The 54,547-nt window shown below is 72.7% G+C and carries 56 protein-coding genes and 1 pseudogene (2 of these 57 cut by a window edge); 28 read left to right on the forward strand and 29 right to left on the reverse strand.

Features of this window, described 5'->3' with window-relative positions:
• Both BX286_RS22870 and BX286_RS22875 read left to right on the forward strand, forming a co-directional pair.
• A protein-coding gene (locus BX286_RS22870) for a Uma2 family endonuclease (RefSeq protein WP_100863024.1) crosses the window boundary here: on the forward strand, positions 1-266 show its 3' end. The gene continues 325 nt to the left of window position 1, outside the view; 266 of the gene's 591 nt are visible here — the last part of the coding sequence; its start codon lies beyond the left edge, outside the window; the stop codon is at positions 264-266.
• 69 nt (positions 267-335) lie between these two features.
• The gene (locus BX286_RS22875) at positions 336-662 is read left to right on the forward strand and encodes an STAS domain-containing protein (RefSeq protein WP_079431912.1); all 327 of its coding nucleotides are present in this window, start codon (positions 336-338) and stop codon (positions 660-662) included.
• Here the strand turns inward: BX286_RS22875 and BX286_RS22880 are convergent.
• From BX286_RS22880 to BX286_RS22890, 3 genes are all read right to left on the reverse strand, one after another.
• The gene (locus tag BX286_RS22880) at positions 558-1,562 is read right to left on the reverse strand and encodes a sigma-70 family RNA polymerase sigma factor (protein ID WP_079429428.1); all 1,005 of its coding nucleotides are present in this window, start codon (positions 1,560-1,562) and stop codon (positions 558-560) included. The genes BX286_RS22875 and BX286_RS22880 overlap by 105 nt on opposite strands.
• A gap of 85 nt (positions 1,563-1,647) precedes the next feature.
• On the reverse strand, positions 1,648-2,373 hold the full coding sequence (locus tag BX286_RS22885) for a L,D-transpeptidase family protein (RefSeq protein ID WP_079429429.1): 726 nt from the start codon (positions 2,371-2,373) through the stop codon (positions 1,648-1,650).
• Between the two features lie 93 nt (positions 2,374-2,466).
• Entirely contained in the window at positions 2,467-3,744 is a 1,278-nt protein-coding gene (locus tag BX286_RS22890) for an MFS transporter (RefSeq protein ID WP_100863022.1), read from the reverse strand.
• Between the two features lie 99 nt (positions 3,745-3,843).
• Here BX286_RS22890 and BX286_RS22895 point away from each other — a divergent pair, with 99 nt between their 5' ends.
• The gene (locus BX286_RS22895; RefSeq protein WP_079429431.1) at positions 3,844-4,782 is read left to right on the forward strand and encodes a LysR family transcriptional regulator; all 939 of its coding nucleotides are present in this window, start codon (positions 3,844-3,846) and stop codon (positions 4,780-4,782) included.
• On the opposite strand, the gene BX286_RS22900 is transcribed toward BX286_RS22895, so the two are convergent.
• The 3 genes from BX286_RS22900 to BX286_RS22910 all read right to left on the reverse strand — a co-directional run bounded on the left by BX286_RS22900 (position 4,779) and on the right by BX286_RS22910 (position 7,237).
• Positions 4,779-5,846 carry a helix-turn-helix transcriptional regulator gene (locus BX286_RS22900; protein WP_237293061.1) on the reverse strand — a complete coding sequence of 356 codons (1,068 nt, stop codon included), beginning with the start codon at positions 5,844-5,846 and terminating at the stop codon, positions 4,779-4,781. The genes BX286_RS22895 and BX286_RS22900 overlap by 4 nt on opposite strands.
• Positions 5,847-6,082: 236 nt before the next feature.
• Positions 6,083-6,448, reverse strand: coding sequence for a cupin domain-containing protein (locus tag BX286_RS22905; protein WP_079429432.1), 366 nt, complete (start codon positions 6,446-6,448; stop codon positions 6,083-6,085).
• A gap of 69 nt (positions 6,449-6,517) precedes the next feature.
• On the reverse strand, positions 6,518-7,237 hold the full coding sequence (locus tag BX286_RS22910) for an alpha/beta hydrolase (protein WP_079429433.1): 720 nt from the start codon (positions 7,235-7,237) through the stop codon (positions 6,518-6,520).
• A gap of 113 nt (positions 7,238-7,350) precedes the next feature.
• Between BX286_RS22910 and BX286_RS22915 the strand changes: the two genes are divergently transcribed.
• The 3 genes from BX286_RS22915 (at position 7,351) to BX286_RS22925 (ending at position 9,824) form a co-directional block, all read left to right on the forward strand.
• The gene (locus tag BX286_RS22915; protein WP_079429434.1) at positions 7,351-8,499 is read left to right on the forward strand and encodes an adenosine deaminase; all 1,149 of its coding nucleotides are present in this window, start codon (positions 7,351-7,353) and stop codon (positions 8,497-8,499) included.
• 139 nt (positions 8,500-8,638) lie between these two features.
• Entirely contained in the window at positions 8,639-8,902 is a 264-nt protein-coding gene (locus BX286_RS22920) for a hypothetical protein (RefSeq protein ID WP_079429435.1), read from the forward strand.
• A gap of 154 nt (positions 8,903-9,056) precedes the next feature.
• The gene (locus tag BX286_RS22925; RefSeq protein ID WP_121016190.1) at positions 9,057-9,824 is read left to right on the forward strand and encodes a hypothetical protein; all 768 of its coding nucleotides are present in this window, start codon (positions 9,057-9,059) and stop codon (positions 9,822-9,824) included.
• A gap of 69 nt (positions 9,825-9,893) precedes the next feature.
• Here the strand turns inward: BX286_RS22925 and BX286_RS22930 are convergent, their stop codons facing one another.
• The 3 genes from BX286_RS22930 to BX286_RS22940 all read right to left on the reverse strand — a co-directional run bounded on the left by BX286_RS22930 (position 9,894) and on the right by BX286_RS22940 (position 11,209).
• Positions 9,894-10,106 (reverse strand): PspC domain-containing protein, encoded by a 213-nt coding sequence (locus BX286_RS22930; protein ID WP_079429437.1) that lies wholly within the window; start codon positions 10,104-10,106, stop codon positions 9,894-9,896.
• A gap of 57 nt (positions 10,107-10,163) precedes the next feature.
• Positions 10,164-10,754: a VanZ family protein gene (locus tag BX286_RS22935; protein WP_121016192.1), complete on the reverse strand. Its 591-nt coding sequence runs from the start codon at positions 10,752-10,754 to the stop codon at positions 10,164-10,166.
• Between the two features lie 101 nt (positions 10,755-10,855).
• Positions 10,856-11,209, reverse strand: coding sequence for a helix-turn-helix domain-containing protein (locus tag BX286_RS22940; RefSeq protein WP_121016194.1), 354 nt, complete (start codon positions 11,207-11,209; stop codon positions 10,856-10,858).
• A 188-nt stretch (positions 11,210-11,397) separates the two neighbouring features.
• Here BX286_RS22940 and BX286_RS22945 point away from each other — a divergent pair, with 188 nt between their 5' ends.
• On the forward strand, positions 11,398-11,769 hold the full coding sequence (locus BX286_RS22945; protein WP_315974755.1) for a PPOX class F420-dependent oxidoreductase: 372 nt from the start codon (positions 11,398-11,400) through the stop codon (positions 11,767-11,769).
• An 89-nt stretch (positions 11,770-11,858) separates the two neighbouring features.
• On the opposite strand, the gene BX286_RS22950 is transcribed toward BX286_RS22945, so the two are convergent.
• Complete coding sequence (locus tag BX286_RS22950; protein WP_079429441.1) at positions 11,859-12,476, reverse strand: PH domain-containing protein; 618 nt, start codon at positions 12,474-12,476, stop codon at positions 11,859-11,861.
• Positions 12,477-12,613: 137 nt separating this feature from the next.
• Between BX286_RS22950 and deoC the strand changes: the two genes are divergently transcribed.
• The 3 genes from deoC to BX286_RS22965 are packed head-to-tail and all read left to right on the forward strand — an operon-like array spanning position 12,614 to position 15,907.
• A complete protein-coding gene (gene deoC, locus BX286_RS22955) occupies positions 12,614-13,576 on the forward strand; it encodes a deoxyribose-phosphate aldolase (RefSeq protein ID WP_100864125.1) in 963 nt (320 codons plus the stop codon).
• 5 nt (positions 13,577-13,581) lie between these two features.
• On the forward strand, positions 13,582-15,018 hold the full coding sequence (locus BX286_RS22960) for an aldehyde dehydrogenase family protein (RefSeq protein WP_079429443.1): 1,437 nt from the start codon (positions 13,582-13,584) through the stop codon (positions 15,016-15,018).
• Positions 15,011-15,907 (forward strand): aldehyde dehydrogenase family protein, encoded by an 897-nt coding sequence (locus BX286_RS22965; protein ID WP_079429444.1) that lies wholly within the window; start codon positions 15,011-15,013, stop codon positions 15,905-15,907. The genes BX286_RS22960 and BX286_RS22965 overlap by 8 nt, the downstream gene beginning before the upstream one ends.
• A 77-nt stretch (positions 15,908-15,984) precedes the next feature.
• Here the strand turns inward: BX286_RS22965 and BX286_RS22970 are convergent, their stop codons facing one another.
• Entirely contained in the window at positions 15,985-16,338 is a 354-nt protein-coding gene (locus BX286_RS22970; RefSeq protein WP_079429445.1) for a hypothetical protein, read from the reverse strand.
• 143 nt (positions 16,339-16,481) lie between these two features.
• Between BX286_RS22970 and BX286_RS22975 the strand changes: the two genes are divergently transcribed.
• A complete protein-coding gene (locus BX286_RS22975; protein WP_260338021.1) occupies positions 16,482-17,120 on the forward strand; it encodes a uridine kinase in 639 nt (212 codons plus the stop codon).
• 212 nt (positions 17,121-17,332) lie between these two features.
• Here the strand turns inward: BX286_RS22975 and BX286_RS22980 are convergent, their stop codons facing one another.
• The gene (locus tag BX286_RS22980) at positions 17,333-18,034 is read right to left on the reverse strand and encodes a SigE family RNA polymerase sigma factor (protein ID WP_079429447.1); all 702 of its coding nucleotides are present in this window, start codon (positions 18,032-18,034) and stop codon (positions 17,333-17,335) included.
• 218 nt (positions 18,035-18,252) lie between these two features.
• Between BX286_RS22980 and afsQ1 the strand changes: the two genes are divergently transcribed.
• From afsQ1 to BX286_RS22995, 3 genes are read left to right on the forward strand one after another with little or no spacing between them, the layout of a single operon-like run.
• Complete coding sequence (gene afsQ1, locus BX286_RS22985) at positions 18,253-18,930, forward strand: two-component system response regulator AfsQ1 (protein ID WP_185117195.1); 678 nt, start codon at positions 18,253-18,255, stop codon at positions 18,928-18,930.
• A complete protein-coding gene (locus tag BX286_RS22990) occupies positions 18,927-20,417 on the forward strand; it encodes a cell wall metabolism sensor histidine kinase WalK (protein ID WP_079429448.1) in 1,491 nt (496 codons plus the stop codon). Before afsQ1 ends, BX286_RS22990 begins: the two co-directional genes overlap by 4 nt.
• Entirely contained in the window at positions 20,398-21,051 is a 654-nt protein-coding gene (locus BX286_RS22995) for a hypothetical protein (protein WP_079429449.1), read from the forward strand. Before BX286_RS22990 ends, BX286_RS22995 begins: the two co-directional genes overlap by 20 nt.
• Before the next feature lie 309 nt (positions 21,052-21,360).
• Here BX286_RS22995 and BX286_RS23000 read toward each other — a convergent pair whose 3' ends face one another.
• From BX286_RS23000 to BX286_RS23010, 3 genes are all read right to left on the reverse strand, one after another.
• Positions 21,361-23,010 carry a phospho-sugar mutase gene (locus BX286_RS23000; protein WP_121016199.1) on the reverse strand — a complete coding sequence of 550 codons (1,650 nt, stop codon included), beginning with the start codon at positions 23,008-23,010 and terminating at the stop codon, positions 21,361-21,363.
• A 39-nt stretch (positions 23,011-23,049) separates the two neighbouring features.
• Positions 23,050-23,856, reverse strand: coding sequence for a purine-nucleoside phosphorylase (locus BX286_RS23005; protein ID WP_079429451.1), 807 nt, complete (start codon positions 23,854-23,856; stop codon positions 23,050-23,052).
• A gap of 141 nt (positions 23,857-23,997) precedes the next feature.
• Positions 23,998-24,435 (reverse strand): gamma-glutamylcyclotransferase, encoded by a 438-nt coding sequence (locus BX286_RS23010; protein WP_079429452.1) that lies wholly within the window; start codon positions 24,433-24,435, stop codon positions 23,998-24,000.
• A gap of 206 nt (positions 24,436-24,641) precedes the next feature.
• Here BX286_RS23010 and BX286_RS23015 point away from each other — a divergent pair, with 206 nt between their 5' ends.
• Both BX286_RS23015 and BX286_RS23020 read left to right on the forward strand, forming a co-directional pair.
• Entirely contained in the window at positions 24,642-26,081 is a 1,440-nt protein-coding gene (locus BX286_RS23015; RefSeq protein WP_079429453.1) for an NAD(P)H-quinone dehydrogenase, read from the forward strand.
• Between the two features lie 199 nt (positions 26,082-26,280).
• On the forward strand, positions 26,281-27,249 hold the full coding sequence (locus BX286_RS23020; protein ID WP_079429454.1) for a DeoR/GlpR family DNA-binding transcription regulator: 969 nt from the start codon (positions 26,281-26,283) through the stop codon (positions 27,247-27,249).
• Between the two features lie 372 nt (positions 27,250-27,621).
• On the opposite strand, the gene BX286_RS23025 is transcribed toward BX286_RS23020, so the two are convergent.
• The gene (locus BX286_RS23025; RefSeq protein ID WP_079429455.1) at positions 27,622-29,385 is read right to left on the reverse strand and encodes a biotin carboxylase N-terminal domain-containing protein; all 1,764 of its coding nucleotides are present in this window, start codon (positions 29,383-29,385) and stop codon (positions 27,622-27,624) included.
• 378 nt (positions 29,386-29,763) lie between these two features.
• Here BX286_RS23025 and BX286_RS23030 point away from each other — a divergent pair, with 378 nt between their 5' ends.
• Entirely contained in the window at positions 29,764-30,207 is a 444-nt protein-coding gene (locus BX286_RS23030; protein WP_079429456.1) for a hypothetical protein, read from the forward strand.
• Here the strand turns inward: BX286_RS23030 and BX286_RS23035 are convergent.
• From BX286_RS23035 to BX286_RS23045, 4 genes are all read right to left on the reverse strand, one after another.
• Complete coding sequence (locus BX286_RS23035) at positions 30,188-30,796, reverse strand: nucleoside triphosphate pyrophosphatase (protein WP_079429457.1); 609 nt, start codon at positions 30,794-30,796, stop codon at positions 30,188-30,190. The two genes, BX286_RS23030 and BX286_RS23035, sit on opposite strands and share 20 nt — an antisense overlap.
• A 12-nt stretch (positions 30,797-30,808) precedes the next feature.
• Positions 30,809-30,943 carry a morphogenic membrane protein MmpB gene (gene mmpB / locus BX286_RS37525; protein WP_094191805.1) on the reverse strand — a complete coding sequence of 45 codons (135 nt, stop codon included), beginning with the start codon at positions 30,941-30,943 and terminating at the stop codon, positions 30,809-30,811.
• A 106-nt stretch (positions 30,944-31,049) separates the two neighbouring features.
• Positions 31,050-31,262: an acyl-CoA carboxylase epsilon subunit gene (locus BX286_RS23040; protein WP_079429458.1), complete on the reverse strand. Its 213-nt coding sequence runs from the start codon at positions 31,260-31,262 to the stop codon at positions 31,050-31,052.
• Positions 31,263-31,283: 21 nt separating this feature from the next.
• Complete coding sequence (locus tag BX286_RS23045) at positions 31,284-32,876, reverse strand: acyl-CoA carboxylase subunit beta (protein ID WP_121016201.1); 1,593 nt, start codon at positions 32,874-32,876, stop codon at positions 31,284-31,286.
• 131 nt (positions 32,877-33,007) lie between these two features.
• On the opposite strand from BX286_RS23045, the gene BX286_RS23050 reads away from it, so the two are divergent.
• The 5 genes from BX286_RS23050 to hutH all read left to right on the forward strand — a co-directional run bounded on the left by BX286_RS23050 (position 33,008) and on the right by hutH (position 39,063).
• Complete coding sequence (locus BX286_RS23050) at positions 33,008-33,874, forward strand: biotin--[acetyl-CoA-carboxylase] ligase (protein WP_079429460.1); 867 nt, start codon at positions 33,008-33,010, stop codon at positions 33,872-33,874.
• Between the two features lie 311 nt (positions 33,875-34,185).
• Complete coding sequence (locus tag BX286_RS23055; protein ID WP_121016203.1) at positions 34,186-35,343, forward strand: adenylate/guanylate cyclase domain-containing protein; 1,158 nt, start codon at positions 34,186-34,188, stop codon at positions 35,341-35,343.
• Positions 35,344-35,374: 31 nt separating this feature from the next.
• Positions 35,375-36,184: an enoyl-CoA hydratase/isomerase family protein gene (locus tag BX286_RS23060; protein WP_079429462.1), complete on the forward strand. Its 810-nt coding sequence runs from the start codon at positions 35,375-35,377 to the stop codon at positions 36,182-36,184.
• A 101-nt stretch (positions 36,185-36,285) separates the two neighbouring features.
• Entirely contained in the window at positions 36,286-37,401 is a 1,116-nt protein-coding gene (locus tag BX286_RS23065) for a GGDEF domain-containing protein (protein WP_079429463.1), read from the forward strand.
• Between the two features lie 120 nt (positions 37,402-37,521).
• Positions 37,522-39,063: a histidine ammonia-lyase gene (gene hutH / locus BX286_RS23070; RefSeq protein WP_079429464.1), complete on the forward strand. Its 1,542-nt coding sequence runs from the start codon at positions 37,522-37,524 to the stop codon at positions 39,061-39,063.
• A gap of 1,522 nt (positions 39,064-40,585) precedes the next feature.
• Here hutH and BX286_RS23080 read toward each other — a convergent pair.
• Positions 40,586-40,912: an LPXTG cell wall anchor domain-containing protein gene (locus tag BX286_RS23080; RefSeq protein ID WP_237293066.1), complete on the reverse strand. Its 327-nt coding sequence runs from the start codon at positions 40,910-40,912 to the stop codon at positions 40,586-40,588.
• Between the two features lie 164 nt (positions 40,913-41,076).
• Here BX286_RS23080 and BX286_RS37530 point away from each other — a divergent pair, with 164 nt between their 5' ends.
• A complete protein-coding gene (locus tag BX286_RS37530) occupies positions 41,077-41,361 on the forward strand; it encodes a hypothetical protein (RefSeq protein WP_237293067.1) in 285 nt (94 codons plus the stop codon).
• A gap of 145 nt (positions 41,362-41,506) precedes the next feature.
• Positions 41,507-42,763 (forward strand): Ig-like domain-containing protein, encoded by a 1,257-nt coding sequence (locus tag BX286_RS23090; RefSeq protein WP_100863011.1) that lies wholly within the window; start codon positions 41,507-41,509, stop codon positions 42,761-42,763.
• 130 nt (positions 42,764-42,893) lie between these two features.
• Here BX286_RS23090 and BX286_RS23095 read toward each other — a convergent pair whose 3' ends face one another.
• Positions 42,894-43,808 carry a helix-turn-helix transcriptional regulator gene (locus tag BX286_RS23095; RefSeq protein ID WP_260338020.1) on the reverse strand — a complete coding sequence of 305 codons (915 nt, stop codon included), beginning with the start codon at positions 43,806-43,808 and terminating at the stop codon, positions 42,894-42,896.
• A gap of 253 nt (positions 43,809-44,061) precedes the next feature.
• Here BX286_RS23095 and BX286_RS23100 point away from each other — a divergent pair, with 253 nt between their 5' ends.
• Entirely contained in the window at positions 44,062-45,108 is a 1,047-nt protein-coding gene (locus tag BX286_RS23100) for an NAD(P)-dependent alcohol dehydrogenase (RefSeq protein ID WP_100863010.1), read from the forward strand.
• A 189-nt stretch (positions 45,109-45,297) separates the two neighbouring features.
• Here BX286_RS23100 and msrA read toward each other — a convergent pair whose 3' ends face one another.
• The 4 genes from msrA to BX286_RS23120 all read right to left on the reverse strand — a co-directional run bounded on the left by msrA (position 45,298) and on the right by BX286_RS23120 (position 50,075).
• A complete protein-coding gene (gene msrA / locus BX286_RS23105) occupies positions 45,298-45,966 on the reverse strand; it encodes a peptide-methionine (S)-S-oxide reductase MsrA (protein ID WP_079429469.1) in 669 nt (222 codons plus the stop codon).
• 70 nt (positions 45,967-46,036) lie between these two features.
• On the reverse strand, positions 46,037-47,179 hold the full coding sequence (locus BX286_RS23110) for a hypothetical protein (RefSeq protein ID WP_121016206.1): 1,143 nt from the start codon (positions 47,177-47,179) through the stop codon (positions 46,037-46,039).
• Positions 47,176-48,774, reverse strand: a complete 1,599-nt coding sequence (locus tag BX286_RS23115; protein ID WP_121016207.1) for a M48 family metallopeptidase — start codon at positions 48,772-48,774, stop codon at positions 47,176-47,178. The genes BX286_RS23110 and BX286_RS23115 overlap by 4 nt, the downstream gene beginning before the upstream one ends.
• 188 nt (positions 48,775-48,962) lie before the next feature.
• Entirely contained in the window at positions 48,963-50,075 is a 1,113-nt protein-coding gene (locus BX286_RS23120; protein ID WP_079429472.1) for a hypothetical protein, read from the reverse strand.
• 144 nt (positions 50,076-50,219) lie between these two features.
• Between BX286_RS23120 and BX286_RS23125 the strand changes: the two genes are divergently transcribed.
• Complete coding sequence (locus BX286_RS23125) at positions 50,220-51,377, forward strand: cystathionine gamma-synthase (RefSeq protein ID WP_121016209.1); 1,158 nt, start codon at positions 50,220-50,222, stop codon at positions 51,375-51,377.
• 24 nt (positions 51,378-51,401) lie between these two features.
• Here BX286_RS23125 and BX286_RS23130 read toward each other — a convergent pair whose 3' ends face one another.
• The 3 genes from BX286_RS23130 to BX286_RS23140 all read right to left on the reverse strand — a co-directional run bounded on the left by BX286_RS23130 (position 51,402) and on the right by BX286_RS23140 (position 52,681).
• A complete protein-coding gene (locus BX286_RS23130; protein ID WP_121016210.1) occupies positions 51,402-51,653 on the reverse strand; it encodes a hypothetical protein in 252 nt (83 codons plus the stop codon).
• Positions 51,650-52,090: a sigma factor-like helix-turn-helix DNA-binding protein gene (locus BX286_RS23135; protein ID WP_121016211.1), complete on the reverse strand. Its 441-nt coding sequence runs from the start codon at positions 52,088-52,090 to the stop codon at positions 51,650-51,652. Before BX286_RS23135 ends, BX286_RS23130 begins: the two co-directional genes overlap by 4 nt.
• A gap of 69 nt (positions 52,091-52,159) precedes the next feature.
• A complete protein-coding gene (locus BX286_RS23140) occupies positions 52,160-52,681 on the reverse strand; it encodes a MarR family winged helix-turn-helix transcriptional regulator (protein WP_079429474.1) in 522 nt (173 codons plus the stop codon).
• Positions 52,682-52,918: 237 nt separating this feature from the next.
• On the opposite strand from BX286_RS23140, the gene ilvA reads away from it, so the two are divergent.
• Together ilvA and BX286_RS23150 are read left to right on the forward strand one after the other, a co-directional pair.
• Complete coding sequence (ilvA, locus tag BX286_RS23145) at positions 52,919-54,148, forward strand: threonine ammonia-lyase (RefSeq protein WP_100863006.1); 1,230 nt, start codon at positions 52,919-52,921, stop codon at positions 54,146-54,148.
• Positions 54,149-54,164: 16 nt separating this feature from the next.
• Positions 54,165-54,547 (forward strand): annotated as a pseudogene (locus tag BX286_RS23150) (ABC transporter permease) (its annotated part continues 76 nt past the right edge of the window); the annotation flags it as partial.

Here is a 54,547-nt window from a genome sequence, read left to right on the forward strand (position 1 = left end):
CCGCGGCCGAGCTCGCGGTGGAGATCACCTCCAGGTCCAATGCCGTCAACGACCGCGTCGCCAAACTGAAGGGCTATGCCGCCGCCGGCGTGCCGCTTTACCTCCTCATCGACCCGCACGCGACCGGCAGCCCCACGATCCACCTCTACGGTGAACCCAGCGACGGCAAGTACCGCGTCCTCCACGCGGGCAAGTTCGGTGAGGCCGTCCATCTCCCCGATCCGTTCGACCTCACCCTCGACACCTTCAGCTTCCCCCGCCCGTAGCCGGTCACGGCCTACCGATGAGTTCCGGCGCGGGCAGTGGTCAACCCTTGCGTGACGATCACCGAGGAGATGCCCCTGCCCGGGCCCACGCTGCGAGCCGAAGACGTTCCGGCCTTGTGCCAGGCACTCGTGGCCCGCTACCGCCGGGGCGTGCGAGAGGTCCGATGTGACCTCAGCCTGCTCACCCTCCCGGACCTGCCCACCCTCGAAGCGCTCGCGCGCATGGCGCTGACTGCGCGCCGCCAGGGCGGCAGCCTTCGGCTCACCGGCGCGACCCCCGCCCTCCGGGCCCTACTGGACCTCGTAGGCCTCGTCGAGCTCCTCGGGCAGCCCGAACAGCGGGAACCACCGGGCGGTGTCCAGGAAGGCGTTCAGCCCGACGATGCGGCCCTCTGACACCTCCAGCACCTGCAGGGCCCACGGCACGTGCCCCGGCCGGCCGTCCTCGCGCGGGCGGTACTGGCCGAACGCCGGCAGCCCGTTCGCCGTGGTCGGTATCAGGCGCGAGCCCTTGCACCCGATGCCCTGGTTCAGATGCCATGCCGCGATGTCCTGCGGCCCCTGGAGCCACAGGTCGAACGGCGGCATCGACAGCACCGCGTCCTCGTGCAGCAGGGCGGTCAGCCGCGTGATGTCGTAGGCCTCGAAGGCGGACAGGTACTGCTCCAGCAGCTTCGCCTGGTCCGCGTCCAGCGGGTCCGCCGGATCGCTCGGCCGCAGCGCCTGCCCCGCCAGGGTCGCCCGGGCCCGCTGGAGCGCGCTGTTGACCGAGGCCACCGTCGTCTCCAGCAGCTGCGCGACCTCGTCCGCCTTCCAGGCCAGCACCTCCCGCAGGATCAGCACCGCCCGCTGCTTCGCCGGCAGGTGCTGGAGCGCCGCCACGAACGCCAGCCGCACCGACTCCTTCGCCAGCGCCATCTCGGCCGGGTCGGCGGTCTGCGGCAGCACCCGCCCGTCCGGCACCGGCTCCAGCCAGGTCACCTCGGGCCGCTCGTTCAGCACGGCGGACGCCTGGTGCTGCGGGGCGGTGAGGTCCATCGGCCGCGCCCGCTTGTTCCCCGCGTTCAGCAGGTCCAGGCAGACGTTCGTGGCGATCCGGTACAGCCACGACCGCAGCGAGGAGCGGCCCTCGAACTTCCCGTACGCCCGCCAGGCGCGGACGTACGTGTCCTGCACCGCGTCCTCGGCGTCGAAGGCCGAGCCGAGCATCCGGTAGCAGTACCCGGTCAGCTCGACGCGGTAGCGCTCCATCGCCGCGTCGAGCTCCGGGGAGGTGGTGGTCGCGAGGTCGCTCATGGCTGCCGTCCCCCAGGGTGTCGTCCGTCACTCCGGAAACTACCCGAGGGGTCTGACAACGGCAGCCGCAGCGCCGCGCCGTACGTCAGGTGCCGGGCTTGCGCCCGTACACGAACACGTCCTCGCCGTTGGTCAGCATGTTCCAGTACGCCTTGGCGTCGGCCGTCGTCATGTTCACGCAGCCGCCCGAACCCGGCGGGTTCCACATGCTCTTCTCCACCGAGTGGAAGGCGATGCCCCCGTCGAAGAACTGCGCGTACGGCATCGCCACGTTGTAGATCGTCGACCAGTGGTTGATGCTGCGGTAGTAGATCTTCTTCAGCCCGGTCCGCGTCGGGGTCTCCGCCTTGCCCGTGCGCACCGGAACCGGCCCGTACTTCAGCGTCGCCCCGTCCTGGATCCAGCTCAGCTGCCGCGTCAGGTCGACGCAGGCGATCCGCCCCAGGTTGGTGGGGCACTTCCCCTCGGCGTTCGGGTTCTTCCCGGCCGCCCGCTGCGCCAGCATGGTGCTCATCGTCTGCCAGGTCAGCGGCCCCGCGTACCCCATCGTCGGGGTGATCCCGTGGGTGGCCTGGAAGGACTGGATGGCGGCGCAGTCGGCCGCCGACTGCACCCCGTCCACCGGCCGCCCGAGGAACTGCTCCACCTGCCGCTGGTACGGCCCCGTGGTCACGTTGCACGAGGCGGCCGCTTCCGCGGCCTGCGCCGCACCGCCCCCCGCGACCACCAGCGGCGCCGCCAGCGCCAGCGCCCCGCCGAACACCACCGCGGCCCGCCGGCCCGCGCGCACGCCTACGCGTATCCCCGCCATCGATCCCTCCCCTGCCGCGCCCGCACCCTGGGGACGCCGGTGCCCACCACGCTAGAGCGCGGCGGGCACGGCGGATAGGACTCCGACGGAACTTCAGCGAGCGGCCGCCGCCGTGGCCGGCAGCCGGCGTTCGGCGCGGGCCGCGCGGGACCCGTACAGGGTGATCGAGACGACGCCCAGCACCGCCAGCAGCGCGATCCCGACCGTCGCCGCCCACCCCGAGGCGTGGTACGCCAGCGCGCCCAGGGTGCCGCCCGCGCTGGAGCCCAGGTAGTACGCGGACTGGTACAGCGCCGAGGCCTGCGCCCGGCCGGTCTTCGCCGTCCGGCTCACCGCCGCCGAGGCCACCGCGTGCCCGGCGAAGAACCCGGCGGTGATCAGCACCAGCCCCGGCAGGATCAGCCACAGCGAGTCGGCGAGCGACAGCAGCAGCCCCAGCGCGGTCGTGGTCACCGCCAGGTACAGCGCACCGCGCCGCCCGGTCCGCGCCACCAGCTGCCCGGCCGCCGCCGAGGAGGCCGTACCCACCAGGTAGATCAGGAAGATCGAGCCGACCAGGCCCTGGCCCAGCGAGAACGGCGCCTCCACCAGCCGGTAGCCGATGACCGTGTACACCGCCCCGAAGACCGTCATGAACAGCGCGCCGATCCCGTACAGCCGCAGCAGCAGCGGGTCCCGCAGGTGCCCGGCGACCGTACGGCCCACCGCGCGCGGGTTCAGCGAGGCCGGCCGGAAGAACCGCGCCCGGGGCAGCAGCACCAGGAAGGCCACCGCGCAGACCAGCGCCATCATGCCGACGGCCAGCAGCCCGCCCCGCCACCCCCACAGCTGGGCGCCCCAGCCGGTGACGATGCGGCCGCTCATGCCGCCGATGGAATTGCCGGCCACGAACAGGCCGATCGCCCCGACCAGCTCCTTGGGCCGGACCTCCTCCGCCAGGTACGCCATCGCGGAGGCGGGGATGCCGGCGATCGCCGCACCCTGCACCGCGCGCAGCGCCACCAGCCACTCCAGGCCCGGCGCGAACGGCACCAGCAGGCCGATGCCGACGGCCACCACCATCGAGCAGGTCATCATCCGGGTCCGCCCGAACCGCTCGGACAGCGCGCTCAGCGGCAGCACGAACAGGGCGAGCGCCCCGGTGGCCGCGGAGACCGTCCAGCTGGCCTGACCGGCCGTCACGCCGAAGCCGGCGGAGACCGCCGGGAGCAGGGCCTGGGTGGAGTAGAGGAGGGCGAAGGTCGCCAGTCCGGCGGCGAAGAGCGCGAGGCTCATCCGGCGGTAGCCGGGGCGGCCGGGGGAGAGGGGCTCGGGGGACGACGCGGTGGAGGCACCCGGGATGACGAGTGCCCCGGTATGAGCGGGAGGCATGCAACGACCGTAAGCCCGCCCTTCTTCATGCGTCCAATGCACAAACGGGCCATAATCAATCCACCCACGCATCAGCACAGCTCATGGCTTCGGATATCAATGAACCGTTACGAAGAAGACATGGCCGTGACACAAGGGCTGGCCCCGCGCCTCGCCCAGTTCGTCGCGGTCGCCCAGCACGAGCACGTCACCCGCGCCGCCCAGGAGCTGGGCGTGCCGCAGTCCACCCTCTCCCGGGCGATGGTCCGCCTCGAACAGGACCTGGGCGTCTCGCTGTTCGCCCGCAAGGGCCGCACCGTCGCCCTCACCACGGCCGGCCGCACCTTCCTCGCCTCCGCCGAAGAAGCCCTCGCGGGAATCGCCCGCGCCGCCGGCTCCGTGCAGCAGGACGCCGACCCCGGCTTCGGGAAGGTCGCCTTCGGCTTCCTGCACACCCTGGGCCCCGAGACCGTACCCGGCCTGATCCGCGCCTTCCGCGCCGACCACCCCCGGGTCCGCTTCGCCCTCGTCCAGAACTACGGCGAGGCCATGCTGGAGAAGCTGCGCGCCGGAGAGCTCGACCTCTGCCTGACCTCGCCCGTCCCCGACGCCCCCGACCTGGTCGCCCGCCGGCTGGACGAGCAGCGGCTGCGCCTGGTGGTCCCGGACGACCACCGCCTGGCGGGCCGCAAGCGCATCCGCCTCGCCGAGGCCGCCGAGGAAACGTTCGTCACCCTGGAACCCGGCTACGGCCTGCGGCGCATCACCGACAACCTGTGCGCGGAGGCGGGGTTCACCCCGAAGGTGGCCTTCGAGGGCGAGGAGGCCGAAACCCTGCGCGGCCTCGTCGCGGCGGGCCTGGGCGTGGCTCTGCTCCCCCCGCCCCTGGTCCCGCGCCCGGGCGTGGTCGAGCTGACGGTCACGGCACCGCGCGCGGTCCGCGAGATCGGCGTGGCCTGGCTGGACGGCCACCCGGACACCCCGCCGGTGGCCGCGTTCAAGCGCTTCCTCCTCTCCCGCCGCGGCCGCCTCATCCCGGAACTGGAACCCCCGGCCTAGCCGGCCCCGCCCCTGCCCCCGTCGCCGCCCCCGCCGCCCTCCCCGTCCGTCTCGGGGCACGACGAGGCTGCCGCCGCCGACAGCAAGTAGCCCGCCTGGAAGCGTGACTTGGCGCCCACCGCGCGCATGATCTCCGCGATGTGCCGCTGGCAGGTGCGTTCCGACATGCCCAGGCGGCGGGCGATGACCTTGTCCTCCAGGCCCTCCGACAGCAGCCGTACGATCATCTGGCGGAGCTCGTCCGAGAGGGACCTGGCGGCTTCCGGGCTCACCGTCGTCGGGAAGGGGCGGGCGCCCAGCCAGGAGCGTTCGAAGGCAGCCGTCATGAAGTGGACGACGCTCGGCTCGCGGACCACCAGTGCCGCGCCCTGCCGGTCCGGGACCGACATCAGGCCGGTGTGGGCGTCGAAGATCAGCATCCGCATCAGCCCGTCGCCCAGGGTCCGCACCTGCGCCCCCAGCGCCGTCACCCGTTCCACGTACGCCGCCGTCGGCCGTGAGTAACGTGCCGTGTGCTGGTAGATCGTCCGCATCCGGACCCCGCGCGCCAGCAGCGACTCGTCCCGGCCGACCGCCTCCTCCAGGGTCTCCTGGGGGCGGCCGCCGCCCGGCTGGGAGGTCAGCAGCTCCTGCTCGCAGCCCGCCACCAGCTCGGCGATCAGCCCCCGCACCGCCCCCAGGTCGGTGACCAGCTCCAGGTTGCCCGCCCCGCCGTCGTCGCGGTGCGCGGTGCCCGCCTCGTACGCCGGCACCAGCGCCTCCAGCCGCCCGCGCAGCCGGTCCATCTCGTCGTGGGTCTCCCGTACGAGCAGGGCCAGCGGGGCCAGCGCCCGGGCGGCCGCCGCGCGGGGCGCGACCGCCGTCCAGCGTTCCGGGCCGTCGCCGGGGGCGCGCTGGAGCAGGTGGGCGGCGGCCAGTTCCTTGACGGCGGCGCCCGCCCGGGCGCCCAGGGCGGTGGTGGCCTCGGCGGGGGTGAAGGCGTACCGCTCCGCGGCGAAGGCGTACAGACGCCGGGCGGCGGGGCTCAGATCGGATCCATCGGCTCCGTCGGCATCGACTGGCATATGCCTATTCGTCCCTGGCTGTCACCTTTTATAAACCCCTCGGGTTCCCGCAAGGCGACAAGTCGACTCCGGTATCCGTGCACCCGGCATATGCCGAACCGGCACAGTGGGGATCACGGCGTGCCGGGGGCGGCGACGCCGGATCCATCGGTGCCGTCCGACCGTGAGGGGGCGGAGCGGCAGGCACGGAAGGACGCCGCGCGCCCGCCCCCGTCCCGCGCACCCGTACCCGGCGGCTACTTGGGCTTCGCGTAGTCCCCGAAGCCCGTCCAGTCCAGCGCCACGCACGGCTCGTCGCCGAGCACCCAGGCGTCATGCCCCGGCGAGACCTGCATGAAGTCCCCCGGGCCGTAGTCCTCCTCCTGCCCGTCGTCCATGACGACGTGCATCCTGCCGCTCACCACGTACCCCGTGTGCGCGGCCTGGCAGCTGTCCGTGCCGGCCAGCGGCTTGATGTGCTCCGACCAGCGCCAGCCCGGTTCGAAGACCGCCCGTCCGACGGCACCGCCTTCGGCCTGGACCACGTCCAGCCGGCCCTTGCCGTCCGCGAACGGCCGGGTCTCGTCGGCGCTGTCGAAGCTCCTGCGCACCATTGTGGCCATGCTCTGTCGCCTCCCGGAGAGAACGAACCCCGAGTCCACTCCTCACTCTACGCCCGGGCCACCCGCCCCTCACCCCCGCAGCGACCGCCCGAACCCCGAGGCCAGCGGCATCCGCAGGCCCAGCGGCGGGGGAGCCGCCAGCGCGTCCGTCACCGGCCGCGAGTACCGCCCCGAGACCATCGCGCCCAGGACGAAGTCCACCGCGAGCGCCACCACTTCCGCCCGGTGCTCGCGCAGCCCGTGCCCGTCCGAATGCACCTCGAACCGGCAAGTAGAACGATTCGCCTTCTTCGCCCGCGCCGCCAGCCGGAAGGAGGACTCCGGGTCACTGCGCGCGTCGTTCGTCCCGTGCACGATCAGCACCTGCCGCCCCGCGAGCTGTTTCACCGGTTCAGGGGAGCCCTCGTGCACCTCCTGCGGTAACCAAGGGGCCAGTGCCACCACCGAGTTGACGGCCCCGTGCCCCGCCGCCCGCAGTGCCGTCCGGCCCCCGGCCCCGTAGCCGGCCAGGCAGACCGGCACGTCCCCGTACCGGCGCAGCGCCTCGTCGGCCGCCCACCGTGCGGCCTCCTCCCGCTCCTGCGGGCCGTGCAGCACGGTGTGCGCCACCAGCCCCTGCTCACCGCCCGCCCGGGCCAGCGCCCGAGCGAGCGGGCGCAGCGGACCGGGGGCGATCCTGGACGCCCCGGGGAGCAGGAGGACCACACCGCTGACCATCGACTCCGGGCCGTTCGCGCCGGCCGCCCGCCCCAGGCGGGCCCCGCGCGCCGGCGGCGCATGCTGTGCCATGGCGGAACAGTCTCAGACCGGCGGGTGTATGCCACCCGTCCGTACGGTCTCTGTTACATATCGACGCCCGCCGCCGACGGGTTGCTCTACGCGCGTAGGAGTAGAGTGCCGGGATGACGAGCGAGACCCCCAACACGCCCAGCCCGGATCAGATCCGCCGCTCCCCGAAGGTGCTCCTGCACGACCACCTCGACGGTGGCCTCCGCCCCGGCACCATCATCGAGCTGGCCGCCGAGGTCGGCTACGACAAGCTGCCCGAGACCGACGCCGACAAGCTCGGCGTCTGGTTCCGCGACGCCGCCGACTCCGGCTCCCTCCCGCGCTACCTGGAGACGTTCGCGCACACCTGCGCCGTCATGCAGACCAAGGCGGCCCTCTTCCGGGTCGCCGCCGAGTGCGCCGAGGACCTGGCCGAGGACGGCGTCGTGTACGCCGAGATCCGCTACGCCCCCGAGCAGCACCTGGAGGCCGGCCTGACCCTCGAAGAGGTCGTCGAGGCGGTCAACGCCGGCTTCCGCGAGGGCGAGCGCCGCGCCAAGGCGGGCGGCCACCGCATCCGCATCGGCGCCCTGCTGACCGCGATGCGCCACGCGGCCCGCGCGCTGGAGATCGCCGAACTGGCCAACCGCTACCGCGACAACGGCGTCGTCGGCTTCGACATCGCCGGCGCCGAGGCCGGGTTCCCCCCCACCCGCCACCTCGACGCGTTCGAGTACCTCAAGCGCGAGAACAACCACTTCACCATCCACGCCGGCGAGGCCTTCGGCCTGCCGTCGATCTGGCAGGCCCTCCAGTGGTGCGGCGCCGACCGCCTGGGCCACGGCGTGAAGATCATCGACGACATCGAGGTCGCCGCCGACGGCTCCGTGAAGCTCGGCCGCCTGGCCTCGTACGTCCGCGACAAGCGCATCCCCCTGGAGATGTGCCCGACGTCGAACCTGCAGACCGCCGCGGCCGCCTCGTACGCCGAGCACCCGATCGGCCTGCTGCGCAAGCTGCACTTCCGGCTGACGGTCAACACCGACAACCGCCTGATGAGCGGCACCAGCATGAGCCGCGAGTTCGAGCACCTGGTCGACACCTTCGGCTACTCGCTCGACGACATGCAGTGGTTCACCGTCAATGCGATGAAGTCCGCATTCATTCCTTTCGATGAACGACTGGCGATGATCAACGACGTGATCAAGCCCGGTTATGCGGAGCTGAAGTCCGAGTGGCTTTTCCGTCAGACCGCTTCCACCAGCGGATCCGTATCGGCATAGGCCACAGAATGACCCACGGAAAGCGCCCGGCGGCACGTCACCCCGGGCGCTTTCTCGTATTAAAGGATGTTTGCGGGAGGGGGTTTGAAGTGACTAACTTGCGGAGCCGCTCGATTCCCCGTCGCAAGGACGATTTTTCATGAAGCAGTCTGCTGCCAAGTCCCTCGGTGTCGCTGTCATTGGTGCCGCCCTCGCCGCGGGTGCCGCGGGTACCGCCTCCGCCTCGGCGCTCCCCACCCCGAACCTCACGGACGCCCTCGGCACCGTCACCAGCGCCACCAGCTCCATCACCAACCAGACGGAGAAGGGCCAGGACGGCCAGGCCAGCGACCCGGCCGCGCCGGTGAACCAGCTGCTCGGCGGAGTCCCCGCGCTCGGCGGCCTCGGTGGCGCCCTGGGCTAACCGCCCACCCCGCGAAACGCACACCCGTACGCATGGCGCACACCCCTTCGAGGCGGTGTGCGCCATGCGGCGCGGTGTGCCACGATCCCCACCAACTACCCGCCGACGTATGGGTGGGGGCACACCCAGCGGTAGCTGGGGGAGAGGTCCGGTCATGCGCATCACGGCACGATTCAAGGCGCCCGCGACGACGTTCGCGCTGCTCCCCGCCCTGCTCCTCGGAGCCGTCGGCTGCAGCGACGGTACGGACGCCGCGCCGCCCGGAAAGGGCCCCGACCCCAAGGGCTCCGCGGCCGCCTCTCCCTCCGGCGCACCCGGCCCCGCCGCCGCCTCCCCGGCCCCCAAGGCCAAGGACGCCCGTCTGGAGCGCTCCGCCCTCGCGCAGGGCGACCTCCCCGGCTACCAGGTCTCGGCGCAGGGCAAGAACCCCAACGCCCCGGCCGGCCAGCCGCAGGCCGACAAGAAGGCCTGCCAGCCGCTCGCCGACATCATGGGCGACAAGCCCGACCCGGCCGCGCACGAGACCGTCAACCGGGGCATCGGCTCCCAGAAGCAGGTCGGCCTCGCCGTCTCCGCGTCCGTCAGCTCCTACGACGAGAGGGACGCCAAGAAGGTCGTCGCCCGGCTCCGCGAAGCCGTCGCGGCCTGCGGCTCCGGCTTCACCGCAACCGTGCAGAAGCAGACCGGCACCTACCGGGACGTGAAGGCGGTCCCGTTCAAGACCGCCGGTGACGAGAGCGTCAGCTGGACCACGACCGCATCCGCCGAAGGCGTCTCGGCCCAGGTCCACCTGGTCGTCGTCCGCGAGGGGTCCAGCATCGTACGGCTGATGGCCCTCAACGTGGCGGCCGCCGGCCAGAAGGCGGCGGTTCCGCAGGAAGTCGCCGACAAGCAGCTGGAGAAGGTCCGGAAGGCCGGCTGAACCCGGCCTGAGGGCGGCCGGGTCTTGCGAGCCGGTCGCGAGCGCCGGCCGCGGCCGGCACGAGGAGTCCTACCAGGCGGCGCTCGCGGCGCCCACGCCGGACTTCTCGTTCGGGATCAGCAGCCACAGCGCCAGGTAGATCAGGAACTGCGGGCCGGGCAGCAGGCAGGACAGGACGAAGATGAGCCGCATCGTGCGGGCCTTCATTCCGAACCGCTTGGCCAGTCCGGCGCAGACGCCGCCGATCAGCCGTCCGTCACGGGGGCGGGTCAGCGCGCTCATGGTGTGCTCCTTCGTATCGGGATTCGCGCGCATTCCGTCATTTCCTGGCGCGATGAATCAATACTCGCGCGGCACGGCCGACAGAACGTCGGTCCACGGGCCGAGGCCGACCCTGGGAATTCTCGGGGTGTTCCCCTGAGACACCGCATCCGGGGAGCTCAGGGGCCTGCGCAGCCTGGCCCGCAGCACCGGTACGACCGCCATGTGCACGATCATCACCCCGGCGGTGTTCAGCAGCAGGGAATCCACGTCCGGAACCCGCCCCGGAACGGCCGTCTGGAGCATTTCGATGCTCAGCGAGATCAGTACGGCGGCCGTCGCCGTCCGCGCCAGCGAGGCCCACGCGGCCAGCGCCCCGGGCTTCAGCCGGCCCCCCGCCAGCGGCAGCAGCACCCCCAGCGGGGCCAGCAGCGCCAGCCCCTCCCCGATCCGCCGCGCGGCCTCCAGCGGCCCCAGCGCCAGGTCCGCCCGGATCCCCTCCAGCGGCGACAGGTTCGCGGCCGCCGCCCAGGGCACGTCCAGCGGACTCAGGGTGAGCCATCCGACGACCAGCAGGTGCGCGGCCAGCAGGGCCCCGCTCAGGAGCCGGGGACGGACCGGGAGCTGTGTGGCGGTGGCGGCGCTGCCGCTGCCCTCATGACGGTGCACACCAGCGAGGACGCCACCCCCGGTGGCGGCGGTTCCGGTCGGCCGCTGCCGTCTCGGACCGTGTGGCGCGCCCGGTCAGCGCCCCCGGTCAGCGCCCCCGGTCAGCCGGTCCCCGGCGCCGGGTGCCGCTCCGCCCAGTCAGCGAGACCGGTGAGCCGCCCGTAGAGCTCGCGCGCCGCGTCGGTGGCGGCGTACTCCACCCGGGGCGGCACCGTGGGGTACACGGTGCGGACCAGCAGGCCGTCCTCCTCCAGCTCGCGCAGCGTGAGGGTGAGGATCCGGCGGCTGATCCCGGCCAGCGACCGTTCGAGCGCCGAGAAGCGGACGGGCCCGTGGAGGGTTTCGCTCAGGACGCCGAGACTCCATTTGCCGCTCACCCTGCCGAGCACGTCGAGGACGGTGCAGACCTCACGGCCCGCGCCCTCCTGCGCCGTGCACGCGGTAGTACGTGACATAAATGTGCCTTCTTCCGTTGTGCGGCGCCCTCTTCGAGGATGGGCGGTGTGCACGTCAGTGCCCCGCGAGGACGGCCCGTCCGGCCGGCTCGCGCCCATCCGCAGGCCCGACGAGAGGCGAGGGACGACGAGTGAGGAACACCGGCAGCACGCAAGTGCTTCCCGCGGCGGTGGAGTTGGACGCGGGGGTGAGGGAGCTGCTCGACGGCCGGAACTTCGCGGTGGTGGCGACGCTGAACCCCGACGGCGGCCCGCAGACCTCCGTGGTCTGGGCCGGCAGGCGCGGGGACGCCGTGGTCTTCTCCACCACCGCGGGACGAAAGAAGGCGCGCAACCTCGCCCGCGACCCGCGCATCAGCCTGACGGTCTACGACCGCGAGAACCCCTACCGGTCGGTGGAGATACGGGGCACGGCCGAACTGCTGCCGGACCCGCACAAGGAACTGCCGCGCGAGCTGTCCCGGCACTACCTCGGCGAGGACCCGCCGCCGGAGCCGGCCGAGGTCGTCCGGCTGATCGTGCGGATCACCGCGGAAAAGGTCGTCGCGATCTCCCTCTGAGGGGCCGGCCGGCGGGTCCCGGACGGCCGGTCCCGGACGGCCGGACGCGGGCGGGACGCCCTCCCGGGCCGGACCCGCCGTCGGCGCCCCTACCTGACCATCAGCAGCACGGCCAGCAGGACCGCGCCCGTCACCGCCGGGACGATGATCTCCCAGGCCCACCGCACGCGGACCGGCCCCTGCGCGCCGGGCCGGGCGGCTCCGCGCTCGGCCAGCTCGGTCAGCTCGTCCACGGCCTTGTCGGCGGAGGCCCGCGCCACCGGCGCGGCCGCCTTGTCTCCGGCGCCCCCGCCGCCCGGCGCCTCGCGCCGGCCGGCCGAGCGGTTCGCCTTCTTGCGCTCGCGCAGCGACACCGGCACCGACCAGAGCTGGTACGTCGCCCCGTCCGCCAGCACCTCCGCCGAGTACCCGGCGCGCACCGCGTCCACCACGGCCCAGGGCAGCTCGATGACCCGGAAGGGGTTGCGGACCCGCATCCGGTCCTCGTTGGCGAAGACGGCCGGCCGGATGGTGAACGCCACGGTCAGCGGTACGGCGCACAGCGCGGCGGCGAGCCCGATCCACCGGCCGCTGCCCACGCCGCGCACGACGGCGTCCCCGCACAGCCAGACGATCATCGCCAGGATCAGCACCCCGGTGACGACGGCCATGGGGGAGCGGTAGACGCGGTCCGCGTAGGCCGGCTCATGGGTGGAGGGTGTGGTCATGCCGCCGATTGTGCCGCATGCCCGTCCGGGGGCCACCGGCGCGCGGGGGCGGGTGCACCGATGGCGGACGTCACGCGCAGATGTGCACGAGGGGGGTGACAGGTCGCTACGCGCGTAGATATGCTCATCTGGTGACCATGCCCACCACCCTCACCGCATTCGCTGACGTGACGACGTCCGACAGCGCGCTGCGCCGCTTCCTGCACGGGCTGCCCGGCGTCGACGCAGTCGGACTGGAGGCCCGCGCGGCCTCCCTCGGCACCCGTTCGATCAAGACGACGGCCAAGGCGTACGCCATCGACCTGGCCATCTCGATGATCGACCTGACGACGCTCGAGGGTGCGGACACCCCGGGCAAGGTCCGGTCGCTCGCCGCCAAGGCCGTCAACCCCGACCCCCTGGACCGCACGACGCCCATGACCGCCGCGGTCTGCGTCTACCCCGACATGGTGGCCACCGCCAAGGCGGCGCTCAACGGCGCCGACGTCAAGGTCGCCTCCGTCGCCACCGCCTTCCCGGCGGGCCGCGCCGCCCTGCCGGTCAAGCTGGCCGACACCCGTGACGCCGTCGCCGCCGGCGCCGACGAGATCGACATGGTCATCGACCGTGGCGCCTTCCTCGCCGGCCGCTACCTGGACACCTACGAGCTGATCAAGGCCGTCAAGGAGGCGTGCGTCCGCGAGGACGGCACCGCCGCCCGGCTGAAGGTCATCTTCGAGACCGGCGAGCTGTCGACGTACGACAACATCCGCCGCGCCTCCTGGATCGGCATGCTCGCGGGCGCCGACTTCATCAAGACCTCCACCGGCAAGGTCGGCGTCAACGCCACCCCCGCCAACACCCTGCTCATGCTCGAAGCCGTCCGCGACTTCAAGGCGCAGACTGGAATCCAGATCGGCGTGAAGCCGGCCGGCGGCATCCGCACCACCAAGGACGCCATCAAGTTCCTGGTCCTGGTCAACGAGACCGCGGGCGAGGACTGGCTGACCAACGAGTGGTTCCGCTTCGGCGCCTCCAGCCTGCTGAACGACCTGCTCATGCAGCGCCAGAAGCTGAGCACCGGGCGTTACTCCGGACCCGACTACGTGACGGTGGACTGATCACCATGGCATCCCTCTTCGAGTACGCACCGGCTCCCGAGTCCCGCTCGGTCGTCGACATCGCCCCCTCCTACGGGCTCTTCATCGACGGCGAGTTCACCGACGCCGCCGACGGCAAGGTCTTCAAGACCGTCAGCCCCTCCAGCGAGGAGGTCCTGTCGGAGGTCGCCCAGGCCGGCGCCGCCGACGTCGACCGCGCCGTCAAGGCCGCCCGCCGCGCCTTCGAGAAGTGGTCCGCGCTGCCCGGCTCCGAGCGCGCCAAGTACCTCTTCCGCATCGCCCGGATCATCCAGGAGCGCAGCCGCGAGCTGGCCGTCCTGGAGACCCTGGACAACGGCAAGCCGATCAAGGAGACCCGCGACGCGGACCTCCCGCTGGTCGCCGCGCACTTCTTCTACTACGCGGGCTGGGCCGACAAGCTCGACCACGCGGGCTACGGCGCGAACCCGCGCCCGCTGGGCGTGGCCGGCCAGGTCATCCCCTGGAACTTCCCGCTGCTGATGCTCGCGTGGAAGATCGCCCCGGCGCTCGCCACCGGCAACACCGTCGTCCTCAAGCCGGCGGAGACCACCCCCCTCTCGGCGCTGTTCTTCGCGGACATCTGCCGCCAGGCCGGTCTCCCCAAGGGCGTCGTCAACATCATCCCCGGCTACGGGGACGCGGGTGCCGAGCTCGTCGCCCACCCCGACGTCAACAAGGTCGCCTTCACCGGCTCCACCGCGGTCGGCAAGGCCATCGCCCGCCAGATCGCCGGCACCGGCAAGAAGGTCACCCTGGAGCTGGGCGGCAAGGGCGCCAACATCGTCTTCGACGACGCCCCCATCGACCAGGCCGTCGAGGGCATCGTCAACGGCATCTTCTTCAACCAGGGCCAGGTCTGCTGCGCGGGCTCCCGCCTGCTGGTCCAGGAGTCGATCCACGACGAGCTGCTGGACTCCCTCAAGCGCCGCCTGAGCACCCTGCGCCTGGGCGACCCGCTCGACAAGAACACCGACATCGGCGCGATCAACTCCGCCGAGCAGCTCGCCCGGATCACGGCCCTGGCCGACACCGGCGAGGCCGAGGGCGCCGAGCGCTGGTCCCCGGCCTGCGAGCTGCCGTCCTCCGGCTACTGGTTCGCCCCGACGCTCTTCACGAACGTCACCCAGGCGCACACCGTCGCCCGTGACGAGATCTTCGGCCCGGTCCTGTCCGTGCTGACGTTCCGCACCCCGGACGAGGCCGTCGCCAAGGCCAACAACAGCCAGTACGGCCTGTCCGCCGGCATCTGGACGGAGAAGGGCTCCCGCATCCTCGCGGTGGCGAACAAGCTCCGCGCGGGCGTCGTCTGGGCCAACACGTTCAACAAGTTCGACCCGACCTCGCCCTTCGGCGGCTACAAGGAGTCGGGCTTCGGCCGCGAGGGCGGCCGCCACGGTCTGGAGGCCTACCTCGATGTCTGAGTCCTCTCTGCGTCTGAACGTCTTCAAGACCTACAAGCTGTACGTCGGGGGCAAGTTCCCCCGCTCCGAGAGCGGCCGGGTGTACGAGGTGAGCGACTCGAAGGGGAAGTGGCTGGCCAACGCCCCGCTGTCCTCCCGCAAGGACGCCCGTGACGCGGTCGTCGCCGCCCGCAAGGCCTTCGGTGGCTGGGCGGGCGCGACCGCGTACAACCGTGGCCAGATCCTCTACCGCATCGCCGAGATGCTGGAGGGCCGCCGCGAGCAGTTCGTCCGCGAGGTCGGCGAGGCCGAGGGCCTGTCAAAGTCCAAGGCGGCGGCGGTCGTCGACGCGGCCATCGACCGCTGGGTCTGGTACGCGGGCTGGACCGACAAGATCGGCCAGGTCGCCGGCGCGGCCAACCCGGTCGCGGGCCCGTTCTTCAACCTCTCCACCCCGGAACCGACCGGCGTCGTCACGGTCGTGGCCCCGCAGGACTCGTCCTTCCTGGGCCTGGTCTCGGTGATCGCCCCGGTGATCGCGACGGGCAACACCGCCGTCGTCATCGCCAGCGAGAAGGCCCCGCTGCCCGCCCTGTCCCTGGGCGAGGTGCTGGCCACCTCCGACCTGCCGGGCGGCGTCGTCAACATCCTCTCCGGCAAGGCCGCCGAGATGGGCCCGCACCTCGCGGCCCACCAGGACGTCAACGCGATCGACCTCGCGGGCGCGGACGCGGCGCTGGCCAAGGAGCTGGAGATCGCCGCGGCCGACAACCTCAAGCGCGTCCTGCGTCCACAGCCTGTGGACGACTGGGCCGCCGACCCGGGCACGTCGCGCATGACGGCGTTCCTGGAGACCAAGACGGTCTGGCACCCCACCGGATCGCTGGGCTCGGGCGGCTCCTCCTACTAGCCCCCGCCCCCCCCCCGTGAGCCGGCCCCGGCAGCCAGTCCCCCCGTGCTGCCGGGGCCTTCGCGCGTCCGCCGCCGCTACCCCTTCGGGAGCACCGGGCCCAGCAGCGAGGAGACGGCCGCCTGCGGGATCTCCTTCACCGACGGCCCCTGCGTCAGCACCCCCGTGACCATCGTCGTGCCCACCGCCGGGAAGTCGGCGACCTTCGTGCCCACCCCGTTGTCGAGGGGGTCCACGCCGGTGTGTGCGAGGGGGTTCACCTTCAGGTTGGAGATCGGGTCGACGACCCCGGAGACCGCCGCCGCCGGGTCCAGCTCACCGGCCTGCGCCGCACCGGCCGCCATGGCCAGGGCCGCCCCGGCCAGGGAGAGGGTCAGTCCGGCGGAACGGAGCCGCTGGGGAGAGGGGTCGGAGGCTGCGTGACGTGCCATTGGTTCCCGCCTGGGGTCGTAGTCGCGTGCGCACACAGCGTAGTCGAGGGGGCGTCTCCGGTTCCAACCCGCCGTGTGAGACCGGTCGCAGGGGCTGTCGCCAGTGTGTTGATACGCGGGGTCATGCCTCACACTGGTCTCCCGTGAGCTGTTCATCTCCCCTTCCGACGCGCGTCGTGCTCCTGACCGGTCCCTCGGGTTCCGGCAAGTCCTCGCTGGCGGCCCGCTCGGGGCTGCCCGTACTGCGCCTCGACGACTTCTACAAGGAGGGGACGGACCCGACCCTCCCCCTGGTCGAGGGCAGCTCGGACATCGACTGGGACTCCCCGCAGTCCTGGGACGCCGAAGTCGCCGTGGCCGCCGTCGCCGAACTCTGCCGCACCGGCCGCACCGAGGTCCCCGTCTACGACATCGCGACCAGCTCCCGCACCGGCACGGAGACCCTGGACATCTCCCGCACCCCGCTGTTCATCGCGGAGGGCATCTTCGCCGCCGACATCGCCGCCCGCTGCCAGGAACTCGGCCTCCTCGCCGACGCGATCTGCCTGCGCGGCCGCCCCTCCACCACCTTCCGCCGGCGACTGGCCCGCGACCTGCGCGAAGGCCGCAAGTCCCTGCCGTTCCTGCTGCGCCGAGGCCTGCGCCTGATGCGCGCCGAACGCGGCATCGTCGCCCGGCACGTCGCCCTCGGCGCCCACGCCTGCGGCGGCGACGAGGCCCTGGGCCGCCTCGCCGCGGCGGCGGCGGGCCGCCACCGCTCGGCGACCGCGGCGGCGGCGTAGCCCCGGCCACGAAAAGACACGAAAAGAAGAGGCGGGACCGAGCGGACCCCCGGCCGCCCGGTCCCGCCTCCATCCCCCCCACGGCCTCCGTCCCACCCCCGTAGGACGGACCCCCTGGCCGGTGGTCTGCGGTCTGTGATGTGCAGATGTGTGGTGCGTGGTGTGTGGTGTGTGGTGCGTGGTGCGTCGTACGTGGTGCGTCGTGCCCGGTGTTACGCGACGAGCTCCCCGAAGGACTCCGCCTCGTCCCGCCCGAAGCTCAGCACCTCGTCCTCGCGCAGCCGGCGCAGCGAGCGCCAGATGCTCGACTTCACGGTGCCGACGCTGATGCCCAGGATCTCCGCGATTTCCGGGTCCGTACGGCCCTCGTAGTACCGCAGCACCAGCATCGTGCGCTGCGGCTCCGGGATCCGGGCCAGCGCCTGCCAGAGCACCGCGCGCAGCTCCGTACCGCGCATCGCGTCCGTGTCGGAGGCCGTCTCCGGCAGCTCCTCCGTCGGGTACTCGTTGAGCTTGCGCCGGCGCCACGCGCTGATGTGCAGGTTCGTCATCGTCCGGCGCAGGTAGCCGCCCACCGCCGCCTTGTCGCTGATCCGGTCCCAGGCCCGGTAGGTGGAGAACAGCGCGCTCTGCAGCAGGTCCTCGGCCTCGTGCCGGTCGCCGGTCAGGTGGAAGGCCGTCGCGTACAGGGCCGCGCGCCGCTCCTGGACGTACGCCGTGAACTCCGCCTCCGAGGAGGAGGACGGGGAGGAAGGGGTCCGCTGGGCGGGAACCGCCTGGTACTGGTTCGCGTCAATGGCTACGACATGAGCCTGTCGCCGGGAGCCCGGCACCGTACGGACACCCGCCCGGCGGTTCGCGTCGTGCAGCCGCGTGACAACCGCGCTGGTGGTGGTGCTGTGCAGCGTGTTCATCTCGCGCCCCCCGTCGTGGAGTCTGCTTCGGTCCGTGCTTCGATGACAAAAGACTGCCCGGCCGACTTAACCGGCGTGTCCGTCGACTGTCACAGCACTGTCACAGCCGCCCGCGATCCGGATCCGAGCGGGACTCGACGGAACCGGGCGGGAGCCGACGCCGGATCCGTCGCGCGCGACGGTCGAAGTCCCGACGGCCGATGGGACAGAATGAGCCCGTGCCTTTCCTGTTGCTGATCGAGGACGACGACGCCATCCGCACGGCCCTCGAACTCTCCCTGACCCGCCAGGGCCACCGTGTGGCCACCGCGGCGACGGGCGAGGACGGCCTGAAACTGCTCCGTGAGCAGCGGCCGGACCTGATCGTGCTCGACGTCATGCTGCCCGGCATCGACGGCTTCGAGGTGTGCCGGAGGATCCGCCGCACCGACCAGCTGCCGATCATCCTGCTCACCGCGCGCAGCGACGACATCGATGTCGTCGTCGGCCTGGAGTCCGGAGCCGACGACTACGTCGTCAAGCCCGTCCAGGGCCGGGTGCTCGACGCCCGCATCCGCGCCGTGCTGCGCCGCGGCGAGCGCGAGGCCAGCGACTCCGCCGTCTTCGGGTCCCTCGTCATCGACCGCGCCGCCATGACCGTGACGAAGAACGGCGAAGACCTCCAGCTCACACCGACCGAGCTGCGGCTGCTCCTGGAGCTCAGCCGCCGGCCCGGGCAGGCGCTCTCCCGCCAGCAGCTGCTCCGGCTGGTGTGGGAGCACGACTACCTCGGCGACTCGCGGCTCGTCGACGCGTGCGTACAGCGGCTGCGCGCCAAGGTCGAGGAGGTCCCCTCCTCACCGACCCTGATCCGCACGGTCCGGGGCGTCGGCTACCGACTGGACTCCCCGCAGTGACCAAGGCCCTCTTCGCGGGCCGGCGCTGGACCAGCCTGCGGGTGCGGCTGCTCGTGGTGTTCGCCCTGGTCGCCCTGACGGCCGCCGTCTCCGCCTCCGGAATCGCCTACTGGCTCAACCGCGAGGCGGTCCTCACCCGTACCCAGGACGCGGCCCTGGGCGACTTCCGCCAGGAGATGCAGAACCGCGCCGCGGCCCTGCCCGCCAACCCCACCCCCGAGGAACTCCAGCGCACCGCCGAGCTGATGGCGGGCAGCAGCCCCGGGTACAGCGTGCTGCTCGTCAGCGAGGGCAAGGACAAGCGGCCCGTGTTCGGCGCCGCCGGGGCGGCGTCCTTCGGGCTGGACGACGTGCCGAAGTCCCTCCAGCACGCCGTGAACGACCGCCAGAAGACCACGACCGCGAACGACGCCGAGTACCACATGTACTGGCAGCGGACGAAGCCCGGCGGCAAGCCCTACCTCGTCGGCGGCACGCGCATCATCGGCGGCGGACCCACCGGCTACATGTACAAGTCCCTGGCCACGGAACGCGACGACCTCAACGCCCTCGGCTGGTCCCTGACCATCGCGACGGGCCTGGCCCTGCTCGGATCGGCGCTGCTCGCGCAGGCGGCGGCCCGGACCGTGCTCAAGCCCGTACAGCGGCTCGGCGAGGCGGCACGGAGACTGGGCGAGGGCGAACTCGACCACCGGCTCGACGTGTCGGGCACCGACGAACTCGCCGACCTCTCACGGACGTTCAACCGCACCGCGGAGGCGCTGGAGAAGAAGGTCGCCGACATGAGCGCCCGCGAGGAGGCCAGCCGGCGGTTCGTGGCCGACATGAGCCACGAACTGCGCACCCCGCTCACGGCGTTGACGGCGGTCGCCGAGGTGCTGGAGGAGGAGGTCGACGACCTCGACCCGATGATCGCCCCGGCCGTGGGCCTGGTGGTCAGCGAGACCCGGCGGCTCAACGACCTGGTGGAGAACCTGATGGAGGTCACCCGTTTCGACGCGGGGACGGCCCGACTGGTGCTCGACGACGTCAACGTCGCCGACCAGGTCACCGCCTGCATCGACGCCCGGGCCTGGCTGGACGCCGTCGAGGTCGACGCCGGCCGCGGCATCGTGGCCCGCCTCGACCCCAGGCGCCTCGACGTCATCCTGGCCAACCTGATCGGCAACGCCCTCAAGCACGGCGGCTCGCCGGTGCGGGTGTCCGTGCGGGTCGAGGAGGAGTGGCTGGTCGTCGCGGTCAAGGACAACGGGCCGGGCATCCCGGAGGAGGTGCTGCCGCACGTCTTCGACCGGTTCTACAAGGCCAGCGCCTCCCGGCCGAAGTCGGACGGCAGCGGACTGGGCCTGTCGATCGCCATGGAGAACGCGCACATCCACGGCGGCGACATCACGGCCGCGAACGGCCCGGAAGGCGGGGCCGTGTTCACCCTGCGGCTTCCGGTGGACGTGGGGAAGGTGATCGCCGGTGGCGGCACGGAAGCGTAGGACGCACGCGGCGCTGCTGGGCGCAGGGGCCTTGGCCCTCGCCCTCACCGGGTGCGGGATCCGGGCCACGACCGTTCCGGTCGACGTGGGCCCGGCCCCCTCACGGGTGTCCTGCGACACCCCGGACCTGCCGCCCGGGCAGAGCGGGGTGCAGGGGTTCCGCGCCAAGGTGGAGCTGGTCTGCGGATCGCAGCTGGTGGCGGTGGAACGGGTCGTCCCCGTCCCCGAGAAGCGCACCGGGCGCGAGCCCGTCGCGCTGGTCGCACAGGCCCTGCTGGAGGAACTGGAACGCCCCCTGTCCGAGCAGGAACGGGAGGGCGGCTTCACGACCGGCGTCCGGGACGGGCTGACGTCCGTCCCGGCGCGCCCCGGCGACCCGGCGGGCACGGTCCGGCTGAGCCGCAAGCCCGAGGACCTGCCGCCGGTGGCCCTGGCCCAGATCGTGTGCACCCTCTCCGCGAGCGACGCCATCTCGGCGGGCCCCGGCCCGGTGGTCCTGGGCGGCCCGGACGCGGACCCGCCGCGCGCCTGGGAATGCACGGACGCGGTCCGCAACCGCCCGGAATCGGCCCCCACCCTCGGCGAACTGGTCCGCCCGACGGGCTCCCCGACGCCGTCACCGTCGCCCTCCTGACGCCGGGGCCCGCCATCGCCCCCTCGAGGGACGGGGGCCCGGCGGTATCTGCCCACCCGCCTCCCCGGGTGCGGGTGGGTGGGGCGGGGGGCGGCATCCCGCCGGGCGGCGACGGGACAGCGGGCCGGTGCCGAGTGTGGCCCCGGCACCGGGCCGCTGGCCGGTTCCGGTCCGGGTAGGCGCCGACGGGTGGTGGGTGGGCAGATACCGCCCGGGCCCGGCCCCTCGCGGGGGAGATGGCGGCCCGTGCGAATGCCGACGGCCCCCTCGGTTGTGCCGAGGGGGCCGTCGGGGCGGCGGGGGCGGGGGCTACAGGCCGATGGCCGCCGCGAGGTCCTTCTTCACCGTGTCCAGGATTTCCTGGCCGCGGGTGCGGGCCGCCGTGAGGTCCGAGGCTTCCGAGACCGGGACGACCACCTCGAGGTAGCACTTCAGCTTGGGCTCCGTGCCCGACGGGCGGCAGATGACCCGGGCCTTGTAGTCGCCCTCCAGGTAGTAGCGCAGGCCGTCCGTGGGCGGGAGCTTCTCCGTGCCCTGGGACAGGTCCTCCGCCGAGACCACCCGCAGGCCCGCCAGGGCCGTCGGGGGTTCCGCGCGGAGCCGGGCCATCGCGTTGGCGATGATCGACAGGTCCTCCACGCGGACCGACAGCTGGTCGGTGTGGTGGAGGCCGTGGGCCATCGCCAGGTCGTCCAGGAGGTCGGTCAGGGTGCGGCCCTGCTCCTTGAGCTCCGAGGCCAGTTCGGCGACCAGCAGGGCGGCGGTGATGCCGTCCTTGTCGCGGACGCCCTCGGGGTCCACGCAGTAGCCGAGGGCCTCCTCGTAGCCGTAGCGCAGGCCCTCCACGCGGGAGATCCACTTGAAGCCCGTGAGGGTCTCCTCGTAGCCGAGGTTCGCCGCCTCGGCGATCCGGCCCAGGAGGGACGAGGAGACGATCGACTCGGCGAAGACGCCCTGGGCGCCCTTGTGGACCAGGTGGGCCGCCAGGAGGGCGCCGACCTCGTCGCCGCGCAGCATGCGCCAGCCGCCGTTGTCGGGCACCGCCACGGCGCAGCGGTCCGCGTCCGGGTCGTTGGCGATCACGATGTCCGGCTGGACCTCGGCGGCCTTCGCGAAGGCCAGGTCCATCGCGCCGGGCTCTTCCGGGTTGGGGAAGGCGACCGTCGGGAAGGCCGGGTCCGGCTCGGCCTGCTCGGTGACGAGCACCGGGGCGGGGAAGCCGTGCCGGGCGAAGGCCGCCATCACGACGTCCTTGCCGACGCCGTGCATGGCCGTGTAGACGGTCCGCACGCCGCGCGGGGACGTGGGGCTCAGGACGGAGTCCGTGCGCGCCAGGTAGGCCTCCAGGACCTCCTCGTCGAGCTGCAGCCAGCCGTCGGAGGGGCGGGGGACGGAGGCGAGGGAGGAGATCGCGTCGATCTCCGCCGCGATCTGCGCGTCCGCGGGGGAGACGATCTGCGAGCCGTCGCCGAGGTAGACCTTGTAGCCGTTGTCCCGGGGAGGGTTGTGGCTCGCGGTCACCTCGACGCCGGCGACGGCTCCCAGGTGCCTTATCGCGTACGCGAGGACGGGCGTGGGGAGGGGGCGGGGGAGCACGGCCGCGCGCAGGCCGGCGCCCGTCATGACGGCCGCCGTGTCGCGGGCGAAGTCCGCGGACTTGTAGCGCGCGTCGTAGCCGACGACCACCAGGCCGCCCTCGTGGCCCTGGGCCTTCAGGTAGGCCGCCAGGCCCGCCGCGGCGCGGATGACCACGGAGCGGTTCATCCGCATCGGGCCCGCCCCGATCTCGCCGCGCAGCCCGGCGGTGCCGAACTGGAGCGTGCCGGAGAAGCGGTCCGCGAGCTCGGCGGTGTCGCCCGCCTCGATGAGCGCGCGCAGCTCGGCCGCGGTCTCCTCGTCAGGGTCCTCCGCCAGCCAGGTCCGGGCCCGGGTGAGCAGGTCGTCCTGTGCCTGTTCCACTAGTTCCGCCTTACCTCTCGTACGTCGTCGGCTCGTCGATCAGATGCGGGCGAGGACCTGCGTCAGCAGGGTGCCCATGCGGGCGGCGGAGTCGCGGCCGGCCTGGAGGACCTCTTCGTGGTTCAGCGGCTCGCCGGACAGGCCCGCGGCCAGGTTGGTGACCAGGGAGATGCCGAGCACCTCGGCGCCGGCCTCACGGGCGGCGATGGCCTCCAGCACGGTGGACATGCCGACCAGGTCGGCGCCCATGACGCGGATCATGTTGATCTCGGCCGGGGTCTCGTAGTGCGGGCCGGGGAACTGGACGTAGACGCCCTCTTCGAGGGTCTCGTCGATCTCCTTGCACATCGCGCGCAGGCGCGGCGAGTACAGGTCGGTGAGGTCCACGAAGTTCGCGCCGACGATCGGCGAGGTCGCGGTGAGGTTGAGGTGGTCGCTGATCAGGACGGGCTGGCCGGGCTTCATGCCCTTGCGCAGGCCGCCGCAGCCGTTGGTCAGGACGACGGTCTTGCAGCCGGCGGCGACGGCCGTACGGACGCCGTGCGCGACGGCGGCGACGCCGCGGCCCTCGTAGAAGTGGGTCCGGCCGAGGAAGAGCAGCGCGCGCTTGTCGCCGATCTTGTACGAGCGGATCTTGCCGCCGTGGCCCTCGACGGCGGGCGGCGGGAAGCCGGGCAGTTCGGTGACCGGGAACTCGGCCTCGGGCGCGCCGAGCGCCTCTGCGGCGGGGGCCCAGCCGGAGCCCATGACGAGGGCGACATCGTGGGATTCGACGCCGGTGAGCTCGCGGAGGCGGGCGGCGGCGGCGTCGGCGGCGGCGAAGGGGTCGGTAACAGATGCGTTCACGCAGATGAGCGTAGCCGCTGTTGGCCTACGCGCGTAGATGGCACAGCTCACGGTGTTCGGATCGTTGCCTTGTCGTTTCCGCCGAATCGTCCCGGAGAGGGCTGGAGGCCGCTGGAGGGAGCCTGGGGCTCCGCCCCAGGGTCAGCAAGGCCGCTTGCGCAGTTCCATCACGTAGTCGTGCGGGGCGCCCGCCGATTCCGCGGCGTCGGCGATCTCGCCGAGGTAGCGGGCCGAGGGGAGGCCGCCCTCGTAGCCGTTGAGGACGTAGCACCAGGCGGGCTCCTCGCCGTCCAGCGTGTGGACCCGGATGCGCATGCGGCGGTAGATGTCCAGACCGACGCCCTCCCAGCGGTCCATGGAGTCCTCGTCCAGCGGCGCGATGTCGTACAGGGCGACGAAGACCTGCTGGCGGGGGGCCTCCACGATGGTGGCGAGGGCGCCCTCCCAGCCCATCTGCTCGCCGCCGAAGGTCAGCCGCCAGTCGTTGATCCAGCCCGTGCCGCGCAGCGGCGAATGCGGAGCGCGGCGCGTCATCAGCCGCGGGTCGAGGTTGCCGGCGTACGCGGCGTAGAGCGACATGAGGTCGAGGGTACGGGAGGGGTGCCCCGGCCCGCGTGCCCGGATGGCGCACGGATGACAGGACCGGGAGTGGGACCGGGAGCGGGACCGGGAGTGGAGCACCTTGAAGCGTGCGGGACAATGGGCGTGGAATGCATCCCCCGGGGAGACCCCCCGGACGCCGGCCGGGGCGGCAGCCGGCCGGGCAGACGTGAGGCGGAGTTTTCGTGACCCGGATCGTGATCATCGGCGGCGGACCCGGCGGGTATGAGGCGGCCCTGGTGGGGGCCCAGCTCGGTGCGGAGGTGACCGTCGTCGACTGCGACGGTCTGGGCGGGGCGTCGGTGCTGACCGACTGCGTGCCCTCCAAGACCCTCATCGCGACCGCCGAGGTCATGACCACCTTCGACTCCTCCTACGAGGAGCTCGGCATCGTCGTCGCCGACGACACCCCGCCCATCGAGCAGGCCGCGCGCGTCGTCGGCGTCGACCTCGGCAAGGTGAACCGGCGCGTCAAGCGCCTCGCGCTCGCCCAGTCGCACGACATCACCGCCTCCGTGACCCGGGCCGGCGCCCGCGTGATGCGCGGCCGCGGCAAGCTCGGCGGTCCGCAGGGCATCGACGGCACCCGGGACGTCATCGTCACCGCGGCCGACGGCACGGAGACGATCCTCACCGCCGACGCCGTCCTGATCGCCACCGGCGGCACCCCCCGCGAGATCCCCGACGCGATGCCCGACGGGGAGCGGATCCTGAACTGGACCCAGGTCTACGACCTGGAGGAGCTTCCCGAGGAGCTCATCGTGGTCGGCTCCGGCGTCACCGGCGCCGAGTTCGCCGGCGCGTACCAGGCGCTGGGCTCCCGCGTGACGCTGGTGTCCTCGCGCGACCGCGTGCTGCCGGGCGAGGACCCGGACGCGGCCGCCGTCCTGGAGGACGTCTTCCGCCGCCGCGGCATGAACGTCATCGGCCGCTCGCGCGCCGAGTCCGCCAAGCGGGTCGGCGACCGGGTCGAGGTCACCCTCTCCGACGGGCGGGTCATCAGCGGCACGCACTGCCTGATGGCGGTCGGCGCGATCCCGAACACCAGGGACATGAACCTGGAGGAGTCCGGGGTCCGGCTGAAGGAGTCCGGGCACATCTGGACCGACAAGGTCTCGCGCACGTCCTCGCCGGGCGTGTACGCGGCCGGCGACGTGACGGGCGTCTTCGCGCTGGCGTCCGTGGCTGCCATGCAGGGGCGCATCGCGATGTACCACTTCCTCGGTGACGCGGTGGCCCCGCTGAACCTGAAGACGGTCTCCTCGAACGTCTTCACCGACCCCGAGATCGCCACTGTCGGTTACACCCAGGCCGATGTGGACGCCGGGAAGATCGACGCCCGTGTCGTGAAGCTGCCCCTGCTGCGCAACCCGCGGGCCAAGATGCAGGGCATCCGGGACGGCTTCGTGAAGATGTTCTGCCGCCCGGGGACCGGGATCGTGGTCGGCGGTGTGGTCGTCTCCCCGCGTGCGAGCGAGCTGATCCACCCCATCTCGATCGCCGTCGACAACAACCTGACGGTCGAGCAGATCGCAAACGCGTTCACCGTGTACCCCTCCCTGTCGGGTTCGATCGCCGAGGTCGCCCGCCAGCTCCACACGCGCAAGGCGGCCGGAGAGGCGTAGGGCCTCACCGCCGTCCGGCCAACCGCCCCTGCCCGTCCCGGGTTTGGGGCGGACTCGGAGGGCCGGGCGGTGGCGTCCGGGTGGACGCGGGGTGTCCGTTCGGACGCGTATACCACTTGTCGCCCCACCGTATGGACAACTTCGGTATTCCGGTGCAAGGAGCTGAAACCAGACGGTCGTTGGGGTTACTGTCAGTTTCGTGTTCGCTGCTGAACGTCGCCAACTGATCCTCGAAATGGTGCGGGCCAACGGGGCTGTATCGCTCCGTGAGCTCGCCCGTGTCGTCCAGACCTCCGAAGTGACCGTACGGCGGGACGTGCGGGCACTGGAGGCAGAAGGACTCCTCGACCGCCGGCACGGCGGTGCGGTATTGCCGGGCGGTTTCACGCGGGAGTCCGGCTTTCCGCAAAAGTCCCATCTCGCGACGGCGGAGAAGACCGCCATCGCCGATGTCGCGGCCGGCCTCGTCGAAGAAGGCGAGGCCGTCGTCGTCGGCGCGGGCACCACGACCCAGGAGCTGGCCCGACGGCTCGCCCGGGTGCCCGGTCTCACCGTCGTCACCAACTCGCTGCTCGTCGCCCAGGCGCTGGCGCACGCCAACCGGGTGGAGGTGGTGATGACCGGCGGCACGCTGCGCGGGTCGAACTACGCCCTCGTCGGCAGCGGTGCCGAGCAGTCCCTGCAGGGGCTGCGGGTCTCGCGGGCCTTCCTGTCCGGCAGCGGTCTGACCGCCGAGCGCGGGCTGTCCACGTCCAACATGCTCTCCGCGAGCGTGGACCGGGCGCTGGTGCAGGCGGCGGCGGAGGTGGTGGTCCTCGCCGACCACACGAAGCTGGGCACCGACACGATGTTCCAGACGGTGCCGACGGACGTGATGACCCGGCTCGTGACGGACGAGCCCCCGCCGCACGACGACCGGGCCGCCACCGAGCTGCAGGCGCTGGCCGACCAGGGCGTGCAGATCACGGTCGCCGGGTCCGCGCCGGCCGCAGGCGGGCACGGGGGCGCCGGGGAGGGCCTGCCGGGGCGTCGGCAGCGGCGGGAGTCGCCGCTGCCGGTGCAGCGGCGCGGGGGGCCGACCGCGCAGCTGCGGAGCGCTCCCGCGGCGATGCTGGAGCAGCAGGCGGCGGGTGAGCGGGCCCGGGTCGCGGACATGAGGCGCCGCTAGCCGCTAGCCGCTACCGCTCGTCGCTCCTCGTCGAGGTCCCGTCCGCCGGCTTCCGCCGCCGTTCCCCCCGGCCGGTGTCCGCCGGGCCGTCCCCGCCAGGGCGGCCCGTCGGACACCGGCCGGCGGCGCGGCGGGAGCCCTGCGGGGCGGAGTCCCCTACCCGCCCTTCGCCCGTTCCCAGGGGCTCCGCCCCTGACCCCCGCACCGGACGCTCCGCGCCCGGTGCGCTCAAACTCCCCCAGCCACCGCTGGGAGGCCCCCAGCGCGGGCTGGAATGGCCCCGCAGGGATCCGGTGTGCGGCGGGCGGACGGGCGAAGGCCCCCGGCCCGGGGGACAACCCGGGGCGGGGGCCTTCGTCAGGTGCGGGGGCTTCAGTCCTTGATCTCGCAGATCGTGGCGCCCGAGGTGAGGCTCGCGCCGACCTCGGCCGTGAGGCCGACGATGGTGCCGGAGCGGTGCGCGTTCAGCGGCTGCTCCATCTTCATCGCCTCCAGGACGACGATCAGGTCGCCCTCGTTGACCTGCTGGCCCTCCTCGACCGCGACCTTGACGATCGTGCCCTGCATCGGGGACGCGAGGGTGTCGCCGGAGGCGGCCGGGCCGGACTTCTTGGCGGCGCGGCGCTTGGGCTTGGCGCCGCCCGCGGCGGCCGTGCGGGCCAGGGTCATGCCCAGGGAGGACGGCAGCGAGACCTCCAGGCGCTTGCCGCCGACCTCGACGACGACCGTCTCGCGGCCGGGCTCGTCCTCGGTGTCCTCGGCGGCCGGGGCCGTGAAGGCGGGGATCTCGTTGACGAACTCGGTCTCGATCCAGCGGGTGTGGACCGTGAACGGGTTGCCGTCGGCCGGGGCGAAGGCCGGGTCGGCGACGACCGCGCGGTGGAAGGGGATGGCGGTGGCCATGCCCTCCACGTTGAACTCCGCCAGGGCGCGCGCGGCGCGCTGGAGGGCCTGCTCGCGGGTGGCGCCCGTGACGATCAGCTTGGCCAGCAGGGAGTCCCAGGCGGGGCCGATGACCGAGCCGGACTCCACGCCGGCGTCCAGGCGGACGCCCGGGCCGGAGGGGGCGTCGAACTTGGTGACGGTGCCGGGGGCGGGCAGGAAGTTGCGGCCCGGGTCCTCGCCGTTGATGCGGAACTCGAAGGAGTGGCCGCGCAGGACGGGGTCGCCGTAGCCGAGTTCCTCGCCGTCGGCGATGCGGAACATCTCGCGGACCAGGTCGATGCCGGCGACCTCCTCGGTCACCGGGTGCTCGACCTGGAGGCGGGTGTTGACCTCGAGGAAGGAGATGGTGCCGTCGGTGCCGACCAGGAACTCGACGGTGCCCGCGCCGACGTAGCCGGCCTCCTTGAGGATGGCCTTGGACGCGGCGTAGAGCTCGGCGTTCTGGGCCTCGGAGAGGAAGGGGGCCGGGGCCTCTTCCACGAGCTTCTGGTGGCGGCGCTGGAGGGAGCAGTCACGCGTGGAGACGACGACCACGTTGCCGTGGGAGTCGGCCAGGCACTGGGTCTCGACGTGGCGCGGCTTGTCGAGGTAGCGCTCGACGAAGCACTCGCCGCGGCCGAAGGCGGCGACGGCCTCGCGGACGGCGGACTCGTAGAGCTCGGGCACCTCTTCGAGGGTGCGGGCGACCTTCAGGCCGCGGCCGCCGCCGCCGAAGGCGGCCTTGATGGCGATGGGCAGGCCGTGCTGCTCGGCGAAGGCGACGACCTCCTCGGCCCCGGAGACGGGGTCGGGGGTGCCGGCGACCAGCGGGGCTCCGGCGCGCTGGGCGATGTGGCGGGCGGCCACCTTGTCGCCGAGGTCGCGGATGGCCTGCGGCGGCGGGCCGATCCAGGTCAGGCCCGCGTCGAGGACGGCCTGGGCGAACTCGGCGTTCTCGGACAGGAAGCCGTATCCGGGGTGGATGGCGTCGGCGCCGGAGTCTGCCGCGGCCTGCAGGACCTTGCCGATGTCGAGGTAGCTGGCCGCCGGGGTGTCACCGCCCAACGCGAAAGCTTCGTCTGCCGCGCGGACGTGCAGAGCGTCCCGGTCCGGATCGGCGTAGACGGCTACGCTCGCGATCCCGGCGTCCCGGCAGGCCCGGGCAACGCGGACAGCGATTTCGCCACGGTTGGCGATGAGCACCTTGCGCACGATGGCTCCCTCCTTGAAACAAGCTGAGTTTAGGGACTGCCGACACGGCCTTACGACCCTTCCCCGGTGGTGAGCTTGCCCACACAGAGCGTGATGCGAGTGCCCCTTGAGTGTGAAAACCCTTGTGTCGGCCCAGGTCAGGGAGATCCCCGACTGCACAGTAACCCCGTGGCACGTCGAAGGTCTCTGTTCTGCGGGTCAGCCGCCCCCGTCGATTCTTTGTGGAGTCCCTACGAACGGCCTAGGCAATCTTTGCGTGAGAGCCGTCACGGTCCCCGCCGCTTAACGGAGCGGCCCCGACCTCTTGTCCGCGGGTTTACTCGTTAGTAGCCTCCCTGGCATCGAACACGCTTGTGGCGTGGGAGGGATGGGGGCGTCGTGCTGCGCAGACTCGTGGCGGGGCTGGGCGCGCTCGCGCTCGTCGTGGAGGCCGCGCTGCTCGTGCTCGTCCACCTCGTGCTCGGACGGACGACCGCCGATCAGTCGATGTCCATCCAGGGCAGCGATCCGCAGCTCATGTCCAAGGCGACCTACGGGCTGGGCGCGGCCATCGGAGCCTTCCTCCTGCTGACCGCCGTGCTCCTCGCCGTCGCGGCCGTGCGGGACCACCCGCCCGGCCGCATCGCCCGCGTCGTCCTCGTCGCCGCCGCCGTCACCCACGGGGTGCTCGGCGCCCTCGCGGCCGCCCTCGTCGGCTGGGGCGCCTTCGCGGCGACGATGGCCGTCTTCTGCCTGATCGTGGGCGCCCTGATCCTCTACGGAGACGGTGACCGCTCCGCGCCGGCGGCGCCCGGGAAGGGGCTCAGGCCCACAAGTCCGTGATGGACACTCCCAGTTCGCCCAGCAGGGAGCGCAGCAGCGGCATCGACAGGCCGATGACGTTGCCCGGGTCGCCGTCGATGCCGTCGATGAACGCCGACGACAGCCCGTCCAGCGTGAACGCCCCGGCCACGTGCAGCGGCTCGCCGCTCTCCACGTACGCCGCCACCTCCGCGTCCGTCGGCTCGCCGAAGCGGACCGTCGTCGAGGCCGTCGCCGAGACCTGGCGGCCCGTCGCCGTGTCGATCACGCAGTGCCCCGTGCGCAGCACGCCGGCCCGCCCGCGCATCGACTTCCAGCGGGCGGTGGCCTCCGCCGCGTCCGCCGGCTTGCCCAGCGCCTCGCCGTCCAGCTCCAGCACCGAGTCGCAGCCGATCACCAGCGCGCCGGCGGCCTCCGGCAGCTCGGCCACCACGCCCGCCTTGGCCTCGGCCAGGGCCAGCGCCAGGGCGGCCGGGTCGTCGTGGTCCAGGGTGTCCTCGTCGAAGCCGCTGACGATCACGTGCGGGGCCAGACCGGCCTGCCGCAGCAGGTTCAGCCGGGCGGGGGAGGCGGAGGCGAGGACGAGCGTGCGTACGGTCATGGGGGCCATCGTAGGGCGGCCCTAGAAGGGGGCCACACCGAGGACGTAGATGCCGACCAGCGTCGCCAGCAGCAGCACCACCAGCATCCGCCGCAGCATCGCCTGTGCGTCGCGCATGTCCTTCGGCGGCTCGTCCTTCGGGTCTGACCAGAGCATGCTCCGATCCTTTCCCCGGCACAGCGGTGGCGCCTGAGTACGGGTACTCAGGCGCCACCGTCCGTTCGCGCCATATTCCGGGTGCCCCGCGGCCCCCGGGGAAGGCTCAGCCCTGGTGGGGCCAGTACGTACGGCCCCACGCGCGCGGCCCCGGCCGCATCACGTGCCGCCGGGCGACCCGGGCCGGCGCCGCCCACTCGTCCGGGACCCGGGGCGCGCCCGACGGCGCGGAGGCCAGCGCCGCCGCGCGCGCGTGGACCACCGCCAGTGCGGCGGCCAGCTCCTCGGGGGTCGGGTTGCCCTTGACGACCTTGATCATCACTGTGAGCTCCTCGGGGACCTAGAGGGGGATGTTGCCGTGCTTCTTGGGGGGCAGCGACTCCCGCTTGGTGCGCAGCTGCCGCAGCCCCTTCACCACGTGGGCGCGGGTCTCGGACGGCATGGTCACCGCGTCGACGTAACCGCGCTCGGCGGCCGTGTACGGGTTGAGCAGGGTGTCCTCGTACTCGGTGATGAGCCGTGCCCGGGTCTCCTCCACCTCCTCCGGAGCGGCATCCGCGATCGTGCGCCGGTGCAGGATGTTCACCGCGCCCTGCGCGCCCATGACGGCGATCTGGGCGGTCGGCCAGGCCAGGTTCAGGTCCGCGCCGAGGTGCTTGGAGCCCATGACGTCGTAGGCGCCGCCGAAGGCCTTGCGGGTGATGACGGTGATGAGGGGGACGGTGGCCTCGGCGTAGGCGTAGATCAGCTTGGCCCCGCGCCGGATGATTCCGTTGTACTCCTGGTCGGTGCCGGGGAGGAAGCCCGGCACGTCGACGAACGTCAGGACGGGGATGTTGAAGGCGTCGCACGTCCGCACGAAGCGCGCGGCCTTCTCCGAGGCGTCGATGTCCAGGCAGCCGGCGAACTGCATCGGCTGGTTGGCGACCACGCCCACCGGGTGTCCCTCGACGCGGCCGAAGCCGGTGAGGATGTTCGGGGCGAACAGGGACTGCGTCTCCAGGAACTCCCCGTCGTCCAGCACGTGCTCAATCACAGTGTGCATGTCGTACGGCTGGTTCGCACTGTCCGGGATCAGCACGTCGAGTTCGAGGTCGGCGTCGGAGACCTCGGTGTCCGCCTCCTCCGGGAAGGCCGGGGGCTCGGAGAGGTTGTTGGACGGCAGGTACGCGAGGAGCGACTTCACGTACTCGATGGCGTCCTTCTCGTCGCCCGCCATGTGGTGCGCCACGCCCGAGGTGGAGTTGTGGGTGCGCGCACCGCCCAGCTCCTCGAAGCCGACGTCCTCGCCGGTGACCGTCTTGATGACGTCCGGGCCGGTGATGAACATGTGCGAGGTCTGGTCGACCATGACCGTGAAGTCGGTGATGGCCGGGGAGTAGACGGCGCCGCCGGCGCAGGGGCCGACGACCAGGCTGATCTGCGGGATCACCCCGGAGGCGTGGACGTTGCGGCGGAAGATCTCGCCGTACATGCCCAGCGCGCTGACGCCCTCCTGGATGCGGGCGCCGCCGGAGTCGTTGATGCCGATGACCGGGCAGCCGGTCTTCAGGGCGAAGTCCATCACCTTGATGATCTTCTGTCCGTAGACCTCGCCGAGGGCCCCGCCGAAGACGGTGAAGTCCTGGGAGAACACGGCCACCGGGCGGCCGTCGACGGTGCCGTAGCCGGTGACGACGCCGTCTCCGTAGGGCCTGGTCTTCTCCAGGCCGAAGTTGGTCGACCGGTGCCGGGCGAACTCGTCCAGCTCGACGAACGACCCCTCGTCCAGCAGCAGGGCCACCCGCTCACGTGCCGTCAGCTTGCCCTTGGCGTGCTGCTTCTCGACGGCGCGCCCGGAACCGGCGTGCGTGGCTTCCTCGACTCGGCGCCGCAGGTCCGCGAGCTTGCCCGCGGTCGTGTGGATGTCGATCGGCTCTGAGGGTTGGGACATCGGGGTCGCGGCTCCCTGTGTGGTGTCAACTGCCTGGTCAATTGATTGACTGCTGCTGGCTACTGGTGCGTAGCGTATCGGCGGGCATGGCGCTCGGCAGTGCGGCGTTTGACACACCTAGATTGGGTTGCATGACTCCACAAGATGCTTCAGCCGGAGCGACCCCGGGACGCTGGTCGAACCTGGACCGGCCGCCCCTGAACGCCTCCGTCCTGTCACGGGCGCTGGTCGCCGCGGACGGCCTGTGGACCTCGCTGGAGGTCGTCGCCTCCACCGGGTCCACCAACACCGATCTGGCGGCGCGGGCCGCCGGGCTGCCGGAGGGGGCCGTGCTGGTCGCCGAGGAGCAGACCGCCGGTCGGGGACGGCTCGACCGCAGCTGGGTCGCGCCCGCCCGGTCCGGGCTGTTCTTCTCCGTGCTGCTCAAGCCGGGGCCGGGCGTGCCCGAGGAGCGGTGGGCGTGGCTGGCCCTGCTCGCCGGGGTGGCCACGGCGACGGGCTTGTCGCGGGCGGCGGGCGTGGACACGCTGCTCAAATGGCCCAACGACCTCCTGGTGACCGTCGAGGGCGAGGAGCGCAAGGCCGGCGGGATCCTCGCCGAGCGGGTGGGTGACGGGGTGGTCATCGGGATCGGCCTCAACGTGACCCTCACCGAGGACGAGCTCCCCGTGCCGACGGCCGGCTCGCTGGCCCTCGCGAAGGCGACCGTGACCGACCGGGAACCGCTGCTGAAGGCCGTTCTGCGGTCCCTGGAGGAGTGGTACGGGCGCTGGCGCGACGCCGCGGGGGACCCGGGGGAGAGCGGGCTGCAGGAGACGTACGCGGCGGGCTGCGCCACGCTCGGCCGGCACGTCCGGGCGGACCTGCCGGGGGGCCGGGAGCTCGTCGGCACCGCCGAGGCGCTGGACACCGGCGGGCACCTGGTGATCCGGACGGCCGAGGGGGAGCGGGTGGCGGTGGGAGCGGGTGACGTGGTGCACCTGCGGCAGGTGAGGTAGAGGCTGGGTATAAGGGCCGGGCGCGGGGTCCGGCCGCGCGGTCCGGCCGCGCGGGTCCCCTGTCCGGCCGAAGCGGGCACGAGGCTCTGAGCCGAGGCGGCGCGCCTGGGGAACGGGTCCGGGCGGGCGGAGGAAACCGTGGCGCACGAGCGGTTTCCGAGCACGCACGGGCCCGTGAACCGGGCTCCGTCGCCCCGGAGGCGAAGGGCCTCCCTAAGAGGGGTGAGTGAGCTACGGCACACCTGCCGTATGGTTTAGGCGATCCCGATCGGGCTCCCCGGAATGCGCACGGAATGGACAGGAGGCGGCCCTTGACCGTCGGCGACTCAACGTCCAGCGCGTCCTCGTCCGGCTCCTCGGGCAGTCACGGGACACCGATCGGCCGGGACCGGCACACGCCCTTCCACGAGGTCGACCACGCGGCCCAGCCCACGGCAGATCCGCTCGCGATCCGGCTGGAGCATCTCATCCTGGGCGCCGAGCGGCGCTACACGCCCTTCCAGGCGGCCCGCAGCGCCGGTGTGTCGATGGAGCTCGCCTCCCGCTTCTGGCGGGCCATGGGCTTCGCGGACATCGGGCAGGCCAAGGCCCTGACGGAGGCGGACGTGCTGGCGCTGCGGCGCCTGGCGGGCCTGGTGGAGGCCGGGCTGCTGAGCGAGCCGATGGCGGTGCAGGTGGCGCGCTCCACCGGGCAGACCACCGCCCGGCTGGCGGAATGGCAGATCGACTCCTTCCTGGAGGGGCTGACGGAGCCGCCCGAGCCCGGGATGACCCGCACGGAGGTCACGTACCCGCTGGTCGAGCTGCTGCTGCCGGAGCTGGAGGAGTTCCTGGTCTACGTGTGGCGGCGCCAGCTGGCGGCGGCCACGGGCCGGGTGGTGCAGGTCGCGGACGACGAGGAGATGGTCGACCGGCGGCTCGCGGTGGGCTTCGCGGACCTGGTGGGCTTCACCCGGCTGACCCGGCGGCTGGAGGAGGAGGAGCTCGGCGAGCTGGTCGAGGCCTTCGAGACGACGGCGGCGGACCTGGTCGCCGCGCACGGCGGCCGGCTGATCAAGACGCTCGGCGACGAGGTGCTGTACGCCGCCGACGACGCGGCGACGGCGGCGGAGATCGCGCTGCGGCTGATCGAGACGATGGAGGCGGACGCGCAGATGCCGGAGCTGCGCGTGGGCATAGCGTTCGGCACGGTGACGACCCGGATGGGCGACGTGTTCGGGACGACGGTGAACCTGGCGAGCCGGCTGACCTCGATAGCGCCGAAGGACGCGGTGCTGGTGGACGGTGCGATGGCGGAGGAGCTGGGCCGCACGGGTGCGGCGCCGAAGTCGGAGAAGGACGCCGAGAACGAGGAGGGCGGCGGCTCGTACCGCTTCGCGCTCCAGCCGATGTGGCAGCGGCCGGTGCGCGGACTGGGTGTCGTGGAGCCCTGGTCGTTGACGCGGCGGACGCCTAAGATCCCCGGGTAACGTTCGTTAACTTTTCCGGGGAGAGTGTGCCGTGGGCGGGAGCGAAGTCCGGTTCGGGGAGTTCGTGGCGGTGCGGCGGCACGGTGACGGCGGGGTGGTCGCGGAGCTGGTGCTGGACCGGCCCAAGGCGATGAACGCCGTCTCGACGGAGATGGCCCGCTCGGTCTCCGCCGCCTGTGACGCGCTGGCGGCCGATCCCGGCGTACGGGTCGTCGTGCTCTCCTCGACGCACGAGCGGGCCTTCTGCGTGGGCGCCGACCTCAAGGAGCGCAACTCGCTGTCGGACGCCGAGCTGGTGCGGCAGCGGCCGACCACCCGGGGCGCGTACGGGGGCGTGCTGGAGCTGCCGATGCCGACGATCGCGGCGGTGCACGGCTTCGCGCTGGGCGGCGGCTTCGAGCTGGCGCTGGCCTGCGACGTGATCGTGGCCGACGAGACGGCCGTCGTGGGGCTGCCCGAGGTGTCGGTGGGCGTGATCCCCGGCGGCGGCGGTACGCAGCTGCTGCCGCGCCGGGTCGGGGCGGCGCGGGCCGCCGAGCTGATCTTCACCGCCCGCCGGGTGGAGGCGGCCGAGGCGCTGTCCCTGGGCCTGGTCGACGAGGTGGCACCGGCGGGCACCGACCGGGCGCGGGCCCTGGAGCTGGCCGCGGCGATGGCGGCGAACTCCCCGGTGGGGCTGCGGGCGGCCAAGCGGGCGCTGCGGCTGGGGCACGGGATGGACCTGGCGGCCGGGCTGGAGATCGAGGACGCGGCCTGGCGCACGGTGGCCTTCTCGGGCGACCGGGCGGAGGGCGTGGCGGCGTTCAACGAGAAGCGCAAGCCGCAGTGGCCGGGGGAGTAGACGGACCGGCGGTGCGGCTTCCGCTTCACCCGGTGATTTCGGATTCACCCCATCTCGCGCTATCCATCACTTAATCGGATAAAACTCCCTAATCTGGGGTGATGGGAGTTGACGGACGGCTTCGGGCCGTCGTGGGCCTCGCGCAGGCCATGGCGGCGGCCTGCGTGCCGCGGGACAGTGTCCGGGCTGCCGCCCGCGGGGCGCGGCTGGCGATGGACGGCTCCTTCGCCGCCATCTCCGCCTGGGAGCGGGAGCGGGGCCGGCTGCGGGTCCTGGTGAACGAGGGGGAGCTGCGGCCCGGGGAGGAGGAGTTCCCCGAGGACGAGTCCTACCCCGTCCACGACTTCCCCGAGATCACCGAGTTCCTGCACGAGCGCTGGGTCGGGGGCGGCGGTCCGCACGCCTGGGTCGACAGCGCCGACGGCGGCCGGCCGGGGCGCAGAGGGGCGGCCCTGCGGGCGCGCGGGCGCGGGACGTGCGTGGTGGCGCCGATCGTGCTCAGCGGGCGCGCCTGGGGGGAGCTGTACGTCGCCCGGAACGAGGGGCTGCCCGGATTCGACGACACCGACGCGGAGTTCGCGACCGTCCTGGCGGCCGTGGTGGCGGCAGGGCTCGCGCAGAACGAGCGACTGGAGGAGGCCCGGCGGCTGGCCTTCACCGACCCGCTGACCGGCCTGGCCAACCGGCGGGCCGTGGACATGCGGCTCGACGAGGCGCTGGAGGAGCACCGGCGCACGGGGGCGGTGGTGAGCCTGGTCGTCTGCGATCTCAACGGCCTCAAGAAGGTCAACGACACCCTCGGGCACGCGACCGGCGACCGGCTGCTGGAACGGTTCGGCTCGGTGCTCAGCCTGTGCGGGGCCATGCTCGCGGGCACGCTGGTCGCCCGGCTGGGCGGGGACGAGTTCTGCCTGGTCAGCGTCGGCCCGTCGGCGGACGAGGTGGTACGGGTCACCGAGGAGGTCTGCGTACGGGCGGCCGCGCTGGAGCTGGGGGAGGGCGTGGCCTGCGGGGTGGCCTCCACCGGGGACCCGATCGGGGCGGTGAAGTCCTCCCGGCGGCTGTTCCGACTGGCGGACGCCGCGCAGTACAAGGCGAAGGCCGCCCGTTCGGTGGGCCCGGTGGTCGCGGGCCGGGACACGGCGGTGGTCCGGCTGGCCGACGCGGCGGCGCGCGAGGCCCCGGGGGAGCGGAGACGGTTCCGGGGGCGGCAGTAGCCGGCGGGGTGGATCCGTAAGCGGTGGGGTTGATCCGTAAGGGGTAACCGGCGGACCCGATCGTGACATTTTCAGCTAGTGACATGAAGGGATTCAGTCCGTAGGGTGCTGAATATGGATATGCACACTGTCGTGGTGGGGACCTCCGGGACCACCGCCGAGGACGTCATCGCCGTCGCCCGAGGCAACGCGCGGGTCGAGCTGTCCGGCGAGGCGCTCGAAGCCCTCGGCCGCGCCCGCGAGATCGTCGACGCGCTCGCCGCCAAGCCCGAGCCCGTCTACGGCGTCTCGACCGGCTTCGGCGCCCTCGCCTCCCGGCACATCAGCCCCGAGCTGCGCGCGCAGCTCCAGCGCAACATCGTCCGCTCGCACGCCGCCGGCATGGGCCCGCGCGTCGAGCGCGAGGTCGTCCGCGCCCTGATGTTCCTGCGCCTGAAGACGGTGGCCTCCGGTCACACCGGCGTACGGCCCTCGGTCGCCCAGACCATGGCCGACCTGCTCAACGCCGGCATCACCCCCGTCGTCCACGAGTACGGCTCCCTCGGCTGTTCCGGCGACCTCGCGCCCCTGTCCCACTGCGCCCTCGCGCTCATGGGCGAAGGCGACGCCGAGGGCCCCGACGGCACCGTCCGCCCGGCCGGCGAACTCCTCGCCGAGCACGGCATCGAGCCCGTCGAGCTCCGTGAGAAGGAGGGCCTCGCCCTCCTCAACGGCACCGACGGCATGCTCGGCATGCTGGTCATGGCCCTCGCCGACCTGCGGACCCTCTACACCTCCGCCGACATCACCGCCGCCCTCACCCTGGAGGCGCTGCTCGGCACCGAGAAGGTCCTCGCGCCCGAGCTGCACGCCATCCGCCCCCACCCCGGCCAGGGCGCCGCCGCCGCCAACATGGCCGCCGTCCTGAAGGGCTCCGGGCTCACCGGGCACTTCCAGGAGGAGTCCGCGCCGCGCGTGCAGGACGCCTACTCCGTGCGCTGCGCCCCCCAGGTCGCCGGCGCCGGCCGCGACACCATCGCGCACGCCGCCCTCGTCGCCTCCCGCGAGCTGGCCTCCGCCGTCGACAACCCGGTCGTCCTGCCCGACGGCCGCGTCGAGTCCAACGGCAACTTCCACGGCGCGCCCGTGGCCTACGTCCTGGACTTCCTGGCCATCGCCGCCGCGGACCTCGGCTCGATCGCCGAACGGCGCACCGACCGGCTCCTCGACAAGAACCGCAGCCACGGCCTGCCGCCGTTCCTCGCCGACGACGCCGGCGTCGACTCCGGCCTGATGATCGCCCAGTACACGCAGGCCGCCCTGGTCAGCGAGATGAAGCGGCTCGCCGTCCCGGCGTCGGCCGACTCCATCCCGTCCTCCGCCATGCAGGAGGACCACGTCTCGATGGGCTGGTCGGCGGCACGCAAGCTGCGCACCGCGGTCGACAACCTGACCCGCATCATCGCCATCGAGCTGTACGCGGCCACCCGCGCCCTGGAGCTGCGCCACGGCCTCACCCCGGCCCCGGCCAGCCAGGCCGTCCTCGCGGCGGTCCGCGCGGCCGGCGTCGAGGGCCCCGGCCCGGACCGCTTCCTGGCCCCGGACCTCGCGGCGGCCGACGCCTTCGTCCGCGCGGGCGGCCTGGTGGCGGCGGTCGAGCCGGTGACGGGCCCGCTGGCGTAGGCCCACTACGTGCCGCGAGGCCGCGCTCCGGGGGGTGCCCGGGGCGCGGCCTCGCTTTTTCCCCCTCGAGGCACCCCGGCGGGCCGGTGGCTGCCCACCCGCCTCTGCGGCCGCCCCCGCGAGGCGGCGGCGAAAAGCCGACCGGTACCGGTGGTTGGCGGAACCCGACTCGGCGGTCTCAGGGAAGGGTTGGGGCTTTCCCGTCAGTCCCACTGTCCTTCCGGTCCGGCCCGCCCTGTCAAGGGCGCTCCCTTCGGTCGCGTCGCTTCGCGATCGCCTGCGGCGACCCTTGACAGCACGACCCGAACCGGAAAGACAAGGACTGCCGGGAAACCCCCAAAAGGACGGCACGGTCGTACCTGAGACATCCGGCGGGATCAGCGACCAGCCGGGGGGCCGGGGGCCGCCTCGCCAAGCATCTGGGCCGACGAGCCGTCGAATCGGGGCCGCGATCCGCAACAGATCGCTACGCGCTCCTCACTTCTCAGCGTCTACCAGCCGCCTGGGGTCGCTGCCCGCAGGAAGGGACGACAGGATCGTCATCCGGGGCCGGTGGGCGCATCAAATCGCTACGCGCTCCTGTCTTTTCGGCGTCCGGCGACCGCCTGGGGCCGCTGCCCGCACCCAAAGCCGACGGAATTGGCATCCGGAGCCGCCAGGCGCGCCAGATCGCTACGCGCTTCTCCTTTTTCGGCGTCCCACAGCCGACTGGGGCTGATACCTGCACCAAATGACGAACAGAGCAGCATCCGGGCTCGCGGGCGCGTCAGATCGCTACGCGCTGCCGAAATCCCGGCGTCCGGCGGCCGTCTGTGGCTGGTGGCGGCGCCAAAAGGCGATCCGCAGAGCATCCCGGCCCAAGACGGCCGCCAGCCGCCGAGATTTGAGGAGCGCGTAGCGATCTGACGCGCCTGGGGCCGCCTGATGGCCTTCTCATCGGCATTTGGTGCAGGCAGCGACCCCAGACGGCCGCCGGACGCCGAAAAGAGAGGAGCGCGTAGCGATTTGATGCGCCCACCGGCCCCGGATGACGCTCTGTTCGTCATTTGGTGCGGGTACCAGCCCCAGGCGGTCGCCGGCCGCCATAACCAGAGGAGCGCGTAGCGATCTGTCGCGGATCGCGGCCCCGGATGGCGATCCTGGCGGCCCGGATGCCCGGCGAGGCGGCCCCCGACCATCCCGCCTGGTCGCTGATGCCGCCGGATGTCCTATGAACGTCCGTCCCGTTCCTTTGGGGGTTTCCCGGCAGTCTTCGGCATTTCGCGGCGGGACGGCCTGTCAAGGGTCGCCGCAGGCGATCGCGAAGCGACGCGACGAAGGAGCGCCCTTGACAGGGCGGCCCGACGCGGAAGGACGATGAGACTGACGGGAAAGCCCCAACCCATCCCTGAGACCGCTGAGTGTGGTCCCGCCCTCCTGGGTGCCGGTGCGCTGTCCGGTTCCGGCCCGCGCGGGTCCCGTTGCGAGGTGGGTGGGCAAACACCGCCCCGCCCCCACCCCTCGAGGGGGCGATGGCGCGCCCCTACCCCACCCGGGCCCGGCGGACCGAGAAGGCCACGAAGCCTGCGCCCAGGCCCAGGCAGAGGGTGCCGCCCAGGACGTACGGGGTGGTGTCGATGCTGCCCGTGTCGGCCAGGGAGAGGACCGTGATCGTCGCGGGGTGTTCCTCCGGGGCGATGGTGCCGTCTCCGGTGCCCTCGCCCGTGACAGTGCCGGTATTGGCGGCGGCCGGGGCTCCGGTGGAGGTCTCGGGTGCCGGGGCGGTGGCGTTCGCCGACGGGACGAACCAGAGGGCGGCGAGGAGGGTGGTCGCTCCGAGAGCGGTGAGCAGCGGTCGAGGTGCGGACACGGTGCGATCCCCCTTGCGGAAGCAGCGAATTGGCCGTGTGCGCAGATGCTAGTGAAAGGGGCGGGTCGCGGGAAAGTCGAGGCTGTCAGGGGCTTACTCTCCGTCGTATGAACCCTTCTGAGACATCACGATACGTACGGCTTCGGGTGGATTTGGTGCTGGAGGTGTCGGATTCCGACGCCCTCATCGGTGCCGCTCTCGCGCACATCAAGGCCGACGAGTTCATGCCGGACGAGGAACGTGGCCACGCCGAGTCCGCGGTGAGGGAAGATGAGTCCGAGGCCCTGGCCTACCTCGTCGACCCGACCGACCTGGTCGCGGAGCTCGCCGGCGTGGAGCTGGCCCAGGCCTCCTGGAGCAGTGAGCCCGTCGAATACGACCCCGAGTCCCTGGAGTGGGACCTGGACGAGGAAGATGGGGTCTTCGAGGAAGAGGCAGACAACGCCTGACCGTGGGGTTGCACACATTCGAACGGAGTGTGGAACCGAACCGCGTCGTTAACGCGTTGTCAGGACGTGCAGGGGGGTGATGCCCCCTGCCCGGCCCGATCCCGGGAATGCAGCCTCGGGATTTCCGGCAACGATGGAGTGACGTGTGAGGACGTACAGCAAGCGGCGGCGAAGGTCTCTGGTGGCCGTGTCCGCCGTGCTCGGCGGCGTACTGATGCTTTCGGCCTGCAACGACGGGGGTGCCGACAAGTCTCAGGGCGGTGGTTCGGCCAAGTCCCAGGCCGATGTCGACGCGGCGGCGGCGAAGGACGCTTCCAAGGCGAAGATAGCGATCACGCCGAAGGACGGCGCGACCAACATAGCCACGACCGACGGAGCGAGCGTCACGGTCAGCGACGGTACGCTCACCAAGGTCGAGCTGAAGAGCGCCGACGGTACGGCCGTCGAGGGCAAGATCGCGGCCGACGGCAAGAGCTGGAAGCCGGACGGCGCGCTGAAGCGTTCCACGAAGTACGCCCTGGCGGCGACCGCGAAGGACGAGGCCGGGCGCGAGGCGCACGAGAACACCTCCTTCACCACCCTGTCGCCCGAGAACAGCTTCATCGGCGACTACACGCCGGAAGACGGCCAGACGGTCGGCGTGGGCATGCCGGTCTCGATCAACTTCAACAAGCCGATCAAGGACATGAAGGCCGTCCAGGCGGCGATCACGGTCACCTCCAGCAGCGGCCAGGAGGTCGTCGGCCACTGGTTCGGCAACCAGCGCCTGGACTTCCGTCCCGAGGAGTACTGGAAGGCCAACTCCACCGTCACGCTGAAGCTGGCGCTCCAGGGCGTGCAGGGCGCGCCCGGCATCCAGGGCGTGCAGAACAAGACCGTCACCTTCAAGATCGGCCGGAGCCAGGTCTCCACGGTCGACACGAAGACCAAGAAGATGACGGTCACCCGCGACGGACAGGTCCTCAAGACCATCCCGATCTCGGCGGGCTCCCCGGAGAACCCGACCTACAACGGTCAGATGGTGATCTCCGAGAAGTTCAAGGAGACCCGGATGGACGGCTCGACCGTCGGCTTCAAGAACAGTGAGGGCAAGGGCGAGTACGACATCAAGGACGTCCCGCACGCGATGCGGCTGTCCACGTCGGGCACGTTCATCCACGGCAACTACTGGGGCGCCGACTCGATCTTCGGCAGCGTGAACACCAGCCACGGCTGTGTCGGCCTGAACGACTCCAAGGGCGCCAACGACCCGGACACGGCCGGTGCGTGGTTCTACGAGAACTCGCTCATCGGTGACGTGGTCACCGTGGTCAACTCCCCGGACAAGACCATCAAGCCGGACAACGGTCTCAACGGCTGGAACATGAGCTGGGCCGAGTGGAAGGCCGGACCGTCCGCCTGATGTGACGTGGTGTGTCGTGGTGTGATGTAACGGTCAGCCGGTAGGCGTGAACGGCGGGGAGCCCTCCTTCGGGGCTCCCCGCCGTTCTGCTTACGGTCACCGACCGCCCTCGTCGCTCAGCCCTCGTCGCTCAGACCCGCTCCTCCCCGGGTGCGGGCGCCGGCGCCGGCGCCGGGCCGGATGCCGTCGGCGGCGGCATGGGGGCCGTCCACGACGACAGCAGCCGCAGGGCGTCCGCCGACGGGGAGCCCGGGGCGGCGTGGAAGGTGACCAGGAACTGGGCCGGGTCGTCGGGCAGGGTCAGCGTCTCGAAGGACAGCTCCAGCTCGCCCACGAGGGGGTGGCGCAGCTGCTTCACCCCGTGCGTCTTGTCGGCCACCGTGTGCGCCGCCCACAGCCGGCGGAACTCCTCGTTCTTCACCGACAGCTCCCCGACCAGCGCCGTCAGCTGCTCGTCGTCGGGGTGCTGGCCGGCGTACAGCCGCAGGTTGCTGACCACCTCGCAGGCCCGGCACTCCCAGTCCGCGTACAGCTCCGCCGTCGCCGGGTCCAGGAACACCAGCCGCACCAGGTTCCGCTCCGCCGGCGGGTGCGCCCCGAAGTCGCCGAACACGGCCGCGGCCAGCCGGTTCCAGCCGATCACGTCCTGGCGCCGCCCCACCAGGTACGCCGGTACGCCCTCCATCGCGTCCAGCAGCGTGCGCAGCTCCGGGCGGACCTGCTGGGGGCGCCGGGAGCGGCCGCCCCTGCGGATGCGGGGGCTCGCCAGGTGGTTCAGGTGCGCCGTCTCCGTGTCGCCCAGGCGCAGCGCCCGCGCGACGGCGTCCAGCACCTCCGCCGACACGTTGTGGCCGTGGCCCTGCTCCAGGCGCGTGTAGTACGCCACCGACACCCCGGCCAGCTGCGCCAGCTCCTCCCGGCGCAGCCCCGGCACGCGGCGGCGTCGGCCGTAGTCGGGCAGGCCCACGTCCTCGGGGCGCAGCCGGGCGCGGCAGGTGCGGAGGAAGTCCCCCAGTTCGGCTCGTTGGTCCAGGTGGTGGTCCATAGCGCAAGTATCCGTGCCGGGGCGGCGCCGCGCGGGGCCCAGCCTGACCCCGCCAGGGGTAGGCACGGCAGTCCTAGGCTCAGCAGGGGTCTGGGCCGCCGTACCGTGCCGGGGCATCGTGGAGGCCGTCGCACCACCCGACGCCCGGCCGTCCGGAGATCCCAGGACCGGAAGATCCGAAGACCACAGGATCCGAAGACCAGAGGATCCGAAGATCCGCACGGCCGGCGTCCCTGTCCGAGGAGAACACCCCATGTCCGTCACCCAGGTAGCCGCCTACGCCGCCCCGGCCCCCAAGGCCCCCCTGGAGCGCACCACCGTGCCGCGCCGCCCGGTCGGCGAGCACGACGTCCTCATCGAGATCAAGTACAGCGGCATCTGCCACTCCGACATCCACCAGGCCCGCGACGGCTGGGGCGAGGGCATCTTCCCCATGGTCCCGGGCCACGAGATCGCCGGAGTGGTCACCGAGGTCGGCGCGGGGGTCACGAAGTACGCGGTCGGCGACCGCGTGGGCGTCGGCTGCTTCGTCGACAGCTGCCGGGAGTGCGAGTACTGCCTGGCGGGGCAGGAGCAGCACTGCGTCGAGGGGATGACGGGCACGTACAACGCCCTCGACAGGAACGGCGAGCCCACGTACGGCGGTTACTCCACGCACCTGGTCGTCGACGAGAACTACGCCGTCCGCATCCCCGAGGGCCTGTCCCTCGACGTGGCCGCGCCGCTGCTGTGCGCCGGGATCACCCTGTACGCGCCGCTGAAGCACTGGGGGGCGGGCCCGGGCAAGAAGGTCGCGATCGTCGGCCTGGGCGGCCTCGGGCACATGGGCGTGAAGATCGCGCACGCCCTGGGCGCGGAGGTGACCGTCCTGTCGCAGTCCCTGCGCAAGCAGGAGGACGGCCTGCGGCTGGGCGCCGACCACTACTACGCGACCGCCGACGAGGCCACGTTCCAGGAGCTCAAGGGACGCTTCGACCTGATCGTCTCGACGGTCTCGGCCCCGCTCGGCCTCGACCGCTACCTGGGCCTGCTGCGGGTCGGCGGCGCACTGGTGAACGTCGGTGCCCCGGAGGAGCCGGTGGAGCTGAACCTGTTCTCCGTCATCGGCGGCAACAAGACGCTGGCCGGCTCCATGATCGGCGGGATCGCCGAGACCCAGGAGATGCTCGACTTCTGCGCCGAGCACGGGCTGGGCTCGGAGATCGAGGTGATCAGCGGCGAGCAGATCAACGAGGCCTACGAGCGCGTCCTGGCCAGCGACGTCCGCTACCGCTTCGTGATCGACACCTCGACGATCTAACCCCCGGGCCCTCCCGGCCGGCCAGATCGACGAGCTGCCCGGCCAGGGGTTCGACCTCGGTCACGGCCTCGGAAGGAAGACCGCCCGCGAGGGCCCCGCCGCCGGCGTACCCAGGGCGTAGGGGCCGCCCCCGTCCGAAAGGGCGAAATGGCCGCTCCGGCGGGGACGGCCCGCCGGGGCGGCCGGGGCTTACGCCCCCGGGGCCGGGGCCACGCCGATCGGGCAGGAGACGCCCGTGCCGCCGATGCCGCAGTAGCCGCCGGGGTTCTTGTCGAGGTACTGCTGGTGGTACGGCTCCGCCGGCCAGAAGGGGCGGGTGTCCGCCGGGAGGACGGCCGTGGTGATCGTGCCGTAGCCCGAGGACGTGAGGACGCGCTGGTAGGCGTCGCGGGAGGCTTCGGCGGCCTTCTGGTGGGCGGGGGAGTGGGTGTAGACCGCCGAGCGGTACTGGGTGCCGACGTCGTTGCCCTGGCGGAAGCCCTGGGTGGGGTCGTGGGACTCCCAGAAGAGCTTCAGGAGGGTTTCGTAGGAGACGACGGCCGGGTCGAAGACCACGCGGACGACCTCCGTGTGGCCCGTGAGGCCCGAGCAGACCTCCTCGTACGACGGGTTCTGCGTGTAGCCGCCCTGGTAGCCGGCCAGGGTGGTCCACACCCCGGGGGTCTGCCAGAACTTGCGCTCCGCGCCCCAGAAGCAGCCCAGGCCGAAGTCGGCGACCTCCAGGCCTTCGGGGTAGGGGCCGGCCAGGGGGTTGCCGAGGACCGTGTGGCGCTCGGGCAGGGAGAACTGCGCTTCGGCGCGGCCCTTCAGGGCCTCCTCGCGGGTGGGCAGCTCGGGCGTGCGGCGGTACGAGAACATGGGATCCCTCCTTGTGGGAGGGACAACGGACGGGGGCGGGCGGGGATTCCCTCCCCGCCCGCCCCGGCGCTCACGCGTCCGCCGCCGTCACGTTCACCGCCCAGTCGCGGGCGTACAGGTAGCGCCGCTTCGGCTCCCCGGCGTACGTCCACGGAACGGCCCCGATGTGTCCGTCGACGTGGCGGAACTGCTCGACGGCCTCCGCGTCACGGTCCTGCCAGAACAGCAGGTAGGCCAGCATGTGCCGCATCCGCGGGGTACCGGGGTGCGCGTCGCCGGCGGCGGCCAGGTCCGCGAGGGCCGCGTCCACCGCGGCGACGATCTCCGGCTCCTTGTAGTACGTCTCCGGCAGGAGGTCGGCCTCGTGCGTCTCCCGCTCGAAGTACGCCATGAGCGGGAGCAGGGTCAGCAGGTCGCCGGGCTTCCCGGCGGCCGCCGACGCGCGGGCGTACTCCATGGCCAGGTCGTGCGAGCCCCGCCACTTCGCGCACCAGTACTGCAGGCCCGCGACGTGCGACCACAGCACGCGCGGGGCGCGTTCGGTGATCTGCTCCCACAGCTCCCGGTAGCGCTCGTGCGAGTAGCCCAGGCCCATGGCGATGGCCTGCTCGACGACGTACGGGCAGGGGTCCGCGGGAGCGGCCAGGTGCTGCGCCTCGTGCGCGTCGGCCTGCGCCTTGGTGAGCAGCTGGCGGAAGAGGCGGAACTGTTCCTGCGTGGTGCGGCGGCCGGACTGGCTGCCCCGCACGTTCCAGGCCACCATCACGCTGGTGTCGGCGTTGACCAGTGCCGCGGTGGGGTCGGCGGGCCGGGCGGCGCGCCAGGCCAGCAGCCAGGCGTCGTCCTCCGCGGCGGCTTCCGCCAGCGGGCGCACCCGCTCCAGCCGCTCCTGCCAGTCCTGCCCGGCGGCCTCGACGTACGCGGCGGCGGCCTCCCAGTCGCCCGAGCGGGCGGCTTCCAGGACGGTGCGGCGCTCGGCCGGGACCGGGGCGGGGTGGTCGGTGTCGAGGTCGGCCTCCGCGACGAAGCCCAGCGCGACGACCGCGGCCGCCTTGCGGGCCTGCTCGTCGGCTTCGGCGGCCTCCGTCCGCGCGTTCAGGGTGGCGATCTCCGCTTCGAGCCGCTTGGCCTTGCGGATGAGGAGCACCCCGCGCAGCACCCAGCAGGCGACGGCGAGCAGCAGGACGCCGAGGACGGCGAGTACGACGGTCACGGGGCGAGCACCAGCTTCCGCAGGAGGCCGGTGTCGGGCTGGTCGGCGACGGCCGCGTCGAGGGCGGGGCCGAGTTCGTCCTCGAAACCGGGGACGGGGTAGGACAGGGTGGCCAAGTCCGACCACGACAGTTCCCAGCGGGCGGCGCCGCGGGCGAGCAGTTCGACGGTGACCAGCTGGCCGAGGGCGCGCCGGACGACCGGGCGGGCGTACTCGCGGGCGGTGCGGCCGGTCGCGGCCTGCGCCTCCTCGGACTTCGGGAAGTGGTCGGCGATCCGCCAGCGCACCGCCGGGTCGGCGTCGATGGCGTCCAGCAGGGCGTCCAGGCCGGGGCCGGCGCCCTCCGCGGTGACGGCCTCGCGGATCTCCTCGGCGCCCCGGCCGACGTAGGTGGTCATCGACCGGTGGACGAGCTCGTCCCAGTCCACGCGGCTCAGCGCGAGGGCTTCGGGGGTGAGGACGACCTGCTCCAGCGCGGCCAGCGCCTCCTGCGGGGAGGAGAGCAGCTCCAGGGCCGGGCGGGCCGCCTGGCCGGTGCGGCCGTCGTCGGGCAGGGCTTCGATGCGGGCCACGCGCTCGGCGAGCGCGGGGTGCGAGTCGAAGGGGGAGGCGGGCTCGGTGGACAGCTCGCGGCGCAGGTCGTCCAGCTCGTCGGACCGGGCGTCGAGGAGGTGGCGGAGCCCGCCGAAGACCTGGCCGGGACGCGGCAGCAGGCCGGCGCCGACGCCGAGGGTGGCGTACGAGCTCATGTAGAAGCCGTGCGCCGAGTCGAGGGCGTTCAGCTCGCGCAGCGCGGAGGCGGCGGAGTCGCGGCCGGCGACGCGCACCGAGGCGAGGTCGGCGGCGAGTTCCTGGCGGCGCGAGGAGGAGAGGGTGGCGCGCATGTAGAAGTGGGCGTACCCGGTGTAGATCTTCGCCATGGCGCGGTAGGAGGCGCCCGCGCCGTCGGTGTCGATCTCCTTGGCCTTCTTGCCCTTGGCGATCCGCTTCTCGGCGCGCTTCTCCTGCCGGGCCCGCTCCTTGGCCTCGGTGTTGTCGGCGCGGTCGTGGAAGTGGCCGATGGTGCGCACCAGCTGCGCGCGGCCGCGGGCGATGAGCGGGGTGAGGCGGGTGTCGAAGTTGGCGTAGTGGCCCATCTCGTGGGCGAGGACGGCGCGCAGCTGCATCTCGTCCAGGCCGGTCATCAGGGGCAGGCCGAGGTAGAGGCGCCGGGTGCCGGCGCGCAGGCCGAGGAACGTCGCGTCCTCGGAGACGGCGGCGTTGACCTCGTCGATCAGCACGATCTCGTCGGGGGCACGGGTGCCGACCTGGTCGGCGACCTCGCGGACGGCCTGCCACAGGGCGGGCTCCTGCGCAGGGGTGACGCGGACGCCGGGCAGGGGTTCGGGCTTGGGGGTGCGGAGCATGAACATGCCGCGCACGATCGGGACGGCGAGGACCACGGTGCCGATGACGATCTTGCCGGCGGCCGCGCCGTGCAGCCAGGAGAAGGTCGCCCAGTCGACGAGTCCGAGGACGGCGAGCAGGACGACGCTCAGCAGGTAGAAGCCTGCGAGCAGGACGAGGGCGCGCAGAGCGCGCAGCGAAGCGCCCATATGGACGGGGTCCCCCCACGGGATGGTGCGGTCTTTGACGCGCAGTTTGTGCGATGTTTACGCGCACCTTACGTCCCGGGGCGGACGGGCGGGAGCGGGGGGCACCGGAGGGTACGGGCCGCCCGCTGGGCAGGGGCCGCCCGGCGGGGCGCGGCCCGGGGCGGCCGCCCCCGCCCCCGGGCCACAGGTCAGTGGTGCGGCAGCGTGGCCGGAGAGCCGCCGTTCGCCTCGTACCCGGCCACCGCCAGCGCCCGGACCAGCGCGTACGCGTGCGCCGGGTCCTCGGACACCGACCACGGCAGCGCGCCCACATAGCCGTCCACGTGCCGCACCTGCTCCATCGCCTCCGCCCAGCGCTCCATCCGCACCAGGAACCACAGCAGCAGGTGCCGCACGTGCGCCAGCATCGGATCGTCCGCCCGCGCCTGGTGCACCGCGAACAGGGCCCCGTCCACCGCCCGCGAGACGACCGCCGTACGCCCGAAGTCGTTCACCAGCAGCTGGTCGGGGAGGTTCTCGTACACGGAGAACAGCGGCAGCGCCGCCAGCAGCGACCCGTGCGGGGCGCGGGCCGCGGCCGCCTCGGCGAAGGCGGCGGCCTTCTCCCGCGAGCCGTGCCACTTCTCGCACCAGTAGTGCAGTGCCGCCAGGTGCGCGCCCATGTGCGCGGGCGCCACGTCGAGCACCTTCGCCCACAGCGCGTCGAACTCGGCCTCCGAGTAGGCCAGTCCCCGCGCGACCGCCAGCTCCGTGATGAACGGCACCGGGTCGCCCGGCGACAGCAGCGCCGCCCTGCGGCAGGCCTCCCGCGCCTCCTCCAGGATGATCCGGTGGTCCTGCGCGCCCACCCCGCCGGAGGACCGCCAGGCCTGCTGCACCAGCAGCTCCGCGTGCACCTGCGCGCCGCCCGCGTCCTTCTCGGCCTCCAGCCGCCACGCCTTCAGCCACGGCGCCCCGGCCCCGGGCCGCCGTACGAGGTCCAGCGCCGCCGCCCCGCCGAAGGCCTGCACCCGCTGCCAGCGCTGCTCGCCGTCCTTCGGGGTCCCGGCGAGCAGGGCGGATGCGGCCTGCCACCCGCCGCCGCGCTGGACGTTCCCCAGGGCGTCCATCAAATCCGGGTCGGGCCCGGGCACCCGGACGTCGAGCTCCTCCTGCCGCACGAACCCGTAGTCGGCGGGGTCGGCGGCGTCGGGGCTGCCGGGCGACACCAGGCGCAGGCCGCCGCCGCGGCGGACCCGTACGAACCGATAGATCATGACGCCGGCCAGCACCAGCATCATCAGGACCCAGATCATCTGCATGTCTCCCAGCGAACCAGACCCGGCGGGGCGAACGCGAATGCGTGACCGATCCCGGCGCGCGCTCCCCGGCCGGGTCAGCGCGGGATCACGGCGGCGTCAGGCCAGGAGAGGACCACGGGCCGCGCACGGCATAGCATCTGCCCCATGAGCGACGACAGCCACGAGCACCAGAGCTTCGAGACCCACGCGATCCACGCGGGCAACACGGCGGACCCGCAGACCGGTGCGGTCGTACCCCCGATCTACCAGGTGTCCACCTACAAGCAGGACGGTGTGGGCGGCCTGCGCGGCGGATACGAGTACAGCCGCAGCGGCAACCCCACCCGCACCGCGCTGGAGGAGAACCTGGCCGCGCTCGAAGGCGGCCGCCGCGGCCTGGCCTTCGCGTCCGGGCTCGCCGCAGAGGACTGCCTGCTGCGCACCCTGCTCGCCCCGGGCGACCACGTGGTCATCCCCAACGACGCCTACGGCGGCACCTTCCGCCTCTTCGCGAAGGTCGTCTCCCGCTGGGGCGTGGAGTGGTCGGTCGCCGACACCTCCGACGCCGCCTCCGTGCGCGCCGCGATCACCCCGAAGACCAAGCTCATCTGGGTCGAGACCCCCTCGAACCCGCTGCTGGGCATCACCGACATCGCGGTGGTCGCGGACATCGCCCGCACGGCCGGCGCCAAGCTCGTCGTCGACAACACCTTCGCCTCCCCCTACCTCCAGCAGCCCCTCGCACTCGGCGCCGACGTCGTCGTGCACTCGCTGACCAAGTACATGGGCGGCCACTCCGACGTGGTCGGCGGCGCCCTCGTCACGGCGGACGAGGCCCTTGGCGAGGAACTCGCCTACCACCAGAACGCCATGGGCGCCGTGGCCGGGCCGTTCGACTCCTGGGTGGTGCTGCGCGGCATCAAGACCCTGGCCGTGCGCATGGACCGGCACGCCGAGAACGCCGCGAAGATCGTGGAGGTGCTCCAGCGCCACCCGAAGGTCACCAAGGTCCTCTACCCGGGCCTGCCCGAGCACCCGGGCCACGAGGTCGCCGCCAAGCAGATGCGCAACTTCGGCGGCATGGTCTCCTTCCAGGTCGCCGGCGGCGAGGAGGAGGCCGTCGCGGTCTGCGGCCGCACGAAGATCTTCACCCTGGCCGAGTCCCTGGGCGGCGTCGAATCCCTGATCGAGCACCCGGGCCGCATGACCCACGCCTCGGTGGCCGGTTCGGCCCTGGAGGTCCCCGCGGACCTGATCCGCCTGTCCGTCGGCATCGAGAACGCCGACGACCTGATCGCGGACCTCACCCAGGCCCTCGGCTAGTCCGCCACCGGCCGCCCCCGGGGGCTACCAGCCTTCCAGGGGCGGCGAGAGGTTGCTGGGCGGCGCCACCCACGGGTGCGTCAGCGCCGCCCACACCGCGAACGCGGCCGCCGCCGTCCACAGCACCGCCCAGCCGAACCGGCGCAGGGCCCGGCGCCGCCGCAGCAGCCGGCGCCCCCGGGTGGCGGCGGCCGCCGCCAGACCGGCCGGCACCACCGGGTGCGGCCTCTCCAGCAGCTGCCTGACCTGTGATTCCTTACGGTCGTAGGGGCTCATGCCGCCCCCGCCGCCGACCGCAGCCCCTCGCGCAGGGCGGCCACCGCACGGTTGCGCAGGGCCTCCACCCGCTCCGGCGCCAGCCCCAGCTGAGCGGCCGTGACCTCCTCGGCGACGCCCTCGTAGACCCGCATCACCAGCACCAGCCGCTGCGCCGGGCTCAGCGGCGCCAGGATCCCGCTCCCCGGCGGCAGCCGCCGCGCGGTGCGCGCGTACGCGGCGCAGACCTCCTGGCGGGTGTGGTCGTACGGGTCGTCGCCGCGCAGCCGTTCCCAGTACGCGTACGTACGGGCCAGCGCGCCGGCGAGGATGCGGTGCGCCGCGTGCGCCTGCGCCGGGGGCTCGGCCGTCAGCAGGACCGCGACGTGCAGGAGCCGCCCCGCCGCGCCCGCGACGAAGGCCTCGAACTCCGGGTCCCGCCCCGCACGCCGGTCCACAGCTCACATGGTGCGGCCTGCGCCACCACCCCGGTCAAGGGGTGTGACACGGCGGGATCCCGGGCCGGTTCAGGAGGCGGGGCCGCCCTCGGAGGCGGCGGACATCAGCTCCGACAGCGAGCCGTTGAAGCGGGTCAGCAGCCGTGTGAACACCTCGCGCTCCTCCTCCGCCCAGCCCTCGGTCACCCTGGCCATCAGCTCGCGCCGCGAGGAACGGACCTCCTCCAGCCGGGCCAGCCCGCGCGGGGACAGCGCGAGGACCACGGCCCGGCCGTCCTCGGGGTGCGAGGTCCGCTTGACCAGCCCGCCGTCGACCAGCGGGGCCACCTGCCGGGTGACGGTGGAGGAGTCGATGCCCATCCCGCCCGCCAGCGCCTTGACGCCCATCGGGCCTTCGAGGTCGAGCCGGTTCAGCAACAGGTACGCGGCGCGGTCCATGGAGTTGCGGGCCTGGCCGATCCCGCCGAGACGGGTCTGCTCGGCACGGCGGGCGAAGACGGCCACCTGGTGCTGGAGCGCGTCGAGGAGTCCGGATCCGGCGGGCGCTTCGGCCGCCGTGGGCAGGTCGGAACTGGCCGGGATGGAGGGCATGCCGTGGCTCTCTTCGCGTGGGGCCGACAAGGATGGGGGACAGAGTACGCGGCCGTGCGGCGGCTCGTACGCCGCGTTTGACAACTGATACGACCCATCCGCGCGACCGCCCCCGACACGTCCCGCATGGCGGGATTTCGCCCCCCTCCCGGCGGCCGCCCCGGGCCCGCCCGGAGACCGCGCGGACGCCCCGTCCATCCCTGCGCCGGAGCCCCCGCGGGCTGCGAGACTGGCCGCATGAACTACCGCGTGCAGCCCGTCCCCCAGGTGATCCTCGACGACGTCCGGGGGGCTCAGAAGATGCTGTCCGGGGTCTCCCGGGTGACCCCGATGGAGGGCAGCCGGCACCTCACCTCCCTCGTGGGCGCCCCGGTCCACTTCAAGTGCGAGAACCTCCAGCGCACCGGCTCCTTCAAGCTGCGCGGCGCGTACGTGCGCATCGCGGGCCTGCGCCCCGAACAGCGCGCCGCCGGGGTCGTCGCCGCGAGTGCCGGAAACCACGCCCAGGGCGTGGCGCTGGCCTCCTCCCTGCTCGGGGTCCGCTCCACGGTGTTCATGCCGGTCGGCGCCCCGCTGCCCAAGGTGGCCGCGACCCAGGAGTACGGGGCCGAGGTGCGCCTGGAGGGGCAGGTCGTCGACGAGACCCTGGCCGCCGCCCAGGAGTACGCGGACCGCACCGGGGCGGTGTTCATCCACCCCTTCGACCACCGCGACATCATCGCCGGCCAGGGCACCGTCGGACTGGAGATCCTGGAGCAGTGCCCCGAGGTGCGCACCATCCTCGTCGGGGTCGGCGGCGGCGGCCTGGCCGCGGGCGTCGCGGTGGCGGTCAAGGCGCTGCGCCCGGACGTGAAGGTGATCGGCGTGCAGGCGGCGGGCGCGGCCGCGTACCCGCCCTCCCTCCAGGCGGGTCACCCGGTGTCCGTCGACCGCCCGGTCACGATGGCGGACGGGATCAAGGTCGGCCGGCCCGGCGACGTCCCGTTCGCGATCATCGGGGAGCTGCTGGACGACGTGCACACGGTGTCGGAGGACGCCCTGTCCAGCGCCCTGCTGCTGTGCCTGGAGCGGGCCAAGCTGGTGGTGGAGCCGGCCGGCTGCGCCCCGGTGGCGGCGCTGCTGAGCGAGCCCGGGCGGTACGCGGGCGGGCCGGTGGTGGCCGTGCTGTCCGGCGGCAACGTCGACCCGCTGCTGCTCCAGCGGATCCTGCGGCACGGCATGGCGGCGGCGGGCCGCTACCTGTCGCTGCGGCTGCGGGTGGCGGACGCGCCGGGGGCGCTGGCGGGGCTGCTGGGGGTGCTGTCGACGGTGGACGCGAACGTGCTGGACGTCAGCCACGTCCGGACCGACCCGAGGCTCGGGCTCACCGAGGTGGAGGTGGAGCTGCACCTGGAGACGAAGGGGCCCGAGCACTGCAGGGAGGTGGCCCGCACGCTGCACGGCGCGGGGTACCGGGTGATGGGCTGAGGACGAGGAAACGCCAGAGACCGCCCTGACCGTGGTCGTCCTCGCCGTCGTCGCCCTGATCGTCGGCTGGCGCACCCACGAGAACATCGGCAAGGTCCTCGCCGGCTTCGCCCTGCTGCTCCTGCTCGGCTACGCCTTCTCCTGGATCGGCGCCCTGATCGGCCTGTCGGTGCGCACCCCGGAGGCCGCCACCTCGGGCGGGCTGATCTGGCTCTTCCCGCTGACCTTCATCTCGAACGCCTTCGTCCCCTCCGAGAACATGCCGGCCTTCCTGCGGCACATCGCGGAGTGGAACCCCTTCAGCGCCACCGTCCAGGCGGCCCGCGAGCTCTTCGGCAACCTCCCCGAGGGCTACCCCGTGCCGGCGGCCTGGCCGATGCAGCACCCGGTCCTCGCGTC

The sequence above is a fragment of the Streptomyces sp. 3211.6 genome, from assembly GCF_003634815.1.
Taxonomy (GTDB): Bacteria; Actinomycetota; Actinomycetes; order Streptomycetales; family Streptomycetaceae; genus Streptomyces; species Streptomyces katrae_A.

What these genes read in the sequence shown, in the direction of transcription:
- BX286_RS23040 (WP_079429458.1), bottom strand. Translation starts at nt 31,262, where the DNA reads ATGATCAAGGTCGTCAAGGGCAACCCGACCCCCGAGGAGCTGGCCGCC.
- BX286_RS23100 (WP_100863010.1), top strand. Translation starts at nt 44,062, where the DNA reads ATGTCCGTCACCCAGGTAGCCGCCTACGCCGCCCCGGCCCCCAAGGCC.
- BX286_RS22910 (WP_079429433.1), bottom strand. Translation starts at nt 7,237, where the DNA reads ATGGCACAGCATGCGCCGCCGGCGCGCGGGGCCCGCCTGGGGCGGGCG.
- BX286_RS23045 (WP_121016201.1), bottom strand. Translation starts at nt 32,876, where the DNA reads ATGTCCCAACCCTCAGAGCCGATCGACATCCACACGACCGCGGGCAAG.
- BX286_RS22965 (WP_079429444.1), top strand. Translation starts at nt 15,011, where the DNA reads ATGTCTGAGTCCTCTCTGCGTCTGAACGTCTTCAAGACCTACAAGCTG.
- mmpB (WP_094191805.1), bottom strand. Translation starts at nt 30,943, where the DNA reads ATGCTCTGGTCAGACCCGAAGGACGAGCCGCCGAAGGACATGCGCGAC.
- BX286_RS23115 (WP_121016207.1), bottom strand. Translation starts at nt 48,774, where the DNA reads ATGGGCGCTTCGCTGCGCGCTCTGCGCGCCCTCGTCCTGCTCGCAGGC.
- BX286_RS22900 (WP_237293061.1), bottom strand. Translation starts at nt 5,846, where the DNA reads ATGCCAGTCGATGCCGACGGAGCCGATGGATCCGATCTGAGCCCCGCC.
- BX286_RS22970 (WP_079429445.1), bottom strand. Translation starts at nt 16,338, where the DNA reads ATGGCACGTCACGCAGCCTCCGACCCCTCTCCCCAGCGGCTCCGTTCC.
- BX286_RS22960 (WP_079429443.1), top strand. Translation starts at nt 13,582, where the DNA reads ATGGCATCCCTCTTCGAGTACGCACCGGCTCCCGAGTCCCGCTCGGTC.
- BX286_RS22875 (WP_079431912.1), top strand. Translation starts at nt 336, where the DNA reads ATGCCCCTGCCCGGGCCCACGCTGCGAGCCGAAGACGTTCCGGCCTTG.
- BX286_RS23130 (WP_121016210.1), bottom strand. Translation starts at nt 51,653, where the DNA reads ATGAGCCCCTACGACCGTAAGGAATCACAGGTCAGGCAGCTGCTGGAG.
- BX286_RS22885 (WP_079429429.1), bottom strand. Translation starts at nt 2,373, where the DNA reads ATGGCGGGGATACGCGTAGGCGTGCGCGCGGGCCGGCGGGCCGCGGTG.
- BX286_RS22905 (WP_079429432.1), bottom strand. Translation starts at nt 6,448, where the DNA reads ATGGCCACAATGGTGCGCAGGAGCTTCGACAGCGCCGACGAGACCCGG.
- BX286_RS23010 (WP_079429452.1), bottom strand. Translation starts at nt 24,435, where the DNA reads ATGTCGCTCTACGCCGCGTACGCCGGCAACCTCGACCCGCGGCTGATG.
- BX286_RS23050 (WP_079429460.1), top strand. Translation starts at nt 33,008, where the DNA reads ATGACTCCACAAGATGCTTCAGCCGGAGCGACCCCGGGACGCTGGTCG.
- BX286_RS22980 (WP_079429447.1), bottom strand. Translation starts at nt 18,034, where the DNA reads ATGAACACGCTGCACAGCACCACCACCAGCGCGGTTGTCACGCGGCTG.
- BX286_RS23065 (WP_079429463.1), top strand. Translation starts at nt 36,286, where the DNA reads ATGGGAGTTGACGGACGGCTTCGGGCCGTCGTGGGCCTCGCGCAGGCC.
- msrA (WP_079429469.1), bottom strand. Translation starts at nt 45,966, where the DNA reads ATGTTCTCGTACCGCCGCACGCCCGAGCTGCCCACCCGCGAGGAGGCC.
- ilvA (WP_100863006.1), top strand. Translation starts at nt 52,919, where the DNA reads ATGAACTACCGCGTGCAGCCCGTCCCCCAGGTGATCCTCGACGACGTC.
- BX286_RS23095 (WP_260338020.1), bottom strand. Translation starts at nt 43,808, where the DNA reads ATGGACCACCACCTGGACCAACGAGCCGAACTGGGGGACTTCCTCCGC.
- BX286_RS22915 (WP_079429434.1), top strand. Translation starts at nt 7,351, where the DNA reads ATGACGAGCGAGACCCCCAACACGCCCAGCCCGGATCAGATCCGCCGC.
- BX286_RS22930 (WP_079429437.1), bottom strand. Translation starts at nt 10,106, where the DNA reads ATGAGCGCGCTGACCCGCCCCCGTGACGGACGGCTGATCGGCGGCGTC.
- BX286_RS22890 (WP_100863022.1), bottom strand. Translation starts at nt 3,744, where the DNA reads ATGCCTCCCGCTCATACCGGGGCACTCGTCATCCCGGGTGCCTCCACC.
- BX286_RS23125 (WP_121016209.1), top strand. Translation starts at nt 50,220, where the DNA reads ATGAGCGACGACAGCCACGAGCACCAGAGCTTCGAGACCCACGCGATC.
- BX286_RS22880 (WP_079429428.1), bottom strand. Translation starts at nt 1,562, where the DNA reads ATGAGCGACCTCGCGACCACCACCTCCCCGGAGCTCGACGCGGCGATG.
- hutH (WP_079429464.1), top strand. Translation starts at nt 37,522, where the DNA reads ATGCACACTGTCGTGGTGGGGACCTCCGGGACCACCGCCGAGGACGTC.
- BX286_RS22920 (WP_079429435.1), top strand. Translation starts at nt 8,639, where the DNA reads ATGAAGCAGTCTGCTGCCAAGTCCCTCGGTGTCGCTGTCATTGGTGCC.
- deoC (WP_100864125.1), top strand. Translation starts at nt 12,614, where the DNA reads ATGCCCACCACCCTCACCGCATTCGCTGACGTGACGACGTCCGACAGC.
- BX286_RS23140 (WP_079429474.1), bottom strand. Translation starts at nt 52,681, where the DNA reads ATGCCCTCCATCCCGGCCAGTTCCGACCTGCCCACGGCGGCCGAAGCG.
- BX286_RS22940 (WP_121016194.1), bottom strand. Translation starts at nt 11,209, where the DNA reads ATGTCACGTACTACCGCGTGCACGGCGCAGGAGGGCGCGGGCCGTGAG.
- BX286_RS23120 (WP_079429472.1), bottom strand. Translation starts at nt 50,075, where the DNA reads ATGCAGATGATCTGGGTCCTGATGATGCTGGTGCTGGCCGGCGTCATG.
- BX286_RS22950 (WP_079429441.1), bottom strand. Translation starts at nt 12,476, where the DNA reads ATGACCACACCCTCCACCCATGAGCCGGCCTACGCGGACCGCGTCTAC.
- BX286_RS22925 (WP_121016190.1), top strand. Translation starts at nt 9,057, where the DNA reads ATGCGCATCACGGCACGATTCAAGGCGCCCGCGACGACGTTCGCGCTG.
- BX286_RS22895 (WP_079429431.1), top strand. Translation starts at nt 3,844, where the DNA reads ATGAACCGTTACGAAGAAGACATGGCCGTGACACAAGGGCTGGCCCCG.
- BX286_RS23035 (WP_079429457.1), bottom strand. Translation starts at nt 30,796, where the DNA reads ATGGCCCCCATGACCGTACGCACGCTCGTCCTCGCCTCCGCCTCCCCC.